Annotated in this window: 49 protein-coding genes, 1 tRNA gene and 1 CRISPR repeat array (2 of these 51 cut by a window edge); of the genes, 28 read left to right on the forward strand and 22 right to left on the reverse strand. The window is 38.1% G+C overall.

Annotation, left to right across the window (positions count from 1 at the left end; translation table 11 throughout):
- The 3 genes from LB467_RS03295 to LB467_RS03305 all read left to right on the forward strand — a co-directional run.
- A protein-coding gene (locus LB467_RS03295) for a GumC family protein (protein ID WP_224472594.1) crosses the window boundary here: on the forward strand, positions 1-23 show its final stretch. It extends 2374 nt beyond the left edge of the window; the window shows 23 of its 2397 coding nt (coding positions 2375-2397); the start codon falls outside the window, past its left edge; the stop codon is at positions 21-23.
- Between the two features lie 872 nt (positions 24-895).
- Positions 896-1294: an endonuclease domain-containing protein gene (locus LB467_RS03300; RefSeq protein WP_224472595.1), complete on the forward strand. Its 399-nt coding sequence runs from the start codon at positions 896-898 to the stop codon at positions 1292-1294.
- Positions 1295-1903: 609 nt separating this feature from the next.
- Positions 1904-3262 carry a capsule assembly Wzi family protein gene (locus tag LB467_RS03305; RefSeq protein WP_224472596.1) on the forward strand — a complete coding sequence of 453 codons (1359 nt, stop codon included), beginning with the start codon at positions 1904-1906 and terminating at the stop codon, positions 3260-3262.
- 44 nt (positions 3263-3306) lie between these two features.
- Here the strand turns inward: LB467_RS03305 and LB467_RS03310 are convergent, their stop codons facing one another.
- Positions 3307-5376, reverse strand: a complete 2070-nt coding sequence (locus LB467_RS03310; RefSeq protein WP_224472597.1) for a S8 family serine peptidase — start codon at positions 5374-5376, stop codon at positions 3307-3309.
- A 253-nt stretch (positions 5377-5629) separates the two neighbouring features.
- Between LB467_RS03310 and LB467_RS03315 the strand changes: the two genes are divergently transcribed.
- Entirely contained in the window at positions 5630-6466 is an 837-nt protein-coding gene (locus LB467_RS03315; protein WP_224472598.1) for a helix-turn-helix domain-containing protein, read from the forward strand.
- 288 nt (positions 6467-6754) lie between these two features.
- Positions 6755-8341, forward strand: a complete 1587-nt coding sequence (locus LB467_RS03320; RefSeq protein WP_224472599.1) for a hypothetical protein — start codon at positions 6755-6757, stop codon at positions 8339-8341.
- A gap of 60 nt (positions 8342-8401) precedes the next feature.
- Here LB467_RS03320 and LB467_RS03325 read toward each other — a convergent pair whose 3' ends face one another.
- Positions 8402-9259 (reverse strand): endonuclease/exonuclease/phosphatase family protein, encoded by an 858-nt coding sequence (locus tag LB467_RS03325; RefSeq protein ID WP_224472600.1) that lies wholly within the window; start codon positions 9257-9259, stop codon positions 8402-8404.
- A gap of 198 nt (positions 9260-9457) precedes the next feature.
- Positions 9458-10216, reverse strand: coding sequence for a potassium channel family protein (locus tag LB467_RS03330; RefSeq protein ID WP_224472601.1), 759 nt, complete (start codon positions 10214-10216; stop codon positions 9458-9460).
- Positions 10217-10562: 346 nt separating this feature from the next.
- On the opposite strand from LB467_RS03330, the gene LB467_RS03335 reads away from it, so the two are divergent.
- Both LB467_RS03335 and LB467_RS03340 read left to right on the forward strand, forming a co-directional pair.
- On the forward strand, positions 10563-11771 hold the full coding sequence (locus tag LB467_RS03335; protein ID WP_224472602.1) for a CapA family protein: 1209 nt from the start codon (positions 10563-10565) through the stop codon (positions 11769-11771).
- A 767-nt stretch (positions 11772-12538) separates the two neighbouring features.
- A complete protein-coding gene (locus LB467_RS03340; protein WP_224472603.1) occupies positions 12539-12685 on the forward strand; it encodes a hypothetical protein in 147 nt (48 codons plus the stop codon).
- A gap of 115 nt (positions 12686-12800) precedes the next feature.
- Here the strand turns inward: LB467_RS03340 and LB467_RS03345 are convergent, their stop codons facing one another.
- On the reverse strand, positions 12801-13154 hold the full coding sequence (locus LB467_RS03345; protein WP_224472604.1) for a type II toxin-antitoxin system HicB family antitoxin: 354 nt from the start codon (positions 13152-13154) through the stop codon (positions 12801-12803).
- A complete protein-coding gene (locus tag LB467_RS03350; protein WP_224472605.1) occupies positions 13154-13405 on the reverse strand; it encodes a type II toxin-antitoxin system HicA family toxin in 252 nt (83 codons plus the stop codon). Before LB467_RS03350 ends, LB467_RS03345 begins: the two co-directional genes overlap by 1 nt.
- 388 nt (positions 13406-13793) lie before the next feature.
- Here LB467_RS03350 and LB467_RS03355 point away from each other — a divergent pair, with 388 nt between their 5' ends.
- Positions 13794-14648, forward strand: a complete 855-nt coding sequence (locus LB467_RS03355; protein ID WP_224472606.1) for an alpha/beta fold hydrolase — start codon at positions 13794-13796, stop codon at positions 14646-14648.
- Between the two features lie 2 nt (positions 14649-14650).
- Complete coding sequence (locus LB467_RS03360) at positions 14651-16240, forward strand: PAS domain-containing hybrid sensor histidine kinase/response regulator (RefSeq protein WP_224472607.1); 1590 nt, start codon at positions 14651-14653, stop codon at positions 16238-16240.
- A 330-nt stretch (positions 16241-16570) separates the two neighbouring features.
- Here the strand turns inward: LB467_RS03360 and LB467_RS03365 are convergent, their stop codons facing one another.
- Positions 16571-19000 carry a hybrid sensor histidine kinase/response regulator gene (locus LB467_RS03365; protein WP_224472608.1) on the reverse strand — a complete coding sequence of 810 codons (2430 nt, stop codon included), beginning with the start codon at positions 18998-19000 and terminating at the stop codon, positions 16571-16573.
- Positions 19001-19404: 404 nt separating this feature from the next.
- Between LB467_RS03365 and LB467_RS19420 the strand changes: the two genes are divergently transcribed.
- On the forward strand, positions 19405-19515 hold the full coding sequence (locus LB467_RS19420; protein ID WP_394371757.1) for a type II toxin-antitoxin system ParD family antitoxin: 111 nt from the start codon (positions 19405-19407) through the stop codon (positions 19513-19515).
- A 452-nt stretch (positions 19516-19967) separates the two neighbouring features.
- Here the strand turns inward: LB467_RS19420 and LB467_RS03375 are convergent, their stop codons facing one another.
- Positions 19968-20726 carry an SDR family NAD(P)-dependent oxidoreductase gene (locus LB467_RS03375; RefSeq protein WP_224472609.1) on the reverse strand — a complete coding sequence of 253 codons (759 nt, stop codon included), beginning with the start codon at positions 20724-20726 and terminating at the stop codon, positions 19968-19970.
- A 771-nt stretch (positions 20727-21497) separates the two neighbouring features.
- Here LB467_RS03375 and LB467_RS03380 point away from each other — a divergent pair.
- From LB467_RS03380 to LB467_RS03440, 13 genes are all read left to right on the forward strand, one after another.
- The gene (locus tag LB467_RS03380) at positions 21498-22994 is read left to right on the forward strand and encodes a flavin monoamine oxidase family protein (protein ID WP_224472610.1); all 1497 of its coding nucleotides are present in this window, start codon (positions 21498-21500) and stop codon (positions 22992-22994) included.
- Between the two features lie 508 nt (positions 22995-23502).
- Positions 23503-23934, forward strand: a complete 432-nt coding sequence (locus tag LB467_RS03385) for a universal stress protein (protein ID WP_224472648.1) — start codon at positions 23503-23505, stop codon at positions 23932-23934.
- A 238-nt stretch (positions 23935-24172) separates the two neighbouring features.
- A complete protein-coding gene (locus LB467_RS03390; protein WP_224472611.1) occupies positions 24173-24619 on the forward strand; it encodes an MgtC/SapB family protein in 447 nt (148 codons plus the stop codon).
- A gap of 274 nt (positions 24620-24893) precedes the next feature.
- Positions 24894-25700 (forward strand): alpha/beta hydrolase, encoded by an 807-nt coding sequence (locus LB467_RS03395; protein WP_224472612.1) that lies wholly within the window; start codon positions 24894-24896, stop codon positions 25698-25700.
- Positions 25701-25783: 83 nt separating this feature from the next.
- Positions 25784-27064, forward strand: coding sequence for an APC family permease (locus LB467_RS03400; RefSeq protein ID WP_224472613.1), 1281 nt, complete (start codon positions 25784-25786; stop codon positions 27062-27064).
- Between the two features lie 276 nt (positions 27065-27340).
- The gene (locus LB467_RS03405; protein WP_224472614.1) at positions 27341-27856 is read left to right on the forward strand and encodes a c-type cytochrome; all 516 of its coding nucleotides are present in this window, start codon (positions 27341-27343) and stop codon (positions 27854-27856) included.
- A 260-nt stretch (positions 27857-28116) separates the two neighbouring features.
- Positions 28117-28710, forward strand: a complete 594-nt coding sequence (locus LB467_RS03410) for a fasciclin domain-containing protein (RefSeq protein ID WP_224472615.1) — start codon at positions 28117-28119, stop codon at positions 28708-28710.
- A 38-nt stretch (positions 28711-28748) separates the two neighbouring features.
- Entirely contained in the window at positions 28749-30716 is a 1968-nt protein-coding gene (nosZ, locus tag LB467_RS03415) for a Sec-dependent nitrous-oxide reductase (RefSeq protein WP_224472616.1), read from the forward strand.
- An 89-nt stretch (positions 30717-30805) separates the two neighbouring features.
- Positions 30806-31420, forward strand: a complete 615-nt coding sequence (locus LB467_RS03420; protein ID WP_224472617.1) for a hypothetical protein — start codon at positions 30806-30808, stop codon at positions 31418-31420.
- A gap of 104 nt (positions 31421-31524) precedes the next feature.
- Complete coding sequence (locus LB467_RS03425) at positions 31525-31968, forward strand: nitrous oxide reductase accessory protein NosL (RefSeq protein WP_224472618.1); 444 nt, start codon at positions 31525-31527, stop codon at positions 31966-31968.
- 1 nt (position 31969) lies between these two features.
- Entirely contained in the window at positions 31970-33211 is a 1242-nt protein-coding gene (locus LB467_RS03430; RefSeq protein WP_224472619.1) for a nitrous oxide reductase family maturation protein NosD, read from the forward strand.
- The gene (locus LB467_RS03435) at positions 33205-33912 is read left to right on the forward strand and encodes an ABC transporter ATP-binding protein (protein WP_224472620.1); all 708 of its coding nucleotides are present in this window, start codon (positions 33205-33207) and stop codon (positions 33910-33912) included. Before LB467_RS03430 ends, LB467_RS03435 begins: the two co-directional genes overlap by 7 nt.
- Positions 33905-34687, forward strand: coding sequence for an ABC transporter permease (locus tag LB467_RS03440; RefSeq protein WP_224472621.1), 783 nt, complete (start codon positions 33905-33907; stop codon positions 34685-34687). The genes LB467_RS03435 and LB467_RS03440 overlap by 8 nt, the downstream gene beginning before the upstream one ends.
- A 103-nt stretch (positions 34688-34790) precedes the next feature.
- Here LB467_RS03440 and LB467_RS03445 read toward each other — a convergent pair whose 3' ends face one another.
- The 4 genes from LB467_RS03445 to ric form a co-directional block, all read right to left on the reverse strand.
- Positions 34791-35387 carry a Crp/Fnr family transcriptional regulator gene (locus LB467_RS03445; protein WP_224472622.1) on the reverse strand — a complete coding sequence of 199 codons (597 nt, stop codon included), beginning with the start codon at positions 35385-35387 and terminating at the stop codon, positions 34791-34793.
- Positions 35388-35478: 91 nt separating this feature from the next.
- Complete coding sequence (locus tag LB467_RS03450) at positions 35479-36252, reverse strand: hypothetical protein (RefSeq protein ID WP_224472623.1); 774 nt, start codon at positions 36250-36252, stop codon at positions 35479-35481.
- A gap of 34 nt (positions 36253-36286) precedes the next feature.
- Positions 36287-36688, reverse strand: coding sequence for a hypothetical protein (locus tag LB467_RS03455; protein ID WP_224472624.1), 402 nt, complete (start codon positions 36686-36688; stop codon positions 36287-36289).
- 421 nt (positions 36689-37109) lie between these two features.
- Positions 37110-37826, reverse strand: a complete 717-nt coding sequence (gene ric / locus LB467_RS03460; protein WP_224472625.1) for an iron-sulfur cluster repair di-iron protein — start codon at positions 37824-37826, stop codon at positions 37110-37112.
- Between the two features lie 345 nt (positions 37827-38171).
- On the opposite strand from ric, the gene LB467_RS03465 reads away from it, so the two are divergent.
- Positions 38172-38717 carry a lipid-binding SYLF domain-containing protein gene (locus tag LB467_RS03465; RefSeq protein ID WP_224472626.1) on the forward strand — a complete coding sequence of 182 codons (546 nt, stop codon included), beginning with the start codon at positions 38172-38174 and terminating at the stop codon, positions 38715-38717.
- A gap of 656 nt (positions 38718-39373) precedes the next feature.
- On the opposite strand, the gene LB467_RS03470 is transcribed toward LB467_RS03465, so the two are convergent.
- Positions 39374-40816: an exonuclease domain-containing protein gene (locus LB467_RS03470; protein WP_224472627.1), complete on the reverse strand. Its 1443-nt coding sequence runs from the start codon at positions 40814-40816 to the stop codon at positions 39374-39376.
- A gap of 537 nt (positions 40817-41353) precedes the next feature.
- Here LB467_RS03470 and LB467_RS03475 point away from each other — a divergent pair.
- From LB467_RS03475 to LB467_RS03485, 3 genes are all read left to right on the forward strand, one after another.
- Positions 41354-42223, forward strand: a complete 870-nt coding sequence (locus LB467_RS03475) for a hypothetical protein (RefSeq protein ID WP_224472628.1) — start codon at positions 41354-41356, stop codon at positions 42221-42223.
- Positions 42224-42350: 127 nt separating this feature from the next.
- Entirely contained in the window at positions 42351-43199 is an 849-nt protein-coding gene (locus tag LB467_RS03480) for a sialate O-acetylesterase (protein ID WP_224472629.1), read from the forward strand.
- Between the two features lie 72 nt (positions 43200-43271).
- Complete coding sequence (locus LB467_RS03485) at positions 43272-44216, forward strand: nitrilase family protein (protein ID WP_224472630.1); 945 nt, start codon at positions 43272-43274, stop codon at positions 44214-44216.
- 12 nt (positions 44217-44228) lie between these two features.
- Here the strand turns inward: LB467_RS03485 and LB467_RS03490 are convergent, their stop codons facing one another.
- From LB467_RS03490 to LB467_RS03505, 4 genes are all read right to left on the reverse strand, one after another.
- A complete protein-coding gene (locus tag LB467_RS03490; protein WP_224472631.1) occupies positions 44229-45179 on the reverse strand; it encodes a lipid A deacylase LpxR family protein in 951 nt (316 codons plus the stop codon).
- 269 nt (positions 45180-45448) lie between these two features.
- The gene (locus tag LB467_RS03495) at positions 45449-46453 is read right to left on the reverse strand and encodes an ion channel (protein ID WP_224472632.1); all 1005 of its coding nucleotides are present in this window, start codon (positions 46451-46453) and stop codon (positions 45449-45451) included.
- 323 nt (positions 46454-46776) lie between these two features.
- Positions 46777-47622, reverse strand: coding sequence for a universal stress protein (locus tag LB467_RS03500; protein ID WP_224472633.1), 846 nt, complete (start codon positions 47620-47622; stop codon positions 46777-46779).
- A gap of 311 nt (positions 47623-47933) precedes the next feature.
- Positions 47934-49325 (reverse strand): dipeptidase, encoded by a 1392-nt coding sequence (locus tag LB467_RS03505; protein WP_224472634.1) that lies wholly within the window; start codon positions 49323-49325, stop codon positions 47934-47936.
- A gap of 111 nt (positions 49326-49436) precedes the next feature.
- Here LB467_RS03505 and LB467_RS03510 point away from each other — a divergent pair.
- A tRNA-Leu gene (locus tag LB467_RS03510) sits at positions 49437-49518 on the forward strand.
- A 227-nt stretch (positions 49519-49745) separates the two neighbouring features.
- A CRISPR array of direct repeats spans positions 49746-53884; the repeat unit is 37 nt; unit sequence GTTTCAATCCTAATTTCTTAATGGAATGGTCTGGAAT.
- A 193-nt stretch (positions 53885-54077) separates the two neighbouring features.
- Here the strand turns inward: LB467_RS03510 and cas4 are convergent.
- The 6 genes in view from cas4 to LB467_RS03540 are tightly spaced (at most 32 nt apart) and all read right to left on the reverse strand, a layout consistent with a single transcriptional unit that may run on beyond the window.
- The gene (cas4, locus tag LB467_RS03515) at positions 54078-54653 is read right to left on the reverse strand and encodes a CRISPR-associated protein Cas4 (protein ID WP_224472635.1); all 576 of its coding nucleotides are present in this window, start codon (positions 54651-54653) and stop codon (positions 54078-54080) included.
- On the reverse strand, positions 54653-54943 hold the full coding sequence (gene cas2 / locus LB467_RS03520) for a CRISPR-associated endonuclease Cas2 (protein ID WP_224472636.1): 291 nt from the start codon (positions 54941-54943) through the stop codon (positions 54653-54655). Before cas2 ends, cas4 begins: the two co-directional genes overlap by 1 nt.
- A gap of 10 nt (positions 54944-54953) precedes the next feature.
- Complete coding sequence (gene cas1, locus LB467_RS03525) at positions 54954-55946, reverse strand: CRISPR-associated endonuclease Cas1 (RefSeq protein WP_224472637.1); 993 nt, start codon at positions 55944-55946, stop codon at positions 54954-54956.
- On the reverse strand, positions 55947-56633 hold the full coding sequence (locus LB467_RS03530) for a CRISPR-associated endonuclease Cas6 (RefSeq protein WP_224472638.1): 687 nt from the start codon (positions 56631-56633) through the stop codon (positions 55947-55949). It abuts the gene before it with no gap.
- A gap of 32 nt (positions 56634-56665) precedes the next feature.
- Positions 56666-57307, reverse strand: a complete 642-nt coding sequence (locus tag LB467_RS03535; protein ID WP_224472639.1) for a plasmid pRiA4b ORF-3 family protein — start codon at positions 57305-57307, stop codon at positions 56666-56668.
- Positions 57308-57331: 24 nt separating this feature from the next.
- Positions 57332-57671 carry the 3' portion of a type II toxin-antitoxin system VapC family toxin gene (locus LB467_RS03540; protein ID WP_224472640.1) on the reverse strand. Its footprint extends 29 nt past the window's final position, so only the last 340 of its 369 coding nucleotides appear in the window; its start codon lies off the right edge, out of view — the gene reads right to left on this strand; the stop codon is at positions 57332-57334.

Consider the following 57671-nt stretch of genomic DNA (forward strand, 5'->3'; position numbering starts at 1 on the left):
AGGATAAAGCAGCGATTTTTTAAATAAGGAGTTGTTTGGTTCCAGTTTGCCTTTAATCGACAATTGGAGTGTACCTATTTAAGTCGGGATGTATTGAGAAATAAGGTTGATCCATTAATTGTTTTGGGGTTTTTGAGAACAATTATGTCATCCTGAATTTATTTCAGGATCTAACATGATAGAACCTGAACCAAGTTCAGGTTGACGATAATTTCAGTGGACGAAACTACGCACAGCTTCCTGCCCATTTAGGGCTATTTTTTAGTTCATTAGAGGAATCGATAGCTGACGTGACAATCTTTTAATATGAGCTCCGAGAGTTATAGAAACTGTAAACGGTTTAGAGTTTGAAGTTTGTAGTTCAAAATGCTCGTCAGTTCGAGTGGCGGTATTTGAGCGAGAGTGAAAATAGCGCTGTATCGAGAACTATTTTAAAGTCTTTTTTTCTGACTCTTTTCTCTTCCTTCTTTTCGTCATTGCGAGCGATGCAGGATCGATGCAATCGTTTGATTGTAAGAATGTTATGAGTTATCAATTGTGATTACTGAGTTTTCCGCTTGGTTTAGAGCCTGAAAAATCCATCCTCCCCGACCCTAAAGGGAGTGGATTTTTCTTCAAAAAAAACAATATTTCCTTTATACAGCGGAAATATTTAAATTACATCGCTTTTCCCGCCTGCCTTTATAACTTGTCCTGATTTTATATCGGGAGCCTGTGCCATGTTTAGTTTGGGAGCTAGGTTTTAGGGCGTAAAAAATCAGGAAATTTTTGATTTTCAATACTACTGGTGAAAGTTCTAAATGGAGAAGTATTTTACTTAATTACGGCATTACTTTTCCCGCCTCCCTTTAGGGAAGGGGTCAAGCGGGAAGGAATAAAACAAATACTATATATTTTGAAAAAGGATCATCCTGGATATAATAAAAGCATGTGGAAGGGAGCTCCTCTGGAGAATTTTGCTATTGCCAGGAAATTAAGGCAGAATATGACTTCTTCCGAGAAAATGTTATGGGAGCATTTAAATAATAATCAATTAGGTTATAAATTCAGGAGGCAGCATCCATTACAATCCTTTATTGTTGATTTCTATTGTCACCAATTTAAATTAGTAATTGAAATTGATGGCGGTTATCACAACAGTAAAAAGCAAAAAGTCGCAGATCAGGAACGCGAAGAATTACTTCAATTTCAGGAGTTACATATATTGCGGTTTACGAATGAAGAAGTAGTTGAAAATATTCAAAAAGTTATTGAGCAAATTCTGAAAAAGATGGATGAATTGAAAGTTTCGTAACGTTCTTTATTCCTTTGGTACCCGATACCTAAAAGAAATAATCTTTTACCCCTCATCTATGGATAGAAGGTATTTTTTGAAGCAATTAATTTTCCGCCACCCTTTAGGGTTGGGGGAGGGCGGAAAAAGTTCAAGAGATTTTTTCTGCCGCAGTAATTACTTGAAAACCCGTTGCTAATGGGAGAAGCCTTTAAGTTGTTTTCGTCATTGCGACATAGGACCGCGGCAATTTTTTGTCTTCAGTTCTCTGTTTTCAGTTATCCATTTTTTGTCCAGGATTGGTTTAGATCTTACTGCAAACTGAGACTGTTCACTGTAAACGGTTTAGAGTTTGAAGTTTGTAGTTCAGAATGCTCGTCAGTTCGAGTGGCGGTATTTGAGCGAGAGTGAAAATAGCGCTGTATCGAGAACTATTTTAAAGTCTTTTCTCTTGGCTCTTTTCTCTTGTTTCTTTTCGTTATTGCGAGCGACATAGGACCGCGGCAATCTTTTGATAGGAGTTTTCCTGCCAACTGAGACTGCTCACTGCGAACTGAAAAGCGGCAATCTTTCGATTTAAAAACGCTTTCTCTACTAATACTATTTAACCAAATCATATCATCACCATCAATGAAAAAAATGTTTTTTCTAAGTCTCCTTTGCTTAACATCCTTCAGCACTTATGCCCAATGGGATTTTTCCGGTTCTGTTAATTTGAATACTTATATACATGAAGGGGCAGCAGAAAGACTACCTTTCTGGATGTACCATAATCAAAGGGGGCGTGTTTCCGAAGACACTCATGTTTCCGGTTGGATCTCGGGAAGGACTTTTAATGAATTTAGCAATGGAAATTCACTGGAGATTGGCGCCGGTGTCTTATACCAGGATGGGATTAAAGATGAAATTTTTCTGGATGAGATCTATGCGGCTTTTAATACCGACTGGCTTGAAGCTGTAGTTGGCCGCAGGCAGGAAAAAGAACTGTATAAAGGTTTAAGCGCCACCAACGAAAGTATGCTATGGTCTATTAATGCCAGGCCAATGCCGGGAATATCATTGGCTACTAACCGTACTATTTTCTTTAGTCCGGAATCGGCTTTTGGTTTTGAAGCCAGCTGGAGTGAATATTTAATGGGGGAGGATCGTTTTGTAAAAAATGCCCGACTGCATTACAAGCATATAAACTTTGTTTATCAACCTAATCCTGATTTTCAGATAAAAGCCGGGATTCGTCATTTCGCTCAATGGGGAGGTGATTCCCCGAAAACAGGACAGCAACCTGAAGGATTTTCTGATTATATAAGAATGGTTTTTGGGAGAGAAGGTGGAGAAAATGCCGTTGGAGGTGACCAGGCAAATGTGTTAGGAAATCATTTAGGTACTTATGAACTGGAAATAATAAAAAGGCTTAATCCGGAACTTGAGCTTAATTTTATCTATAATCATATGTTTGAAGACGGATCCGGTAGTCGCTACGCTAATTTCCCCGATGGAAGATATGGGGTTTTCCTGGATTTTGAAAATAACCGCAGGTTAATTAATGGCATTCTATACGAGTTTTTCTTTACCCGAAACCAAAGTATCAATGCCGGTTCCCCTCATGGAGCAGATAATTACTTAAATAATTTTTTAACCTATCATTCCGGTTTCACTTATGAAAGCAGGATTATAGGACTTCCCTTTTTTACCTATGACGAAGAATTAGATCAGGTGGTAAACAATAAGTTTGCCGCCCACCATTTGGGGATTTCAGGAAATTTTTCTAATTATTTTGTGAGTTATCCCTGGAAACTCTTATTAAGTTTTTCTCATAATGAAGGGAGGTATGGTCAATTTTTCAATCCAAATCAGGATGTTTACTCCGGCCTATTTGATATTAAACTATTACAATCTTTTGTCCAGTTAAATGTTCAGTTTGGTGTTGAGGTCAGCAATGTGGCCAAACCGCTTTATGGAGCCGGTCTTAATTTGAGCAAGCAGTTCTAATTAGGGGCAGCTTAAATTCCAACCTGCTCTTCGAAAAAAAGAATTTAAAACTGGAGGCTAATCTCATTAGAACAGGTAACTGTTCCTGCTTCACAGATCTGATAGCTCAGGGATCCGCTGCCGTTAAAATTGGTGACATCTGTAAAGCTTCCTGTATTTTCCACAGTTGCTATAAGCTTACCGTCCCGGTAAATATCTGTCATTGCTGAAGTTCCAGAAGGACTCCAGGCCAGATCGGCATTCCATCTTCCTTTCACTTTATATCCCTCTCCCGTGAGCAGAATATCACTCGGTACAGGCTCTTCTGCAGTTACTGAAATATTTTTTGAAATACTGCCGGTGTCCCCTGCATCATCTGTAACAGTAAGTGAGACACTATAGGTTCCTGAATTTGCATAGGTGTGGGAAGGATGCTGGATAGAGGAGGAATTACCGTCTCCAAAATCCCAGCTCCAACTGGTTACAGAACCATCAGCATCTGTACTGGCATCTGTAAATTGAACCTGTAATAAATTTGTAGTATATGTAAAATCGGCTTTGGGTGGTTCATTCGTTATACCACCTCCATCATCTCCGCTACCATCGCCATCACCAAAGATCACCGTAATAACTTCAGAGCAATTGGTATATCCGGTTTCACATACCTGATAGGTATATTGCCCATCCTTACCTTTAGATTCGGTCATTAAATGATGGCCATCATTATAAAGTTCTGGAATAATTAATTGTCCATTTCTATAAAAGTCAACTTGATATGCCTCAGTAACATTCCAGGTCAGATCAACTTTTTGTGTTCCTTTTTCCCTGTAAGCCACTGCTTCCAAAATTACAGGGACAGGAGCAGGAGACACAAAATTAACAGGTTCCCATAAGCTATGAACCAAATTATTGGTGCCGGATGGGACATTTGAAATCGCATTGGGAGTTGCATTCAATAATATAGCAGATTGTACCTCAGCGGGTGTTGCTTCCGGATTAATTTCAAGATAAAGTGCCATTACACCGGCTACGTAAGGTGCGGCTGCAGATGTGCCACTGAAATAGCGGGAAGAGGTATCGTCTAGTTTTGAAGCGGTTTTTGTATATAAACCCGGTCCAAAAACATCTATGCAATCCCCATAATTAGAAAAATATGCCTTTTCATTTTTAATATTACTTGCCCCGGCGGTAATGGCTGTTTTAACACGAGCGGGCGAATAATTGCAGGCGTCATCATCCTGATTGCCTCCGGAAACGGCAAAATGAATGCCCGTTTCGATAGAGGTGCTCACCGCAATATCCACAGATTCGGAATCGCGATATCCAAAACTGGCATTTACAATAGCAGGTTTCACAGCGTTTAGCGTTACCCAGTCTATTGCAGATATTACCGTGGAAGCAGTAGCCCTGCCCTTACAGGAAAAGACCTTAACATTAACCAGGTTAACATTTTTGGCTACGCCATAATTTAAGCCTCCAATTATACCCGCTACCGGTGTGCCATGACCATAACAATCTTCACCCGGTTCCATAACAGGATCATCATTTTCTGGATCCTCAACTGAAAAATCATAGCCGAATGACGCCCTATTTCCAAATTCTACATGCGTATCTCTTAAGCCAGTATCAATAACGTAAACAGTAACACCTTTACCTGTAGCGGTATAGGCATATGCACGATCCAAATCTCCATCCCGTTGGTCTATCCTGTCAAGGCCCCAGGTTACATTTTCCTCTACAACAACAGTGTTATCCAAATGAAAGTAATGATCCTGTTCAATATGTTCTACACGTGGATCTTTCTTCAATTCCCTGACCTGCTTATCTGTTAATTCCGCAGCAAATCCCGTAAGAGTATTTTTATAGGTTCGGTTAACCCTGGCTCCCGGTTTCTTATTTATTTCAAGAGTTAGTTTCTCCAAAATGCTGGCAGCCTTTGAATTCTTCACAGCCGGATCTCCGGATACCAGAACAATGTAATGTCCTTCAATTAATGTGGAATCCATAGAGACTGTTCCATCCGAAACCAACACTTCTTCGTGTTCAAATATTGCGTCTTCACTGCAAGAAAATAAAATCAAACAGCCTGTGAAGACTAATAATAAATTTCTGAAATTAATTTTTGAATACTCCATAATAGTAAAGCTTAATTGACCCGATGTTAGAATCGGGAATATGATAATTGATTTATTTTTTATCCTTCTGAACTATATAGGGAGAGTTCAAAGATGTTGTGGAAAGGGGTGGGGCTTATCGGTATTTTTAATCCTTTAGGTACTTAGCGGAAAACTTTTAATATTCTTGTAAGTCTCTTAAAATTAATATCTTATATATTTTTTAAATTGTAAAATTCGGACATGAAAGACAAAAATTCTCTAATCAAAAACCATGATTAAACATCTTGCGAAAAAAGTGGGCTATACAATACCGGAAAACCTGCAAAGTTTTGTAATAAATATTATCAGTAGTGAATCTGATAAAGAAATGGATATAAGTATTCCGATTTTCGCAACGGGCTTCCCTTTAATGCTAAGTATAACCGGGGAAGAACCAACCTATACTGTAAATGATTACCGTTATAAAACAAACTCCCGTCTAATGGTAGCCGGACAAATTTATAATGCGCGGGTGGTTTTCACGCAAAAAGGAAAAATAGGGAATCTGGGGATCACCCTGCATCCCACTGCCCCCTATTACCTCTTTCATAAATCGGGAGCTTTTTTTAATAATAAATGGATAGGTTTTGAAGATTTTACTACAGATTCCTGTGGCAATCTTATGGACAGGCTTGCTCTTTGTACCGATTCAAAGCAAAGGGTGTTGCATATCCTGGAGTTTCTCAAAAAACTTGAAGAGAACCGGCTTCCGAAAATTCAGTGGCTTGATAGTTCGCTATCAAAAATCTTTGAGAAAAACGGAATTATTAGCCAGGAAGATTTAATAAATGAAGCCGGGGTTAGCTTGAGACATTTTAGAAGGGTATTTAAAAAAGTAATAGGCGTTCCTCCAAAATATTTCTGTAAAGTAATTCAATTGAATACGGTTTTTCAACTTCTAATTAATTCTCCCACAGAAAAAATGCACCTCCTCGCTCTGGATTGCGGGTATTTTGATCAGGCTCACTTTATAAATGATTTTTATAGATTAATTGGAAATACCCCTGGAAAGTTCCTTAATGGTAAACTCGCCCACTTAAAAGAATATATGGGAAGACCCGGAATTTGAATTGAAGAAATCATATCTTTTCCAAATTCAGTAACACCGGAAACCGGTCTCTGCCTGAAATATGCAGCTTGAAATTTCACGACCTTTCTTCTCTTACTCTAATGAGTTTTTGCGTCAGATAAGTAATGATCAAAGAAGCTTAATATCATTTTATAAATAATTCAACGAAGTCAATTTTTTGCAAAGCAGAGAGCAAATGTTAGATTTTATATTCCATTTCACCATTCCGTAATGATTTATAAATCACTAAATTGAGGAGAACTTTATTCATTATAAACAACAGAGAGTTTGAAGAAGAGCAGAAGACTTTACCGGACTTTTTACAAGCTTGAAGAGCAACTGGAAATACCCATGTTTATTCTTGCGCTGGTTTGGCTTTATTTGTTTATCATAGAACTTGTCCAGGGCTTAACTTCATTCCAGGTAACGCTTATTTACATCATTTGGGGTTTGTTCATCCTGGAGTTTGTATTAAAAATAATCCTGGCACCTCGAAAATTCAGTTTTCTTAAAAGTAATTGGATCACAGTTATTGCCCTTTTGGTTCCTGCTTTAAGGGTCTTAAGGATTTTGAATGCCCTCAGAATACTTCAATCTGTAAGGGTGATTAATTCCACCAGGATAATTCGTGCTATTACCTCAGGCAAACGCTTCTTTAGTGCGCTTAAGGAAGCACAGGGGCCTCAACCGGAGCCCGAAATGGAAGTAGGAATCCTTATTGCCTTCAGCACAAAACAAAATAAGGAGTCACTTATACATTATGCAAAACAACTGGTACAGGATGTAGAGCTAGAACTTAAAGAAAGCACCGGGATAAACTGGTTTTTTGATATAATAGATGCTACAAGGCTTGAGAGCGACCGTTCAAGATACCCATCTGCATTCCTGGATGCTGCCAGCCAGAGAATGGCTGAAGGTCCATACGACCTGGTAACGGTAATAACAGATATTGGTATTATGTCGAGAAGGAACAATCTTGTAGCGGGCCTTTCTTCTTCAGTAACAAGGATTATCGTCCTCTCTACAAGGAAACTTACTTCCACTGGCCGAAATAAACCAAGACTGGAGCTAATGGATACCAGGGTGAGGTTCAACAGTGCAAATTTTTTTCTTCACCAGATCGGTCATTTGCTGGAACTTGAGCATACTTCTCCGGCAGGTAGTAAGATAATGGGCGCCAGATCTTTTAACGAGGAATTAAATAAAATTCCTTCTTTTAATTCTGAAGAAAAAGTAAAATTAAAAAAGAACGCGGTAAAAGCACCCGATAGGGAACTACGGGATGCGAATGACCTGGAAACTTTTATTTTTCACATTCTCATGACCTTCAGGCATTTGAAAATATTTTTCAGGCCTTTGCTTAAAAACAGGGCGCTTTTGTTACCGCTATCCTTACCGGGTCTTGCTACCGCTGCCGTTGCCCCGGCCATAATCCTCATTTTTACTGCAGAAATTTGGGATGTGGGCCTTGGAATGACTAATGGGACAGCTGCTTTTTTTGCGGTAATAAGCATTATGCTGGCGAGTTTTTATCTTGTGCGTGTGCAATCTCTTTTCCTGCCAAGAAAGGAAAAAAGAATACTTACTGAACATCTTGCAGTTGCCAACAGTGTAATTTATTTTAGTATTTTCCTGGCGTGTATTGGACTCTTCCTGCTGGTAGGCATCCTTATGATGATTATTGAACTCTATGTTTTTCCACCGGATCTTATGCAAACCTGGCCTACGCTTAATAAACCTGAAATTCTTCTTGAAGATAAAATACGGCTTGCCGTTTTTATTAGTACTGTGGGAGTTACTACAGGAGCCTTAGCGGGAGGGCTTGAAAGCCGGACTCTTATCCAGCATCTTGCCTTATTTCGAAGTAAGGAATGAGCATGCAAACTAAATATTGCCGATTCTAATACGGCTTGAAAATTTACATAATATAAATAACTATTTAAGTACAAGCCTTGCATACAGGGGGAAATGATCTGAGCCGTGTTTTGGAAGCCGCTCAAGTTCTACAAGGGCAAACTCCTGCGTAACAAAATAATGATCTAAAGGCCAACGTAGTATGGGAGATGTGGCATCAAAGGTATTATAGAGGCCACGGCCAATTCTTACATTTTTTAAATTTCCTTTTTTACCGAACATCCTGGAAGTGTAAGACCAGGACACGTCGTTGAAATCACCTGCAACCATTGAGGGCAGTGAATCTGCGGCTACTAATTCCCCGATTTTTAATAAAGCAATTTCCTCCTCACCAACATTGTCTGGATATATACTGCTGGGAACAGGAGCAACAGGATGTACAGCATGTAAAATAAAGGAACTGGCGGAAGGAAGTACAATTTTTGCGTGAAAAGAAGGGACGTCTTTATTCTTTAAAAATCTTATCTTTTTGTTTTCCATTGGAAATTTAGAATATAATGACATTCCATAGGCGTTGTCTAAAGGGTATTCCATTTTGTAAGGATAGTTTTTTGCAAAAACCTGTAGCTCCTTCAACCACCAATAGTCTACTTCCATTGCGAGAAGGATGTCGGGATCCCTCTGTTTTACCATCCCTATAAAGTCATCAGATTTCCGGTTGCTTATCAAGACATTAGCTATTAAAATGTCAAAAGAGGTTTCAGCTCTTAGTTGCTCTCCATCATGATCTGGAACAGGTTTTTCGCCAAACAGGTAAGGATAAATTAAACTACCGTGAATAACAATGACCGCCAATAAACCTGAAAGGAGAAAAAAGGAAGCTATGTTCCACTTCCTGTTAAATAGGCCGAAGAATAATAAAAGTAAAATTCCTAGCAAAAAGTACTGCAGTCGCGGGAAATCAAGAATCTTGGAATACCAGAACGAGAGATTATAAAAGAGGGATAATAGCGTTATAACTATTAGTACAGTGCTAAAAAAAATCAGTAAATAAAAAAGGATTTTCCGCAGAGCCTGCATAAGCATTATTTTTTAGTAGAATTTAAGCATTCCGGATAAGTTTTAAATACAAAATCGTTAATCTTCCTGTTCCTGCTTTTGTTCCCTTCTCTTTTGTTCCGTTACAGCGTTGCTGTGTTCTAAATCTCCTGAACTACCTTCTTTGCGATTTTCCAGTGATTGCAGACTTTCTATTTTGCCATAGAGAATTATAATGTCCCCTTCTTTAATCTCAGTTTTGCCTTTAGGGGCTCCAATATAATTTCCATCCAGGCGCCTTACTCCCAATACCCGAACCCCTTCGGCATCTAATTCTAACTTTTCCAAAGTTTTATTCGTTAGCCAATCCTCTTTTTTCACTTTGATTTCAGATACCCGATAATTCTCTTCCAGATGCAGTAAATTGTAGTAATCTTTTACTTCAAGATAAGTATAGCGGCTCAAAGCTTTATCAATCAAAAAAGAAAGTTTTCGATCAATAAATTTGCTGCGCGAAAGAGCAATAAGGAGCAACAAGCCTGAAAAAAGCACAATAATTTCCGTAGAGAAAAATCCTGATTCCTCTATAGATATAAAACTGAAGATTACTGAGGATATGGTGGTAATTATTCCTGCATTACCCATAAAAATGAGAACAGTGAGAATTTTTCTTCTCACGGGGTTATTAACTACCAACTCAGATTCCTGAGTGGTAAAGCCTACTCCCATATAAGCAGATCTTGCCTGGAATTTAGCAGCCTCTTTAGAAAGACCGGTATGGATGAAGGCTATTGTTCCAATACGGGTGGCAAGTATTGACAATGTAATGATTACCAATAAAGAAATTATAGCGGTCATCTGGGACTTTTTTACAGTTTTAAGAGCAACCAGGATTACTATAGCGTCAAAAACCTGAAGTTTCTTTTATTTTTTATTCCTATCTTAAAGTTAAGGGCTTTAGGAAGATATGAAAATTAAGTGAACTTTAATTGCTGAAAAAATTAGAAACTTATGGCACTTCATACCCTTACCGTTTTTATTAAGAGGGTGAAGAAAAATTTAGAGCATTCAGGAGCAAAGCGAGGATCGTAAAAAGCAACAGCTAATTTCAAAGCTTCGCTAAACATTCGCATTATTTAACACATTCGGCCTTGCTGTTTTTTTCCTTGTTGTTTAACTTATAATTAGCAACAAAAACTTCAATATGAAGCAACAGCTAAAAATTCTAATCTTCGGGATACTGGTTTCCGTTTTCGGATTTTCCTGTAATTCCCAAAGCAAACATACTATGGATCTAAAGGAAACTTCAGAAAACACCTTGAAATTATTTCTTTGCGGAGATGTGATGACCGGACGCGGCGTGGACCAGGCCCTGCCCAATTCGGTAAATCCTGTGCTTTATGAATCCTATATCAAAGATGCACGGGATTATCTGAAACTGGCCGAAAGAGAAAGCGGAAAGATCGATACGCCATTAAATTATGACTATATCTGGGGCGATGCCCTTAAAGTCTGGAAGCAGGAATCCCCCAGGTTTCTGCTCATTAACCTGGAAACAAGCATTACCACTAACCAAGAAGCCTGGCCCCGGAAAGGGATACATTACCGTATGCATCCTGAGAATGTGAAGGTGCTGACAGCTGCAGGGGTTGGCCACATCAGCCTCGCCAACAACCACGTTATGGATTGGGGACACCAGGGCCTTATAGAAACCATAGAAACTTTGGAAAAAGCAGGGATCGCCTATTCAGGTGCCGGAAGGAATGAAATAGAAGCAAAAAGCCCTTCAATTCTTGAATACGATAGGGGTCGACTCCTAGTGCTGTCTTACGGATATCACAATAGTGGGATCCCACCGGTTTGGGAAGCCGCAGAAGAAGTTCCCGGCGTGAATCTTTTGCACCAATTAAATGAAACAGAATTGGAAAACATCACAAAGAGAATTCAAGGTTTGAAAAAGGCCGGAGATGTTGTGGTGTTTTCAATACACTGGGGTGGAAACTGGGGTTATGATGTACCTTCAAAGCACAGGGATTTCGCTCACCGCCTGATAGATGAAGCCGGAGTAGATCTTATTTACGGACATTCTTCTCATCATCCTATGGGGCTGGAGGTTTATAAGGAGAAACTAATTATCTACGGAGCCGGGGATTTTATTAATGACTATGAAGGCATAAGCGGTAATGAAGAATATCGGGGAGAATTAACGTTGATGTATTTTCCGGAGGTTGACATAGAATCCGGAAAATTGCTATCCCTGAAGATGATCCCGATGAAAATAAAGAAGCTCCGACTTAATCACGCCAGCAGGAACGATGCTGAATGGCTTCAAAAAACCCTGGATAGGGAAGGAAAGGAATTAGGAACCGGCCTACGGTTAGAGAAAAATAATTCGATTTGGCTGGAGTGGTGAAGCCCCAAGCCCCCAAAGGGGAGTTTAGAACTAACATGAAAACGTTTTATTCGTTGTAAAGCACTCTCAACTTTTGTACGTCATCCTGAGACCCGTGATAAAAAAATTACCTAGCGTAGGGAAATGACAGATAAATATGATATTACTGAATTTATTATGGAGGCTCAAATATATTGGTATTCTGTTCTTTTTCCATTGATGAAATAGAACCAATGCCGAGGCTTCGGGACTAGGCTTACGAAAATGAATCTAAATTTTTCGTTCGATGTTTAAATTTTCTGAACTCGCGAGCAAAATATGAGTAATGAGACAAAGACGTGTCGCTCAAACCCGCCTGACCGTACGGGCAGGCAGCAGAAAATTTAAACGACATCTCACTTCAAATTTTACGATCAATTTTCGATAGGCCATTTAAATTTTCTGCTAAATATTTTATACCTACTCTTTAACTCTCTAATAAATAATAAAAATGGTTGCATTTTGCTTTTGGTCGAGCATAGCGAGTTCTAAACTCCGTGTGTGAGTGTAGGAAAATCAGCAGCGTTAAAAATTTTTGAAAGCTTGTCCTGAGCGGAGTCGTAGGGCCCTGGAAAAAATTTAGCTGCTGATTTGCGATTTTTTATGCCTCCGACGACCAAAAGGGAGAGGAAGGCAGTTACCAAAAAAACACCTCCACATAGGGCGCCCTTCCTGCGCGTCCGTTTAGTCGGGTTTTGTTTCGTTTTACTTGTATCCGACTAACGCAGTGAGAGGAATACACGCAAAAAATGAAAAGAGGAATTTCCAAACCAGGTAAGTTTCATTTTGAACTGGATTCAAATATGCTATGGAAACTAAGAGATGCCTGTGAAGGAATTGGCAAACAGAACGAATACGATACCCATTCATATAGGAAAAGGGCGAAAAATGAGTGACCATACGTACTCGCGGGATGAAATGAAAAAATTATTAAAGGAATAAATTTTATCCTTAGGTTTTCAATCTAGGCTATATGGATAAGCTACTTCCAGATTTAATCTTAAAAAAATATTACTTTAAAACTGTTTCCTCATTATCAACGGTGAAGTCCAGGGCTTTATTAATCAACTGATTGAGGTTTAATCCCTTTTTGGCGGCCAGCATAAATAATTTTTTATGTGTTTTTTTATTTACCCTTACATTAAAATTCCCCTTAAAAGTCTTATTAGGCTCCTTTTTTATCTCCTTACAGGTTTGTAAATAATCATCTACAGATTCCTGAAAATTATTTTCTAATTCAGAAACTGATTCTCCTTCAAAAAGAATTAGATCATTTATTCCCTGGATTTTTCCAAAGAAAACTTTATCGTCAGCACTAAACTCAACAGTACCTATGTATTGTTTATACTCTAAGTAGTTTTTCATTACAAATCCAGTTTTTCAATTACTTGTTCAATAATATATCTCTTAACGATATTCTGAGGATGTGGTTTATGAGCTATTATAACATCCCGGTCTTTTTTTTCATTTATGAATTTTCTTCTGGAGCCTCCTGTCTTTCCTTTATTCTTAAGTTCAAAATATCCATAATGATTAAGTACTTTAGAAAACTCTTCCCAGGTCAAATCCTTGGGGATAGTCAAAAATTTTTCAACAAGTTTTTCAATTTTAGACATAAACAAAGATACCAAATGTTTTTGTAACTAAAATATAGTTGCAATTTTTTAATAGTAATTTCGAAAGTGTAAAATAACCTGATGTGTGTGGTTTGACCCTGGCCAGCGACAGCGGACTGGAAAGTGCTTTGGCTTAAGTATTCTCAGTAAAACAAATAACTTACTAAAAAGGCGTACTTAATTTTTAACTCTGTTTTCAAAATTCAAAGTTCAGGTTTCAGGGTTTGTAAAAAAGAAATAAGAATTAAGAGTTATCACGCAAGACATTTTTTTCTATAGAAACTTGAATTTAGATTAGAATTTCAGATTAAACCTTGGCCCTCTTTCACTCCGGAAACTAATGTTGCAAAAGTTTTCCCTTCCTTTTTATTTCTGCATAATAATCCCTATGTTTATCGTTTTTGATATAGCCCTAATTACCATGGAAATAAAGGAGACTCCGGCGCTAAAAAGGAATAATGTAAAAGTATTTGGCAATGGGACACAACCTATGCTTTTTGCTCATGGTTATGGCTGTGACCATAATATGTGGAGGTATATATACCCCGCTTTTGAAGAAAACTACCAGATTATATTATTCGACCATACGGGTGCCGGCAATTCTGATGAAAGACAGTATTCATTTGAAAAATATGATACTCTGGAAGGATATACAGAAGATATTCTGGAAATATGTGAAGAACTAAACCTGCAGGATGTGATCTTCGTTGCTCATTCGGTTAGTTCTATGATAGCTGTTCTTGCGGCAGTAAAGGAACCAGGCAGGTTTTCGAAACTTATTCTTATAGGTCCTTCTCCACGTTATATAAATGACGACGACTACTATGGCGGCTTTAATAGTGAAGATATTGAAGAACTAATGGAGGCGCTGGACAGCAACTATCTGGGCTGGGCTGCTCAAATGGCTCCTGTGATAATGGGCAATAGAGAAAGTTCAGAACTGGGAGAAGAGCTTACAAATAGCTTTTGCAGTACAAACCCGGCAATAGCTAAACATTTCGCCCGGGTCACGTTCCTGTCTGACAATCGCCAGGATTTGCAGTTTGTGAAAGTGCCTACTCTTGTGATGCAAAGTTCAGAAGACGTAATTGCCCCGAAAGAAGTAGGTGAATATGTACACAAAAATATAACCAACAGCCAGTTTAAGATCTTAAATGCTACCGGGCATTGTCCCAACTTAAGTGCTCCGGAAGAAACCATAGCAGTAATTCTCGAATTCCTGAACCAGCCTACAAATGCATAGGAATGGATAAAGATTTTCTTCACAACATTCCGGAAGAGTCTGCCGAAAATCTGTATGAAAATTCTCCGTGTGGCTATTTCTCTTTTTTGGCAGATGGCACTATTTTCAGGATAAACAAGACTTTGCTAAACTTGTTGAATTATAAAGAAAAAGAAGAAGTTGCAAAGGTGAAAAAGATCCAGGATCTGTTGAGGATTGGTGGGAAAATCTACTTTGAAACTCACTTTTTTCCCCTGATAAAAATGCAGGGGTTTGTAAAAGAAATGAATGTTGATCTACTAAGAAAGGATGGTAGTTATTTTCCTGCGCTAATTAATGTCAACCAGATTTCTTCCACCCAGGGCAACTCTACGATCTACAGAGCATCTGTTTTAGATATTACCGATAGGAAAAAGTATGAAAAGGTTCTTTTAGAAGGCAAGAGGAAAGCCGAAGAGGCATCGAAGGCAAAAGCCGAATTCCTTTCTACTATAAGCCACGAGATACGTACCCCGCTTAACGCTATAGTTGGGATTGGAAATCTTATCCAAAAAACATCCCTTGATGACGTTCAAAAAGAATATGCAAAGATTCTTCAGCTGTCTTCTGACAATCTGCTGGAGCTGGTTAATAATCTTCTGGATCTAAGTAAGCTGGAGGCAGACATGGTGAAACTGGAAGAAAGAAACTTCAGCTTAAAAGAACTTCTGGAAGTACTGTTTCATTCCTTTAAAATGCGTGCTCGGAAAAAAAATATAGAACTGAAAAAGGATTTTCCAAAGGATCTGCCGGAACATTTACTGGGAGACCCCGTTAAACTTAATCAAATCCTGACTAACTTACTGGGCAATGCTTTAAAGTTTACCAAGGAGGGTTATATAAGGTTAAAAATTAAAGAACTGAAAAGTAACGATGAAGCTGTAGAACTCCAATTTACTGTTTGTGATACCGGTATTGGTATTCCTAAGGATAAACTGAATATCATTTTTCAGGAGTTTTCACAGGCCAGTTATGATGTGAACCAGGAGTTTGGCGGTACCGGCCTGGGCCTTACCATAAGCCAGAAGCTGCTTCAAATGCACGGCAGTCAATTACATGTTTCCAGCGAGGAGGGAAAGGGATCAGAATTCAGCTTTGCCTTAAAGTTTAAATTTTCTACAGAAACATCCCCCAAGGGAAGAAAAACACCCCGACTTAAAGAGTTTTTGGCTAACTCTGGCGCCAGGGTGCTTGTAGTGGACGATAATTCCGTAAACTTGCTTATCGCTTCCAAATACCTGAAGGGCTGGGGCCTTGCCCATGAAACAGTTGCATCGGGGGAAGCAGCAATACAGGAGGTAAAGGAAAGTAAGTATGATATTATTCTAATGGATCTTCATATGCCTAAAATGGACGGTTACGAAGCTTCCATTGAGATATGGAAAATATGCCAGGAACCTCCTCCGGTAATTATTGCACTTTCCGCTTCCGGGCGTGGGGACGTTAACCTTAAAATGAAAAGAGCAGGTATAAGTGCGTATGTTTCAAAACCTTTTGATCCTACTGACCTGCAAGAGGTTATGGTTGAATACCTTAACGACAGGAAAAGCGATCCCAGGACCACAAAGAAGTGAGAGCTTACAGGGATGCTGCCTTATCTTTTAAATAAGCAGTAAATATAAAATCTGCAGATATTCCTGCTGCCAGAAAATAGCTGCTAAAAGGCTTAAAACTTATGAAATGAGCATAACGAAAAGGCGATACAAACACCGATGAAGATATGCGAATTACATATGACCATTGAAAAATAATAAATATCTACATATGAAAAAAGTTACTTATTTTCACCCCTTTTGTAACTGCAATGAACGCACAAACGCGGGTGACTTAAAAAGCCGGGTATAAGGTTTTCGGAAGCTAAGGACCAGTCGCCAATTGTGTGAAATGGAAAAGGTTATAACTTCCTAATTAACCGGTCTTGAAACCTCTTCAAGCAATGCTGTGATCTTCATATAAAGCTTGTCCTTGTTCACCGGTTTAGCAAGGTAATCGTTCATTCCAATGTCTTTCACCCGCTGTTTAGTGCTTTCCATGACATCTGCCGTTACGGCGATTATGGGGATATTCTTATTATCCATACCGGCTTCTCCCTTTCGTATGGCAATACAGGCCTCATAGCCATCCATAACGGGCATTTGCAGGTCCATTAAAATTAGATCAATCTGCTGTTCATGTAATTTCTCAAGCCCTTCAGCCCCGTTATTGGCAAAACATACCCTGGTGCCTTCCCATTTCGTAAGTATCGTTTTCAGTACCATGCGATTAATAGAGTCGTCTTCTACCACCAGGATATGGCTGTCCTGCAGATCATAGCTATCAACGGGAAACTGTTTTGACGGGGCAGCCGGTTTTGGAGCCAGGGGATAAGAAAGGCTAAGGATACAGGTAGTACCGGTACCAAAGTTGCTTTCCATATGGATCCTGCCCTTATGCATATCTACCAATACCTTTATGATATAAAGCCCAAGACCAAGGCCTCCATATTTACGCTTATTATTGATGCTGTCCTGGGTAAGCGATTCAAATATGGTCTCCATTTTTTCTGTAGCTATTCCAATTCCGGTATCGGTTATCTTCAGGCTAAGCTCCAGGGTGTTTCCGGCTCCTTCACGGGTCTCAAACTCTAAGCGTATACTGCCTTCCGGAGTGAATTTCACGGCATTGTCCAGGAGGTTGTTTACAATTTGTGCCAGGCGGTTTGCATCACCAATTACAGGCCCGGTTATATTGTTTTGCGCGTGAAATTCAAAAGTGAGCCCTTTTTCTTCAGCCTGGTTCTTATAGCTTAATCGTAGTTGTTCCATGATCTCCATAAGATCAAATACCTCGTTCTCAAGTTTCAGTTCCCCTTTCTCTATTTTTGAAAAATCCAGGATGTCATTAATAAGGTTCAGTAGACGTACCGAGGAAGCCTTGATCACATTTGAAGTGTTTCTTGTTTTCTCTTCCTTAGCTTCATTTGCCATAGTATCTGCAAGTCCCATAATAGCATTAAGCGGGGTGCGCAGTTCGTGGCTTAAATTGGATAAAAAATAAGATTTTAGCTCATTCATTTCCTTAAGCCGAATTAGCGCCAGGTTTTGCAGTTGTTCTTTTTCAGATTTAAGTTTTTTGATTCTGTTTGCCATGGAGAGGGACAGGAAGATAATTTCCAGACCGGTTCCAAGTTTTGCACTGTTCTGGGTTAGGAAGGTATTGGGAAGAACACTAAGATTGTTTAGAATAAAGATCACAAACCCCATGATGAGGAAAAAGATACCCGTAATGAAAAATTTGTCTACTGTTATTTTTTTGGAGACCAGGATAACAACCGAAACCACTATAGCCACAAGTACTCCCAAGCCCAATAGGTTTACAGAAGGATATGAATATTCCAGCAAGCCCGGTATAAACAGTACTGCAAGTAGCAGGAGCCCAAGGCCAATATAAATCGCTTTAAAGATAATGGGCATGATACTGTTGCTTTGGCGTATGTTTAAATACACTTCAGAATATCTGCCCAGAAATCCGCCGGAAATTATAGCAAACAACACCACGGCATGATTGGAAAGCCAACCGCCCCCGGGTCCAAAATATTGGAAAAAGTAGCCATCCAGGGAGAATTGCAACAAGCCTACGGTAACTACGTACATACTATAATACACGAAACTCTTTTCTCCCAGCGCAAAAAAGAAAAACAGGTAAATAATTGCAGCGATAAATAAGATTCCGTAAAAAATTCCAAACACCAGTTGCTCGATATAGGTGATTTTAAGAAGGCTGGAAGCATTATGCAGCAGAAGAGGTAAATTCAAAACTTCCCCGTCATTTTCATAATGAATATAAATATCAAGGGTTTCTTCGGAAGGTAGGTGTAGTTCAAAAATCGTCTTGCGGTGATCAAAACTGCGATCGGCAAAAGCCATTTTATCCCCGCTTTGTTGCAACTGGATTTCGCCTGAAGCTGAAACGCTGTAGAAGTCTACCCCATCTGTGATAGGCCTGCCGGTCTCAAGATAATAGGTGAGGTGTTGGGAAGTAGTATTCGTGATACTGAATTTTACCCAATAATTTTCTTTTGTAAATCCAATATTAACATTTTCAGAATCCAGGGGTTTAAAAGCAAGCTTATCCGGATTGTCCCTTATTTCCTCAAGAGTATAAACTTCCTCACCCGCATTGGCAAAAACTGCATACTCGTGCAGACTGGCAGCTTCACTAAGCGGCCCGGCTGGATAAGGATCACGATCCCTATTTTGGGCATTTACCTGAAATGAATAGAAGATCAGGAAAACCAGGCAGCACACATATCTTATAAGGCGCAAACCTATGCCGTAGGGTAAGTAAGGGGCCATTACTTTTTTATTTAGCGGGTTTGTAGAGAGGAAAGATATTGATTAATTTATAAATCAAAAAAAAATAAATTTCAGACACTTTAAAAGAAATTATTATAACAGGGCCTTCATTCTGAATTAGCCGCTATAAACGGGAATGGAAAGAAAAGCCCCAGCTTCTGAGCAGGCAGGTTCAAAAGAGAACGAACTAGCCTAGTTTATTAATGGAAAACCTGTTATGTGAGGGCTTGGAATTGCATCCTTAGTTACCATCAAGTGAAATCGAAGATTCAACGAGGTTAGACGTTGGGTGGCGGGTGATCTACACGGCCGGGGTAGCTCAAAGTTATGAGTGAGTCTTTGTGCTGCGGGGGGATTAAGTTGAACAGAGAATTGTTTATATCCTGGAGGACGTCCAAAGTAGAATGAAGGAAGGTCGATTTAAAGATGTTAGCGAAGTTATACGCCCAGGATTAAGCCTTTTAGAAGAAGAAAGTAAAGCAATTGCATTGAGGAATGCAATTCAAGACCAGTAGATAACGGTGCTGCACATGACTTTAACCCGAAAAAACACCTTGAAGCTCCAAAAGCTAATAAGCGCCCGAATGACTGAATATAAACTGACTAATAAAGCGGTTGAGGAACATCCCATTGTTCCTATTTTTCCGTTTGACTATTCCTGATCTTTCATCCAGCTAAAGGCATCGTAGCCATCTGTTAAAGGCACTCCCAGTATATCCCACTATCCTTAAGAAAAATAGCGTCACCTTTCATTCTGCACCATGTAAGCGTAGCCCTTTTTTATTACCTCCAGTGCCTTTGCAGCAGTTCTTGTCTTTTGTTCCCCGTCCTGCCAGGTAGCGAAATTATAAGGAGTACAGGAAAAAATGTATCGAGAACTTTTTGTAATATAGAGTTCTCGATACACCATTATTCTCACTACTGGTGGAAATAAAGCCTATCAAATTGATGAGTTTTAATAAGTAAATTATTTACAGGTGTAACCACCATCAATAACCAATTCACTTCCGGTAACAAATTTAGATTCCTCTGATACCAGATAAAGTATTCCGTAGGCAATATCAATAGGTTCGCCAACATGTCCTATTGGATGAAGGCTGTCCAGGTTCTCCCTGAAATTCGGAACATCTTTCCCGAATTCCTCAACCAGTGGGGTCCAAATGAATCCGGGATGTACAGAGTTTACTCTAATTTTATCCTTTGCATAAATTAGGGCATCGTTTTTAGACATTAATCTCACTGCCCCTTTTGAAGCATGATAATGTGGAATATCTCCCGCACCAATTATCCCATAAATTGAAGAAAGGTTTACTATACTTCCTCCGCCTGCTTTTTGCATATAAGGGATCGCGTGTTTGGTGCAAAAGAAAACTCCCTTTACATTTATATCCATAACCGCATCCCATTCCTCTTCAGTTAATTCATGAGTGGGTTTATCTACACCCGCAATTCCCGCATTATTAACAGTTGAATCCAGTTTTCCGAATTCGTTGACCACTTCAGCATATACTTTTTCAACTTCCTTTTCATTAGACACATCCAGGTGCCAAAATTTCGCAACTCCGCCGGATTGGTTAATTTCTTCCACTAATTTTTCACCTTCCTGGTCAAGAATATCTGTAACTGCAACTTTAGCATTTTCTTTTGCCAACAAAATACAGGTTTCGCGACCTATACCTAAGGCACCTCCGGTTACTATTACTACTTTGTTTTCCGCTCTTTTCATGATTTTTGTTTTAAATGTTTATATAATAACTAAGGGGGATTAATTTCAATGTTTTAAGGAGCCAGAGGGTTTCGTGCTTAAGACTTCGGGTATTACTTCAACTGTTCTCGGAGCCGCAGGCTATTGATAGGAGTAAAGAAGCATTGCCGGATGATGCCGGGCTTGTTTAACCACCGCAGCCTTCATATTTTTTGGTAGCATAGTTGTGAATTTTAGATTAAACAGTAATGTTTAATAAAAATAAAAATGAATACTCAAGAAAAATATGATAAACATCAGTAAACGAATCAATTAATATTGTTGCTAAATGTTATAGAGGGTTTGTTTCGATAGGGACAGATTGCATAGCAACCTGACATCATACCTGCTCTGTAGACTTTCACGAAAGTTATTGAAACGGAATTCCTATACCTATAAAGTTTGAACCAAGCTTAAGATCTGAACAGTGAAATTCTATTTAGATTATGGTTTGTCAGGATTTTTGGATTTAGTAAGAAGTGCCGTTTCCATTCTTCCCCAGGAAATATACCACATAACTTTTAGTGTTTTTAATCTGTGATTATCAATTTTTTAGGTATTTTTTATTAAATTTATTGTGGCACTGGATACCTTAGGGGAATAAAAGCTATTTATCGTCTGATTTTTTCTAATGGCAAATTGCCTTCACTGCTGAAAATTCCGAATTCAGGAACAGCGCCCCCCAAACCTTCATCAAAGAACTTACCTGAGCTTGTGTTTTTTAAACATTCAGAACCATTAAAAACGACCATTATGAAAAGTCAGGATTTTCACAAGACTACCCGAAAAGAATTTTTACAGCAACTTGCCTTTGGAGCCGGAGCCCTGGGGGCAGGAATTTGTTTTCCCGGTATGCTTTCTGCCCAGGAATTTATCACCGGGAAGACCAATGCACCACGAAATATCCTTATCCTTGGAGCTGGACTGGCCGGACTCGCTGCTGCCTGGGAACTTGACAAGGCCGGCCATAAAGTAACAGTGCTTGAGGCCCGGGACCGTCCCGGCGGCCGTGTCTCTACCCTTAGAGAGCCATTTGCGCAGGGATTGTATGCTGAAGAGGGAGCTGCAGCATATTCCGAGAGTTATACCACAGCACTTAAGTACATAGAAGAACTGGGGCTGGAAAAGGTGCCCTGGACAATGCCGGAAAGGCCGGTAGTTCATCATCTAAAAGGGAAAAGGTTTGTTGTCACTCCGGGAGAACCAGTGGACTGGCCTTATGAACTGACCGCTGAAGAGCGGGAGTTAGGCCCCTGGGGAATAGTAAATAAATATATTATAGAGAACCTGCCCGAAGAAGTATCTCAACCGGAAGCCTGGGATGAAGCACCATTAATGGAATTGGATGAACTTTCTCTAGACCAGTATATGACTTCTATGGGAGCTAGCAGGGGAGCTGTTGAACTGGTTCAAAACACGCAGTGGTTTGCTGCAGTGCCGGGAAAAACTTCAGGGGTATCCATGGCAGTTTCAGATTTTGGATTGTTTATGGGGGGAGCACCATTTCTGCTGAAAGGCGGCAATGATAAACTTCCTTTGGCAATGGCCGAAAAGCTAAAAGAAAATATCCGTTACGGAGTTGAGGTGAACTCGGTAAACAGTTCAGCGGAAGAAGTATCTGTAACCGGTAAAGAAGCCGGAAAATTGCAGACTTTTAAGGCAGATACTGTTATATGTACCTTCCCGGCAAAGGTGATGCGCAAAAAAATTAAAATTCTGCCTCCGCTTCCGGCAGATAAGCAACAGGCCATAAATAATTTGCCTTACCTGGATTATACAAGAGTTTACCTACAGGTGGAAGAGCCATTCTGGCTTAAAAAAGGAGTTTCCGGAAGTGCAAAGTCAGATCTTATAACAGGGGAGATCACAGGTCATTTGCACCCGGATAACCCTGAGGAAAATCCTGCTGTCCTTGAAAGTATGGTAGGTGGGCCAAAAGCGACAGCTATGGGAAAAATGTCAGAAAAAGAATTGCTGAATAAAACCCTTGAGGATATGAATAAAATACATCCAGGTCTGCATGATCATTACCAGAAAGGACATGTGAAAGCCTGGAGCGAAGATCCTTATGCCCTGGGGGGCGTTAGCTGGCCTGCACCCGGTGATGTGAAAAAATATCTAAAAGCTTTACAAGGTCCTCACGGGCGAATTCATTTTGCAGGAGAGCACACCAGTATACTGCGCAGTACCATGGAAGGTGCTTTGCGATCGGGCGTTCGGGCTGCTAACGAGATCCACGGAAAAAGTTGATGCCAGAGAATAACCTCAGAAGTTTTGAATTGAATTAATTATGAGATTTTTCCCGGTCCTTATCTGTTGTTAAAATTTTTTTAAACCGCAGAATCATAATTATTATTAAAAAGAATACAGTAGCTAAAAATAAGATTGTTATTGGATTTTCAACGAGAATAGCATAGTAGAAATCTTTATCCAGATAAATTAGATAACAAACTATTACAATTGCTAATAGAATTAAGAATCTGTAAATTTTACTATTCATTATTATTAAAATTAAAAAAAATAGTACAGTTTTCCTATTTATCTCTACTTTTTAAAAGGGTTTTATGTATTCAAATTGAGGTTTTGTATTGATCACAAGGGATGCACTTGTTTTTATCTGAAATTTGATTTAATGGTGTTTTAGTCTGATTAATTAGTAGATGTTCCATTATTGGCAATTAAAACGCTTTGGAAATATTTCTAATTAATTGTAAAATGTTTAATTTTAGTATTAACTAAGAATGCTTCTAAGAAAAATATTTTAGTCGCAATAGACCAGCAAAAGGATGTAGATCAATTAGTTGATCAAACAGTAAAGTTAGCAAAGTTGACCAATGCAAAAATCTGGATTATGCATGTGACCGAGGCTGATCCAGATGATTTTCTTGCGAGGGAGGCCGGACCTCAATTTGTTTATGATAAGAGGGCTAAAGAGCGAAAAGAAGAAGCCGTAACTATTAAAAAATGGGCCGATAAAATAGGGGAGGAACATAATTTGGAGGTTGAAGGTCTTTTAATTGAAGGCTCTGTAACCAAATCTATAAGGAAATTAGTGGACGAATGTCAAATTGATTTAGTGGTGGCAGGGCATAGAAAGAAAAGTTTGGTTTATGGGCTGTTTACCTCGAATAAGAAAAAGGATCTTATCGATGATCTTAAAATTCCATTACTGGCGGTACCCCTGGTTTAATCATACCGGAAGGCTGTTACTTCCTACTTATCTTTGCTAATTTGATATAATTTGAATTAAAATGGGACAAGCTTAATTTGTTGGGGTCAGTGATAAGCATACCGAATCCGAGCCCAAAAAGATCACCGAACCAGATGATAAACTTTTTCATAAATATTTTCTAACCTGATAATCAACTTCTTAAAATTATTTTGTTTTACCAAAGGCATAGCGTAATTTTAAAAATCAACTTTTTGTTATGGAAATAGATAACGTGCAATTCCTTCTCCAAAGCGGTGCTGCTACGTTGTCGGGACTGCTTATGGGCCTGGAAAGAAAGTTTAAGGGAAAACCAGCCGGGCTAAAAACCAATATGTTGGTTGCCCTTGGAGCCTGCGCATTCATTACCATTTCTTTATTGTTTAAGGATGCTGGAGGAACCGATATGACGCGTATTGTAGGACAAATAGTTGTGGGAGTTGGATTTCTGGGTGCCGGAGTGATTTTACACGGGGAGGATAATAATAAGGTTAAAGGTCTCGCTACAGCTGCAACTATCTGGTGCAGTGCGGCCGCAGGCTGTCTTGCCGGATTTGGCCTTTATCTTTCATTATTGTATTTCACCGTTTTTGTTGTTATGATCAATTTGGTGTTTGGATATTTGAACCGTAAAGTGAAAAAACATGCTGATGATCCCGATGATTGATTTGCTGTTTAATAGTTTTCTATACAATAGAATATTGACTCTAATTGCGAAATTCTTGTAATCCTGGTAGCCCGTAGCGATAAACTATACCTGATCGTCCAGTATGAGAGAACCTGAATATGCACCGCATTCTTCAAGAATTCCGTTGATGTTTTTGGTCTTTTGTGAAGGCCCGGATACATAGAAATTTGTGCTAAAATCACACATCTCCTTTTTTTCTTTATAAAATAGATATATTGGAATTATCTTTTGCAGCTAAAGAGTAAAATACTTTATGAGAACCGGTATTATTTTTCTTTCGGTATTAACAGGATTCTATATTCTAATCTGTTTGCTACTGTATGTTTTCCAGGAGAAGATGATCTTTCTTCCGCAAGTCCTGGGCAAGGATTTTAAATTCAGTTTCAGGGAAAATTTTGAGGAACGGTTTATCGAGATGGGGGACGGGAAGAAACTAAATGCGCTCCTTTTCAAAGCTGAAAATTCGCAGGGAGTGATATTTTATCTGCACGGCAATGCGGGCTCTCTGGAAGACTGGGGGAGTGTAGCTGAAACTTTTATGAACCTTGATTACGACCTGTTTATTCCCGATTATAGAGGCTATGGAAAAAGTGAGGGAAACATAAAAAATGAAGAACAGCTCCACCAGGACATCCAGATCCTTTATGAACATTTAAAGTTGGATTATTCTGAAAACAAGATTATTGTACTTGGTCACTCCATAGGCTCGGGTATGGCAGCTAAAGTAGCCGCGGCCAATAACCCAAGACTCCTAATCCTGCAGGCACCCATGTATTCTCTGCCCGACCTGGTAAAAAACACTCCTCCCTTTAATATCTTCCCCCGATTTCTTATCAGGTATAAATTCAGCACCGGTAATTATTTAAAAGAAGCTGAGATACCGGTTGCCGTTTTACACGGAGATGAGGACGAAATCATTTATTACGGCTCCTCCCTTAAGTTGCAGCAGGAATTTAAATCACAAGATACTTTGATCACCCTGGAAGGCTATGGACATAATAACTTTTTGGGTACTGAGCCTTACAGAAGGGAGATAGAAGAGGTTTTAAAAAGATACTAGATTTTGATTCTTAAAGTCAAAAAAATATACCTAAACACCTTTTAAAGGAAAAACGGGAGATTAAATTTTAAAATTAAAGTTATTTGGAGCTAAAAAGAGGAATAAAAAAATGGGATTTGGTGCTATTGATGATTAACAGCACCATTGGAGCCGGGATATTCGGGCTGCCATCAAAAATATTCGGGTTGTCTGGAATTTACAGTCTCCCTGCCCTCTTTTTATGTGGCCTCATCGTTTTTGTATTAGTACTGGTGTTTGCTGAGGTTTCAAGCAGGTTTAAAAAAACAGGTGGGCCATACCTCTATATTTTATCATCTTTCGGTAAGATCCCGGCTTTTGTGATTGGCTGGCTTATTCTAATTACACGGGTTGCTACTTATGCTGCGCTTATCAATTTAATGGTTACCTATATCAGTTATTTTAATCCTGTATTTTTAGAACCTGTTTATTCCTTCAGTCTAATTACGGGTATTACATTGTTCTTTACCTGGATCAATTATCTGGGGGTGAAAAGTTCCACTATTCTCAATAATACCCTTGCCATAGCAAAGATAGTCCCGCTCCTCGTTTTCGTACTGGTAGGGCTGTTTTATATGGATCTTAACCTCATAGATACTGATCAGCCACCGCCAGAACCGGGAGATTTTATGTCTACCATTTTGATCCTGATTTTTGCTTTTACCGGTTTTGAAGCGGTAGTGGTGAACACGGGGGAAATGGAAAATCCCAAAAAAAACATTCCTTTTGCCCTTATGCTGTCAATTGCTTTTGTGGCTGTTTTCTATGCCCTGATTCAATTTGTGAGTATAGGTACTTTGCCAGATCTGGCTTCTTCTGAAACACCTATTACCGATGCGGCCCAGATCTTTATGGGATCTCCCGGGGCTATTTTTATCACCTTAGGAGCCGTTATATCTATTGGTGGTACACTAAACGCCGTAATGTTGATAGGGTCGAGGCTTCCATTTGCCTTAAGTGAAGAAAAGCAGTTTCCGGAATTATTTGCAAGACTGCATCCAAAATACCGAACTCCGGTTTATTCCCTTTTCATTTTTACAGCTGTTACGCTTATTGCCTCCCTCACCGGGTCCTTCATTTATGCCGTATCCATCAGCGTAATTAGTAAAGTGCTTATCTTCTTAATGGTGTGTGCTGCTATGATAAAGTTGCGTAAAAAACATCCCCGAAAAAAGATCTTTTTCAAGCTTCCGTATGGTTATCTGTTTGCCATTACTGGAATTCTGTCGTCAATAGGTTTGCTTTACAGTTCAAAACTCTCTGAATTGGTTGATGTTTTGATTACCATTGGCATCGGAATGCTCTTGTATGCTCTTTATAAGATATTGTCCCGGAAGAAGACTTGAATTGTATTCCGCAGAACCTTATTAATCCCTCATTGAGGGTTTAATTCCCCCGAGGCTTGCTCCCAGGTTCTTGATTTTTGGGAACTTCAGATATACCTACCTTCAAAATAAGATTTATACCAAATTATTTAAATCTCACCCCGATTACTTAATAAATGTCATTGTATCAGTTGATTAATAGGTTTCATCTCAATTAATCACCTCCATTATGACTGGGGTCATAAAATAAGATTGGCTTGTCTTTTAATTTTACTATTGAAATCAAAATCAATCATTATGAAATTAATTGTAAAAATAGGAATGTCTTTAGCCCTGGTAATTTCTTTGGCAGCTTGTGGCAATTCTGAAAAAGAAGATAAAGAGAGCCTTCGGTTAGATGATTACAGCTCACAAACTAAAGAAAAGAAAACTGAAGCTAAGGATGCTTCCGGAGATTCCGGGGACGATCTGTCTAACAAAGGCATTGGTCCTATAAAATCTATGGATTTGCCCGAAAGCATTGACTCAGATATGGCAGCCAATGGAGCCAGTATCTTTAAAAATATGTGTTCTGCCTGTCACAAAATGGATAAGAAATTTGTGGGACCTGCTATAGCTGGAGTAACCGAAAGACGCTCACCAGAGTGGATCATGAACATGATTCTTAATCCTGAGCAAATGATCAAAGAAGATCCTATTGCTAAAAGACTCCTTATAGAGTCGAATATGGCAGTAATGGCTAACCAGGGACTTGAAGAAGATGAGGCCAGGGCGATGGTAGAGTATTTTAGACAATATGATAAGCAAAACTGATGCTGCTCATATTTTCAGAAGTATTTCAATTATAAATTCGTATTAAATTAACTTTTATGCTTATCCGTTTAGAAACCTAAAAACAGTTTTTGTCACCCTGAGCTTTTCGACTTCGCTCAAAACAAGCTTTAGTCGAAGGGTCAAACAAAAACGTCTCAACTACGCTCGACGTGACACTTTATTTCAATTTTGCCTTATGGGCCTCTTAGCGGATATACAATAACTTTTTAATTGAATAAACCTAACTAAACCGACAAATCATGAGATCAATTCCCTTTCTAATGACGATTGTTCTGCTAATAAGTTCTTCTGTACTTATTGGATGTAAGGATAACACCAATGATAAAGGCGGGACACCTTCCGCCACTGCTGAAGCAGAAAGCGATGCCAGCTCTAATAGGGGCCAGGCCTTTATTGATGACGATAGTGAAAATCCAAACGCTTTACGCTTAGCTATGGATTCTGAAGACCATACAACTTTGGTTGCTGCCGTTGAAGCGGCCGGGGTTGAAAATGCCCTGGTAAATGTTGGGCCGCTTACGGTCTTTGCTCCTACAAATGCCGCATTCGATAAACTTCCTGATGGCACCGTTGAAGATCTTTTAAAACCTGAAAATAAGTCTAAGCTGGCTTATATTCTTACCAATCACGTAGCTCCCAGCAATTATCCAATTAGCATGCTTGAGAAAAATTTAAAAAAAGGGCGCACCCTTTATATGGCTTCCGGAGAAAATGTTGAGGTGAGTCAAGAAGGAGATGATATTATTGTGGGAGGAGCCAAAATTATAGGTACCGTAAAAGTGAGTAATGGCTGGGTACACGTAGTGGAAGATGTCATTTTACCAAAAAAATAATCAATCCAATTTTAAACAATAAATTAAAACTCATTCTAATGAAAAATATATTTAAAATAGCGATCCTGGGTGTATTGGGACTATTTATCCAATCTTGTGGCAATGGAGGGTCTTCAGATCAAAAATCTGGTGCCATTTCCGGTAATGCTGCTGAACGTGTTTACGTGGCTCCGGGAGAGCACGATGAATTTTATGCATTCCTTTCGGGAGGATACAGTGGTAATCTTACCGTTTACGGTTTGCCTTCAGGAAGAATGCTAAAAGAGATCCCTGTTTTTTCTCAGTTTCCAACCAACGGTTACGGGTATTCTGAAGAAACAGTACCAATGTTGAACACTTCCTTCGGATTTGTGCCATGGGGAGATGCTCACCACCCCGATATTTCACAAACCAATGGGGAACTGGATGGGCGATGGGTCTTTATCAATGAAAACAACACGCCAAGGATCGCACGTATTAGTCTCGAATACTTTGAAACTGAAGAGATCATCGAGATTCCTCACAGTGCGGGAAACCACTCTTCATCTTTTGTTACTGAAAATACTGAATATGTGGTTGCAGGAACTCGTTTCTCCGTGCCTTATCCACAAGAGGATATGGCTATTGATGAAATGAAAGGTAACTTTAAAGGCCCTCTTACCTTTATCGCTGTTGGCGATGATGGAAGGATGAAGATCGATTTCCAACTGAAGATGCCAGGATTTAACTATGACCTTGCACACCCCGGGCGTGGAGATTCTCATGGATGGTTCTTCTTTACCACCTATAACACCGAAGAAGCTCACACTATGCAGGAAGTTAACGCTTCTCAAAATGATAAAGATTTTATTGCTGCCGTAAACTGGAAAAAGATTCAGGAATATGTGCAAAATGGAGGAGGAGAAGAGATCGATGCAGAATATGCACATAATGTTTTTGATCATAGTACCCAGACTGCCACAACTACTATGGAGAATAAAGTTCTTACTGTAGATCCAAGAGAAGTGGAAGGAGCTGTATTCTTTATGCCAACTCCAAAATCTCCTCACGGTTGTGATGTAGATCCTTCAGGAGAGTACATTGTGGGTAACGGTAAACTTTCTACCGACCTTACTGTTCACTCTTTTTCTAAGATGATCACTGCAATTGAAAATGAAGATTATGAGGGTGATGCCTATGATATTCCTATCCTTAATTTCGACTCTACTCTTGCAGGAACTGTAAAAGAAGGAGGTTTGGGCCCGCTTCATACTGAATTTGACGGAAAAGGAAACGCATATACTACATTCTTTATCTCTTCTGAAGTTGTTAAATGGAAATTAGGAACCTGGGAAGTGCTTGACAGACAGCCAAGTTACTACTCTGTTGGTCACAATATGATTCCCGGTGGTAACTCAAGAAAGCCTTTCGGAAAGTATATGGTCTCTTTGAACAAGATTACCAAAGATCGTTACCTGCCAACAGGGCCTGAGTTAGAACACTCTGCACAATTATATGATATTTCTGGAGAGAAAATGGAACTTCTTTCAGACTTCCCAACTCACGGAGAGCCTCACTATGCTGCAGGTATTCCTGCAGATAAGATCAAGTCAAAATCCAGGAAGATCTATAGACTTGATGAGAATGAGCATGAGTATGCGGCTACTAACGAGTCTGAAACAAAAATGGTTCGCGATGGGAAAGATGTTCACGTATACATGACTACAGTGAGAAGTCACTTCTCACCAGATAACCTTGAAGGCATTAAAGTAGGAGATAAAGTGTACTTCCACGTTACTAACCTTGAGCAGGATTTTGATGTACCACACGGTTTCGCTATGATTGGTGCAAATACTTCTGAGCTCTTGATTATGCCAGGACAAACCAAAACAATTACCTGGGAACCCAAAAAAGTAGGGGTATGGCCATTTTACTGTACCGACTTCTGCTCAGCTCTTCACCAGGAAATGCAAGGATACGTAAGAGTATCTGGACAGAATTCAAATGTTCCATTGAAATGGACTTTGGATGATGAAGAGATTAATTAGTTTTTTTAGTTGAAAACTGTTTGTTTTTAGATTGAGAAAGGCGGGTGGATGGAAAATTTACCCGCTTTCTTTTACAAATCCCCTTAGCAATGAAAAAATCAGGAATTTTAATGCTAATAGGTTCAGCACTACTGCTCGGCCTGTTTATCTACCCGCTCTGGAATATACAACTGGAAGCGCCACAGTATCCAGATTCTCTGGGGATGAATATTTTCATAGGTGGAATTCAGGGCGAAGAAGAATTTGATATTCAGAACATAGATGGTATAAATCATTATATTGGGATGAAAAAGATCCCAACTCCTGCAGAAATGTGGGAATTTAATGTTTTTCCTATTGTAATTGGCGGGATGGCGGCTCTTGGAGCCCTTCTGGGAATCCTGGGCTTCTTTAAAATTATAGGTCCAAACTGGTTTTTAGGCTGGCTTACACTCATGACCGTTTTAGGCATTTTAGGAATGATAGATTTTAATAACTGGCTAACAGACTACGGAACTGATCTCGATCCTAAAGCGATTATGAAGTTAACTGACTCTGAAGACAAGCCTTTAAGCTACAAACCACCCTTACTGGGATCTGAGAAAATTCTGAATTTCACGGCCCATTCCTATCCTAAAGCAGGTGCCTATTTAATGCTTGTAGGAATGTTAATAACTTTAGTCGCCTGGTGGGTTGGGAAAAAAGCCACAAAGGGCCGAAGCTAAGGAAAATTTAAAGCTATGAAATGAGCATAACGGAAATTCGATGCAAACACAAATGAAGATATGCGAATTGCATATGACCGTTAAAAAACAATAAATATCTACATATGAAAAAGATAATTTACCTTTTTGTGCTGGGGCTGTTTACTGCATGCAGCAATGACCCCCAACCAATAGATTACGGCAATGATCATTGTAATTTTTGCGAGATGACCATTGTGAGTCAGGCCTATTCAGCACAGGCAGTAAGTCAAAAAGGAAAGCAATATAAATATGATGCTATAGAATGCATGGTTAATGACCAGCTTCAGCATAAATATGATATGAGCGTAAATTTGGTTGCCAATTTTGAGCAACCGGGAACTATGGTAGATGTAAATAAGGCCGGTTTTGTGATAAACGATAGTATTAAATCTCCTATGGGTGGCAATCTTGCTGCTTTTAAAAAAGAAAGTCTAGTGGTTAATAATGAACCTGAAGGAACATTTAGCTGGGAAGAATTATTGGACCATTTCCTTGAAAACGATTCCTTGACTACAAGTTACCAATAACATGGGTAGATTAGTTATTTTTTTATTATTTCTAGTTTTAGCAACAACAAGCTTCCAGGCTCAGGAGATCGAGGTCTGTAAAAGTTGTGAGGTAAAGACTATTCAGGCCGCTGTAGACATGGCCCAAAATGGTGATGTTATCAGGATTAAAAGCGGCACCTATAAAGAACACAATATCAATATTATCGATAAATCGCTTAGCATAATTGGGGAGGGATTTCCGGTGATAGATGCCGAAATGGAAGGCACCGCAATAAGTATAAGAGCAGATAATTTTTCTTTAGAAGGCTTAAAAATCATCAATGTGGGAAGAAGCCATACTAATGACTTTGCGGGTATCCTGGTTTCAAATTCCAAAAAATTTGAGGTAAAAAACAACAGGCTGGACCAGGTTTTTTTTGGCATTCTCATAGAAAGGTCTTCAGGAGGGCTTATTTCCGGTAATAAAATTACCAGTAATGCTAAAGATCAGGCAACTTCGGGTAATGGTGTGCATATCTGGAAATCGGAAGAAATAACCGTAAAAAGTAATGAAGTAATTGGTTTAAGGGATGGTATCTACCTGGAATTTGTGAATAATTCTGAGATCATTGACAATTTTTGTAAAGATAACTTACGTTATGGATTGCATTTTATGTTTTCAGACCACGACCTGTATAAAGGAAATATTTTTGAGAACAATGGAGCCGGAGTAGCAGTGATGTACTCTAAATTTATTGATATGCAGGGTAATCAGTTCAGGAAAAACTGGGGCAGCGCCTCCTACGGACTTCTCCTGAAAGAGATAACCGACTCAGAATTAAAGAATAATATTTTTGAGGATAATACTATAGCTATTAGTGCCGATAATACCAACCGCATCAATTATATAGAAAACGATTTTAAAAACAACGGCTATGCGATTAGAATTCGCGGTGCTGTTTACGACAATATTTTTGAGCGAAATAATTTCCTTTATAACTCCTTTGATGTAGCTTACACCGGGAGGTTAAATGATAATAAATTCAACAATAATTACTGGAGTGGCTATTCTGGCTACGACCTGGACAAAGATGGGATTGGGGATGTGCCTTTTAGACCGGTAACTCTTTTCTCTTACCTGGTGAATAAAACTCCGGAGGCAATCGTACTTTTAAGAAGTATATTTATAGACCTGCTGGATTTTTCAGAGAAAGTTTCCCCTATTTTCACCCCGGCCGATCTTATGGATGAACAACCCCAAATGAAAAGAATCCAATGGTAAGTATTACAAATTTGCATAAAAAATTTGGTTCCCTGGTTGTCCTGAATGGGCTGAACCTTCAAACTCCCGAAAGTGGGATTATAGCTGTATTAGGCCCAAATGGTTCAGGGAAAACCACACTTATAAAAAGTATCCTTGGGATGGTGGTACCTCAAAAGGGGGAAATTGAAGTGAATGGTGAAAGGGTAAAAAAACACTGGAATTACCGAAAAGATATAGATTACCTGCCGCAAATCGCCAATTTCCCGGGTAACCTAAGAGTTCAGGAACTCATTGATATGATCAAGGACCTGCGTGGAAAAGAAGCACGGGACCGGGAGCTTATTGATCTTTTTAAACTGGAACCTTTTCTGGACAAAAAACTCAGTAACCTTTCGGGCGGAAGCAAGCAAAAAGTGAATCTGGTCTTATGTTTTATGTTCGATAGTCCATTAATTATTTTAGATGAACCCACATCGGGGCTGGATCCTGTTTCGCTTATCCGCCTGCGGAAGCTTATTCAGGAAGAAAAAGCCAAAGGGAAAACCATCCTGATTACTTCACATATTATGAGTTTCGTTGAAGAAGTATCAGACAGGATTGTATTTCTACTTGAAGGTAAAATTTATTTTAACGGAACCGTGGAAGAACTAAAAACCTCTACAGGTGAAAAGGATTTTGAACACGCTATTGCCAACATCTTAACCGAGAACCATGCTTAAAATATTAAAATATAGTTTTTACGATCTTTCCCGTAGCCGTTGGAGCTATGTATATTTCTTCTTTTACCTGCTTTTAGGGGTGGTGTTGCTGTTTTTAAATAACGATCTTTCCAACGCGGTGATCACGCTAATGAATGTGATTATAATCCTGGTACCCCTTATCGGGACAATTTTTGGTGTGATGTACTTTTATAATTCGCGGGAATTCACAGAACTGCTCCTGGCACAACCGGTAAGAAGAAGTTCAATATTTTTGGGGCAGTACCTGGGCGTAGCAATTTCTTTGTCTGCAAGCCTTATTCTTGGATTAGGTTTACCCTTTATTATCTACGGTTTGTTCCAGTCCGGAGCAATTTGGGATTTTGCTTCTCTTTTGGTCTCCGGGGTTTTTCTCACCTTTATTTTCACCGCTATAGCCTTTAATATCGCTTTGTCTAATGAGAACAAGATAAAAGGTTTTGGACTGGCAATCCTGGTTTGGCTTTTTTTGGCAGTGGTTTATGACGGCCTCTTTTTATTGTCGCTGGTCTACTTTCAGGATTATCCGCTGGATAAATTCTCCCTGGTGGCAAGTATGCTAAATCCTATTGATCTTTCCAGGATACTTATCTTGCTGAAACTGGATATTTCGGCTTTGCTGGGTTATACCGGCGCAGTCTTCAAGCAGTTTTTCGGAACTAATCTGGGCGCATTTACCTCTGTTCTCGTGCTTATTCTTTGGGTTATATTTCCCGTTTGGAGAATAAAAAGCATAGCTGCAAAAAAAGATTTTTAAACCCGAATTAAAAACCTCTGGGTAAGCCCACGAATTATGAATTGGAAAATTCTTTCTGAAAACTGTGAGGCAAGCGTCGGGGAATTAAACCCTCCATGAGGGATTAACGGTAAACTTTCCCGCTTTTAATTTTAAGCTCACCTTTTTTCTCCAGGCCTTTCATAGCCCTGATCACAGTTTCTACGCGCAGTCCGGTTAAATCGGCTATCTGTTGTCGGGTAAGGTTTACTTTAAACTTAAACTGTCCATCAATTTGATGTACGTAGCGTTTCAGGTAATCCAGGATCCTGATAATTCGGTGTTCCGGGTCCTGACTGGAAATTTCGGAAACCATAATCGCTTTGTAAAAAAGCCGTTCGGCCAGGGTGCGGGTTAATTTTAGGTGAGTTTCGGGATATTTGGTAAGCAGTTCCAGGAAATTTAATTTTGGCAGTTTTAATACTTCTGAAGTTTTTATGGCTTCAGCATTGGCAGGATATTTTACATCTGCCAGCAGCGGTGGTTCTCCAAAACTCTGCCCGTCTGTAAACATTCCCTGGATGAATTCCTTGCCATCGGCATTGTAATTATTCATCTTGATTTCCCCGGAAACAACCTGGAAAAAATTAAGCGCAATTTCTCCTTCCCTAAAAAGCTGGTCGCCTTTATGGTAAGTTTCTTTTGAAGCTCCAAATTCCAGTAAAATACTTTCCGAAATCATTCTAATTTGATTTATTCAAGACAAATTTGTTGAAAAATCAACAGACTTTAAATGAGGATGGTCATAATTCCAAAGCTAAGAAATCTATCATTTATCTTTTCAATAAATTAACGCCTAAAATCCATCCTACAGCAATAGGAATTAAAGCACTTGCCAAAACCATTAATAAGAAATAATTGCTGAAAAAAGGTAGCCCCAGCCAAAGCACCAGGTCTTTGTAGAAAATAAGCGCTTCAGAAATTAAAAAACCGCTGAGGTATAGGTAGCAAGCCTTTTTCGGAACCCGTATTAATTTCAACCAGTTTAAAAATGCAAATAAAGCCAGGGAAACAAACCCCAGAAAAACCCAGTGTAAATAACCAATTACAAAATCAAGGTTGTTAATAGCCAAATCGGCAAAAAATGGGATGGCGCTAAGGCTTTGCATTAGAATTTTCCCCACTAACAAGATCCCCGATATTTTTAAAATTCTATAATCGAATGAACTTAATCTAGATTTCAGAAGCTTTTTATTCCGTAGGATAAAAGCGAAAAACTGGAAGAAGGCTATGAGAAGTAGAATTACTCCAAGACCCCCGAGCAGGTAGAACACAATTGGGGGATTTGTCCAATAGGTAGAAAGAAAAAAGCTCAAGATCACACCTGCATTGAGCAGTAGAAAAAACCGTTTAAATTCCCTTACGCCAAAATCTAAATTCAATTTTTGAAAGAGATAAAATAAAATACCTAACAGCGCCAGCAAAAACCAGGCATTATATTGAAAATGAAGGTAAAAATAAACAGAGAGTTTGTACCATATTGAAGTATTTCCCAGTGTACTCATTATAGCGCCTAAGGCCCAGGGGCCAATGCTGGAAAACACCATATACCATAGAGATGCTTTTATAAGTTTAAAACTTTCAGTTTTGCGGTGCTTTTCGGGAGTATTTCTTAAAATAAAACCGGCAAAGAAATAAGAGCAAAAGAGAAAAAGCGTGGAAAAAAATAATGGATATCACCGCATAGCCCTGGAAAGGAAAACTGAATAACATCCCCAACAAGCTAATATTTGTAGCCAGGAAAATATAGAGGTACTTTTTTGAAAGTTCTGTTTTATGAAAAAACAACCGATAAATAATTCCGGTTAAAGCGAGATAAACCCAGCCCAGCAAAGCGATATGGGAGTGCGCGTGAAGAATATATTTATAATTCCCGGAAACGGGAGTTACATAAAATAAGCGAAGTAATATTCCCAGCAATGCTGCCAGTAAAAAATAGGAAATGGCAATATTTTGGTGAGCTTTTAAATCTAAACGCAGCATAGGGGGGAAGATACTAAAAAGAAAAGAAGTTAGCTTAAACTTAGATATTGAACGTCATAACGAACGAAATGAAGTAATCTCTGAATTCTTAGACATAAGTTAGAGATTGCTTCAGTCGTTCCTCTTTCGCAATGAACGAATTTTACTTATTTATATATCGTCACAAGTAAAACTTCAAGATAATATTCTTTACTTACTTGTAATAAATTGAGAGGTTGTTTAAAAAGGTCTGATTTCGTCAAGCTGAACTTGTTTCAGCTTCTAACATGAATTAATATATAACAGCTTAGATCCTGAAACTAGTTCAGGATGACATTAAAACGACTTTCCAAACAGCCTCATCTTCAACACAACTATAAACAAGATTTCCAAAATAAAAAACTAAATTTCACTTAGGGAAAACCCAAAATGAAAACCTTCTTTATTTGTCTAAACTGCGTTCAAGCTCAATCGCCCTGGGGAAAAGTATGTTGTTTTCCAAATGTACGTGGTGGTGCAAATCGGTTTCAAATTCTTCCAGTTTTGCATAAAACGCCTTATAAGTATTGCAGGCCCAGTCGGGGCAGCTATAATTATCACTTAGATCTGAAATCTCTTTAAAAATAGCCCCGGCATCATCGTGTTCGGTTTCCATCATTTTAATGGGATTATCAATTTTTCCAAATTGCGGTTGTGGCACCGGTGTACCTTCTTCCTGCGCTTTTACCAGTTTTTTGATAAATGGAAAAAGAATAAGTTCTTCTTTCTTTAAGTGGGCACTTAATTCCTGGGCGACCTCAGTAAATAGCTGCTGAATTTTTATTAGTTCCGGTCTTTCGTGGCCGTGCACTTTGGCCACACGCGCTCCATACTGAATAAGCAGCGGGATATTTTCTTCAACATAATGATGATGCACGTTTATAATATGGTCGATTAAATCCAGTTTCCAGCTTTTATAATCGTATTCCCGACTAACCGAGTCTGTTTCCTGTAATTCTTTTTCCAGTATCTCAAGGTTCACATTGGCTTTTGCCGCAGCCTGAGCTAAACTAACTCCGCCGCCACAGCAGAAATCGATCCCGTGTTTTTTGAATAAGTGCGCGTTTTTAATGTTTTCAGTTACATAATCGGCTACGGTTTTAGCAGTTTCGGTATTCATAATAATGGCTTTAAGTTGAACAATATTTCCCTACAAATATCTGGCTTGTCCTTTCGCTATTTTATGAGTCTGGTCATAAGCCCCAATTTTCTGTTTGCCTGTCCTCAATGAGATTTGATAATAGGAAGTTACTAAGCTTAAATAATTCGTCAGTCAGCTTTAAAAATCGTATCAAGAATTTATGCATTAAACTTCTTAAAAACCTCTTAGGTGTTAAAGTAAAAATCTTATTGATTTTTTAACTTTATCCTGTAAAAGCCTAATTTTAAGTGAAATAACAATGGATTAACAATATTTATATAGGATAAAGGCTAATTTGGTTAAGAACCAAAAAATAAAATAAAGATGAATTCACTAACAAACCACGTTTACAAGCCACTATTTGTATTAGCATTTTTGCTATTTGCAGGCTGTGGAGGTATGAAAAACACTGAAGGCGACCTGGTAAGAGATGCCGCTGATGCCAGACAGGAACTAAGACAAAACCATGCTAATGCAGCAGAACTGTTTGATGATTCTGCAGGTTACGCAATTTTTCCTAATGTAGGAAAAGGAGCTTATATTATAGGAGGAGCTTCCGGTAACGGTGTTGTTTATAAGAACAACGCAGTTCAGGGCTATGCCGGTCTTAAGCAGGTAGATATAGGATTGCAGGCCGGAGGAAAGGCTTTTGTAGAAGTACTTTTCTTTGAAACCGATGCAGATCTTGAAAGATTTAAAGAAGGAGATTATGAACTTTCTGCGAACGCATCTGCGGTAATACTGGAAAAAGGAGTTTCCAGGGATATTGATTTCCAGGATGGCGTAGCCGTTGTTACCATGCCTAAAGCCGGTGCAATGGCGGGAGTATCTGTTGGAGGTCAACGGTTTACTTTTCAGCCAAGACGCTAGAAATTAAATAGAATAATCAAGAAAAGCGGCTGTTATGGCCGCTTTTTTATGTTTAGTGTTTAAAATCCCCCGATTAACAGTGTCTTGATGATTCGTGTTGTTCATTTTTTCCATTGATGAAAAAACGAACCAAAAAAATCTAGGCTGACGAAATCTTATCTAAATTTATCGCTCAACACCTAAATTTTAGGAACTCGCCTTTTTAATTCAATTTGATAGAAGGATACTAGTGGCTCAAACCCGCCTGAACGGACGGACAGGTTACCATTGACGTTTTTCAAAATGATTGTTTTTAGCTTTCTTTTTGGTAAGTGTAGTACTTTCCCGGCGTTAAAAATTTTTGAAGCCTTGGAGAAAATTTAGCCGGGGAAGTGCGGTTCCGATAAGCGATAGCGATTCGGAAACACCTACAAAAAAGTGTCCTTTTTTTGGTTCGTCCCGATAGCAATCGGGATGAACAAACACTATCACAGATAATGGTGAACTGGAATCTATTAACCGATTCATTCAAAAAAGTCATATTCCTACGCTAGAAAACTTTTTTCTGTGGTCTCAGCTTGACGCCAATTAGAAGTTTTAGGCAGTCTTTTTATGCGATAATTTTTACCGAAGACCTGTCTATTTTAATTATTTGCTTATTAAGTTCTGCTTTAAAATCAGTGCGAATTTACCAACCATTCTTCCGGTTGCCGGTCATTAACCGTTTCATCTTCTTCGGTGTTCAGGTTTAAGCGGGTGATATTCTTTTTAGTATTTAAATACCTGTTCACAATCCTGTCGGCATAACTGGAATTTGTTTGTGGAATCAGGTAATCTTCAAACTGTTCAGGACCATTGAAATCCTCCGAATCTTCTACAAAGCCATACCCGGCATAACGCCCCTTTTTTAGATAGATAAAAGATTTTTCAGCTTTAGATCTTCCTTTTTCTACCAGCAGGCAGGAATTTTCATATTGATTTATATAATCTACGGCTTTAGAAACCCGCCGGTTGTATTCGGCTTTGTCTATTTCTCCTTTGCACATTCCGCTGCAGCTGGTAATTTTATAATGACTACAATGAGAAACGCCGGTTTGTAACCCACAATACCTGGGGCATAATTCAAATTCCAGGCAAATATATTCCAGGAATTTTATGGCTTCCTCGCGGGTATAAAACTTCATCCAGCTTACCGGTGATACTTTATTTTTATGAATCACAAACTGCTCGATCCCTTTTTGGTTATGATAGGAGGTGAGGGTATAAGGCCTGCTCACCTTTTTCTGGGCTTTATTGAATTCAGGGAAATATTTTAGAATCAACGCCGATTCCCGCAAAAGGGCCAGTAATTCACTACCGGTAAGTTCGTAGTCTATGCTGTAGGTGGCTTGCATCAACTTATATTTCCGGTTCGATTTTTCCTGAAAATGAGATTTTATCCGGCTTTTAATATTTTTAGCCTTGCCGATATAAAGCGGAATCCCGTCTTTGTCCTTAAAGAAATACACCCCGGTTGAAGCGGGTAATTTTTCAAAATCTGAATTTTTAAAATTTGGAGGAAGGTAAGAGGCCGCTGTTCTTTGATTCAGAAAAGCGGTGAAAACTTCATATTCGGGATCCAGATCCATACAACGCTGAAAAAGCGTCACCGTAGCCTCGCAATCACCCCGGGCCCGGTGCCGGTTGGTATGCGGAATATTAATTGACGTGCAAATATTTCCCAGGCTGTAAGAAAAAAGTCCAGGAATAAGTTTCTTGGCCAGTCTCACCGTACACAGGCGTTTTTTTTGAAACGGCAGCTCCAAATTGCTGAATTCTGCCTTAATAATATTATAATCGAAATTCACATTGTGAGCTACGAAGACACAGTCTTTGGTAATGCTGGTAATTTCAGAAGCGATCTCAGAGAATTTTGGCGCATCGGCGAGCATTTCATCATTGATGTTGGTAAGGGTTTCAATGTATAAGGGAATTTCGGTCCCGGGATTCACCAAAGAGCTGTATTCGTCTATAACTTTTCCGTTTTGAACTACCAGCACGCAAATTTCGGTGATCTTATTTCCTTTGATCCCGCCGCCCGTGGTTTCAATATCGGTTATGGCAAATTTGACATCTTTCATACGGCCAAATTATGATTATTTCTGAAAGTTTAAAAGGAAAAAATACTAAATAATGGAAATATTCCTTATTAGTAATTTTTCAATATGATTTATGTTTGTTCTCCTTTCCATTTAGTTAAGGTTCAAAATTCAAGGTTTCTTAACTGGTTGTCGGTTGTCGGTTCTCAGTTCTCGGTTCTCAGTTCTCGGTCATTTAAGCATTAACTCATAAGACTAACAACCCATTGTTGATAGATTTTTACAGGATTTCCCGCAGTTTTTCAATCTTCTTGGTATATTGTTAAAAATTTAATAAGAGTAGATTTATTTAAACGAGATCTGCTGAAACAGCCAACCCTACAGGCCGTTTGTTTTACCAAAAACCCCATTTCTACATGTATTCGGAACAGGCAAATTATATTAAAAGCTTTCAAATATTTAAGTTTTGGAAAGTATGCTATAAAACATTTTTTAGGAGATATCCAGTAATTGTTATCCCGGGGAAAATGGATATAAAGAAAAAGGGAGTAGATTATATAACGAGTTAGTAAACATTAGATGAAAGACAGAATTCCATATTTAAATGAGATCTACCGTGCCTTTAAAAGTGATGATGTAAAAGCTCGATTGAAGCACTTCGACCTACTCACAAATTCTCTCTTTACTTTAACTGAAAGTCTATTTGAGAACAAGGTGCAAATAGAATATCATCATGCGGAAATGGAAAACAAATTTTTCAGATATGGAATGGCTAATCACAGCATTAAAAAACTCTTAGAGGGAAACAATTTTTCAATTATAAATAAGCAGATTGAAATAATAGATTTATTTTCTGTTTTTGCTTTAACACGGATGCAGATTGAAACTTTTGCAATCATGTATTATCTGTTCTTTGAGAAAGTGGAAACCATAGAAAAAGATTTCCGATATGATCTTTATAAACTTCATGGACTGCAAAAACAAAACAATTTTCCAGTAAAATTTGAGAAGAACGAAGAAAAAAAGAAAGCAATCCAAAAGGAGATTACTTTGGTTATTGAAAAAGTGAAAATTTATTCAAGGTTTAAAAATTCAACCGCAAAGCAGCAGAAAGAATTTTTAAATCCCAAATTTTCAAAAACAGAATCCACAAAAGATATTTTGATCAAAAGCGGAATTGACTCAAATAGAATGAATGATATGTGGAGTTTATATTCTAATCACGCTCATAACGAACACATAAGTGACCGCCAATACAATTATATGTACAAAAACAAGAAATCTACACTTGCGGAATCCATGACTGTATTATCATTAAATACAATTCTGACTTCTACCCTTTGTAAGTTAATTGCTGATGAGTTTGAGGGAGTAAAAAAGAAATATGAAGACCTTCATTTAAGAGATAAAGTTCAGATAGAAACTTGGAGCAACTTAAAGTACAAATAACGTTTGCCAACAACGGTTAACACAAATACGGCAGACCAATAAAAAATGGCATTTTTGAGTACCTTTCTGTTCCCAATTCCGCACTTGCGTTAACCGGGACGGTTGTAGACAATATAAAACTAGAAAAATGCATAAAAGAATATTTATAGTTTCACTTCTAATCTTATTTACAAGTATTGGATATGCTCAATCTGATAAAATAAAATCAGACAATGTAAATGAATCAGATAAACGAACCCAAAATTTCCCCAGAGAAGAATTAAAAGTAACGGTAATTCCCGAAAAAAAGAATGTTTGGGTTTTCCTGTTAGCCGGGCAGTCAAATATGGCAGGACGAGGCTTGGTTGAACCTCAGGATACAATACCTTCAAAAAGAATTTTAACAATTAATAAGAATAATGAATTAATATACGCAAAAGAACCACTTCACTTTTATGAAACCACTGCGACAGGATTAGATGTCGGGCTTTCATTTGGAGAAGAATTAATTAAAAATATTCCTGATAGCATTTCAGTTTTATTACTTCCAACTGCTGTTGGTGGAAGCTCAATAACGCAATGGTTAAATGATGAAAATTTCCGGAATGTCCAACTTTTTTCGAACTTTAAAGAAAAACTGGAATTAGGAAAAAGTTATGGAGCAATAAAGGGCATTATTTGGCACCAGGGAGAAAGTGATGCTAATAAGGAAGAGATAGAAAATTATGAAAAAAGATTATCTCAATTGATTTCGAATTTTAGAAAGAACTCTGGAAATAATGAATTAACTGTTATTATTGGAGAGCTCGGCTCATTTTCAGATAACAACGAACAATGGAAAGAAATTAATGAACAAATTAGAGCCTATGCTACCACTGATAGTCTTACAAAAGTTGTCCAAACGAGTGATTTAAAACATAAAGGAGATAAAGTTCATTTTAGCTCAGAAAGTATTAGGATTTTAGGTAAAAGATATGCCAAAAAATATCTGGACTAAAAAAGATAGCTCGCACAGTTTAATACGAGACGTTATGCACAAGCAACTAAAAAAATTAATATAAATCTAAAAATGTACATAGCAGTAGCCCAATTTCAACCGAAGGACGGAGATAAAGCATACAACTTATCGGTCATCCGAAAACTTGCCCAAAAAGCAAAATCCAGGGGAGCAGACTTAATCAGTTTTCACGAAATGTCCATTACCGCATATACTTTTACAAAAAATCTAAGCCTGGAACAGATAAGGGACTTAGCGGAGGAGGTACCAAACGGTAAAAGTACCCGGGAATTGATTGCAATTTCCAAAGAACTGAATATTCCGATTTTAGCAGGTCTGGTTGAAAAATCAAACGACAAAATATATAATACCTATATCTGCGTTTCAGAAGACGGACTAATAGCAAAACAAAAAAAGTTGCATCCTTTTATCAGCAAGCACATGTCCGCCGGAGACGAATATTGCGTCTTCGACTTACTTGGGTGGAAATGCGGAATTTTGATTTGCTATGACAACAACGTAATAGAAAATGTCAGAGCAACAAGCCTTTTAGGAGCCGAATTAATTTTCGCGCCCCACGTTACGGGATGCACCCCATCGGCAATGCCCGGGCGAGATTATGTAGCCGACAAATATTGGCAGAACCGTGAAAACGATCCTGTTTCATTGCGAATGGAATTTGACGGACCTAAAGGTAGACGTTGGTTAATGCGCTGGCTGCCTGCGAGAGCTTATGACAATGGGGTGTACTATGCCTTTACCAATCCTATCGGCTATGACGGCGAACATCTTAAAAATGGCAATTCGATGATAATCGACCCTTACGGGGAAGTTTTGTCTGAAATAAAATCTTTTGAAGATGAAATTACGATTTCAAAAATCACAAAAGACAAAATTCAGCTCTCAGGTGGTTGGAGATACAAAAATGCAAGGAGACCTGAGCTTTACAAAAACATAATTGGTGCGAACCATCAATCGGACACCACACCTGTATGGATGAATAAAAAAAATGGCTGATATAAGCACAATTTAAAATTTAAAACCTATACGTATTCCTCCCCACCTGGCAGAATCGCCGGTGCTAAATTCCCGGGTTATCAGGCTTCTGGAATACTCAAAATATAGGCTGGAAGTTTGCAGTACAAGTCCAAAATTATTTTGGGCGGTAAACCTTTCAATTTCTCCTGAAGAAATAGTGTAGGGACTGGAATTATTAAAAACGCCGCCTTGTAGACTGGCATCGTAACCTATAACATTAATAAGGGGCTGGGAATAAAAGTATAATTTGAAAGCATCTTTTTTATCTGAAATTTCAAAAGGCGAATTTATTAGTCCTATGGCCAAATTTAAGCCCAGGCTGGCCTTTGTATTTAATGTTCCTAACTTTAGGTTTGCAGTGCTATTTAGTGAAAATAAATTCCCGGAACGTAAAAGCAGTTTTTCGTATCCCAGTTCATAATTAATGATAATATCGTTCCTGATTTGGTTTCGCCAGCCCAATGGAATGGTATTTCCGGTAGCTTCATGGATTCCCACCTGCATCTCTTTTCCAAAAGCGGCAGGACCAATTATGCCAAGACTAACTGAAGAATTTAATCTGTATTTTTTAAGGCTATTTGTTTTAATGCTAAAACTTTTTAGCATAATGGCCGAAGCAAAAGGCCGATCTCCATCTTGAATCTCGACACTTCCATAATTGCGCGGAGTAAAACCAAGATGTTCTATAGATAATCCATATTTATTCTCTGTATTTTTCGGTTTTAGAAAAAGATGATTCATCGGATTTTTCTGCAGTGCGGGATGCACAAATTCTAAATTATAACCCTGGGTATAATTTCTATCTGTAGCAGTAAAAAAGTCATTATCATAATTTAAACGAAAATAGCGCTCGCCCGAAATATCACGAAATGAAGCCATGTTTTCTATTTTCTGAGCGTAGATAAAACCCGGTAACAGTAATAATAATAAGAATATTCTCATAATAATATTTACGAAGTTCTTACTAAAAAGGTTTTTAATGAAATGTCTGAAGGATATATATTCACAAGAGACACTGTTTTTTTAGTAAAGTATCCCCGGAGTAATAAGCCCCAAAATCAAGATATATTTACCAATAATGCCTCTGGGGTTTGCCCCGAGGTAGTTACTCCGGATCGGCTAAGAGTAAATAATGGGTTTTCCGTTAGGAATAAGATGTAGGAGGCAAATTAGGTTAAATGAATAGATAGTCCAAGGAGGTGGTAACAACTTTATTTCGGCTCAATCACATCTTCCCAATCCCAGCCGGCTTTTTTGATATAGCCTAGTAATCTTCCGCGGCGTTTATTGAAATTATCATCGTCGGGGATGCCTGGATCTTCCTCAAAATTCTCTTTTAATTTATCGGGTAGATCATTAAAATAATTAAAGTCAGGCGTCTCATCTGATGGGGAGGTGTAACCTTCCTGAAGTCTAACAGATAGGTTATCCATAGAGCCACGCAAAACCCGCCAGGTAAATGCATTAGCCGACTTATCTAAGCGGTAAGCTTCCTGGATGTTTAAGGCTTCATCTAATATGGCGAGATTTAATCTTATGGAATGCGACCGCCGGTTGGTGTGAAAGTAATGCAGAATGGGGTATGCAAGATGATGCTCTCCGTGCTTTAAAAGCATGGTTTCCAAATTCTGAAAACGGGAATATAAAGGAGTAAAATCTTCGCCATTATACCCCTTATTAATAATTTCCTTTGGAGATCTTCCTAATTGGTAAATATAAACAGCCAGTGTTCTTTTATCTACTACCGCCTGGAGGACAGGAAGAATATAAGAAATTCCCAAACTTATAAAGATCATGCTATTTACCCCCATAATATTGGAGACAATCCGCCAAACATCGGTGCCTGCTTTAAGGTCACCGTTTCCCAGGGAGGTAAGGGTATAACCCACGTAATAAATATTTCCGATAATATCGGCACTTGCACCGGTGGTGCTTTCTAAAACCGAGTTGGGATCTGAAAGATAAATTAAGCTATATCCTAACCAAATAAGACCAATCCACATTAGTACCAGTGCCATTAGAATAGTTCCGCCGGCGAGATTGAGCACGGGAGATTTTGCGTTACCTCGAGCTAACTGGAAATAAACCCACCAGATTTTACCGGCCATAAAGGAAGACAGGTCTCCGCCTCCATTTATATATAGAATGTTTTTAAAAATGTCTATTAATGCAACAATTAGGATAGCAATTCCTAAAAGAATTAATAGATAGCTCATGTTTGTTGGTTTAAGAGCTATAATTTAGAAAGTAATCCTGAAAACCAGTGTTTAAGGAAACTTAATTCTTTGTGAATGGATGAGAAAACTCAATAATTCCGGTGATTGAACCTGAAATTCTATTTAGAGATTTAATACAAAACTTCGAAAAATGCTTATTCGTGAATTCGTGGCGATATTTTAAAGAACACTACCTGTCTTTATAATATCACATTATTTCTTAAGTCACGAATACACAATTTTTTATAAGGCTTAGTGAAATTCACCCGGAAAAATTCAGTAATATATTTTCAGTTGACATGGAAATCGGTAATGTCATTTTTTTACTCCAATTCCTTTAAAATCAATACCGGCACCTTCGGGTTAAAATCTATTTCTTCCTTAAATCGCTGCGAAAAGAGTTTGCTGAAAAAGCCCTGTTTTCGTTTGTAAAGTGCGAGAAAATTACTTTCCCTGCTTTCAATAAATAGATGGATTCCAGCAGTAACGGTAGTTTGGGTAAGCTTATGGAAGCTGAAATCGACTTCAGAAAAATAGGTTTTCAGCGTTTCCTTGTTTTGTTCCTGCTCTTTGGTGAGCGGCCTGCTATCGCTGTCAATATACAGGATCCTGATGCTGGCATTTAGATTAATAGCCATATCTATAAGCGCCGCAACCTCTTTATTTTTAAACGGAAATTTATAGTTAGTAGGAAAAACAATTTCTCTGTTGGATTCCGGCAGTTCCTGCATTTTTTCCGGAAGAATCAAAAAAGGACAATCTTCTACCTTTTCTATCACTTCAGAAATTTCATTTTCAAAGGCTGCATTTATCGAAACATTTTCGCCCCGGGAAACCATTAAGATCAGGTCTATATTGTGGGTGTCTATGCATTCCTGAAGAGCTTCAGTCAGGTCTTTATTACGGGAAATAGTTTCAAACTTATGCTTCTGATTTTCCTTTCTGAAATTTAAACCCTGGAGAATTTTCTGCAATCCTTTTTCAGATTCAGCCTTCGCTAATTCCAGTTCTGTATTATGATTCCGGTTGAGTGAAAATCTTACTGAAACTTCATAGGTGTTCAGAATAAAAAAAGTACAGGGAATGTTCTTGTAAAGATTCAAAGCATACACCAGGGTATTCCAGGCATGTTTGGTAAAATTGGTAGGAATAAGAATTTTCTTTTCCATAGATTAAAATGAATTTTTAAGCAATCCCTGTAAATATACTAAAACTAATTTCCCAAAATTTCTATTTCCCTTCGGAAAAAAGGATTTTAAAAAAATGAGATTACCTGAAAAAAACTTTTTCCGTCAAGCTGAACCTACCCGTCCGTTCAGGCGGGCTTGTTTCAGACTTTTATCCCGAATTTATATCGGGATTCTAACATGTTTTGATTATCCACAGCTTAGATCCTGAAACAAGTTTAGGATGACGTTTATTTTCAGACAACCTCATATGTATGATTTTACTCACTTAAGAAGTGAATCTTCAATACAAGTTATTCCTGACTCATTTCAGTAAAATATTTATAAAACCACGGAATGGTTTCTATTCCTTTTAGATAATTCCAAACCCCAAAATTTTCGTTGGGGGAGTGGATGGCATCGGTGTCAAAACCAAAGCCCATTAAAATGATCTTGCTTTTCAGTTCTTTTTCAAATAAAGTAACAATAGGAATACTTCCCCCGCTACGCTGCGGAATTGGTGTTTTTCCGAAAGAAGCTTCATAAGCTTTACTTGCTGCCCGATACCCGATATTATCTATTGGCGTAACATAAGCCTGGCCGCCGTGATGAGGTTTTACTTCCACTTTCACAGCATCTGGAGCTATACTTTCAAAATGCTGTTTAAAAAGCTGGCTGATTTCTTGCCAGTCCTGGTTGGGCACCAGTCGCATAGAAATTTTAGCATAAGCCTTTCCCGGAAGTACCGTTTTTGCGCCTTCACCAATATACCCGCCCCATATTCCGTTTACATCTAAAGTTGGGCGAATGGAAGCTCTTTCTAAAGTAGAATAACCGGCTTCCCCGTAAACATCCTTGATATCCAGTTTTTTCTTGTAAGCTTCTTCACTATAAGGTGCTTCAGCCATTTTAGCTCGTTCTTCCTTGCTTAATTCTTCAACCTTGTCATAGAATCCGGGAATCGTGATATGATTGTTTTCATCAGTTAAAGAAGCGATCATTTTACTTAAAATATTGATTGGGTTTGCTACGGCGCCACCATACAGTCCTGAATGCAGGTCACGGTTTGGCCCGGTAACTTCCACTTCCATATACGAGATTCCGCGAAGTCCGGTGGTGATGGAAGGCGTGTCTTTAGCGATCATCCCGGTATCTGAAATTAAGATCACATCGTTGGCCAGTTTTTCCCTGTTGTTTTCTATAAACCATCCCAAATGTTCACTTCCCACTTCTTCTTCACCTTCAATCATAAATTTCACATTGCAGGGCAGCTGGTCATTTTTGGTCATATATTCCAGAGCTTTTACGTGCATAAACATCTGGCCCTTATCGTCACAGGCACCACGTGCGAAAATAGCTCCGTCGGGATGAATTTCGGTTTCTTTGATCACGGGTTCAAAAGGAGGGGATTTCCAAAGGTCTAAAGGATCTGGCGGTTGCACATCGTAATGCCCGTAAACCAGAACGGTAGGCAGGTTTTTATCAATTATACGCTCTCCATAAACGACAGGATGCCCCGGAGTTTCACAAATTTCTGCGGAATCACAGCCTGCTTCCAGTAAATTTTTCTTTACTGCTTCGGCGGTTTTTAGCATTGAATCTTTGTAATTAGAATCGGCGCTTATAGATGGAATTTTCAGTAAATCAATGAGTTCGTTAAGGAATCGTTCTTTATTTTCCTCAACGTATTTTTTAATATCCTTCATACTTTATCTTTTGAATGAGATAAAGGTAAAAAAAATATTTCCAGACTATTTGTGAATTGAAACATTTATGTATATTTGCATCCGCTTACAACAAGCAATACATATTGAAATGCGGGCGTGGTGGAATTGGTAGACACGCTAGACTTAGGATCTAGTGCCGCAAGGTGTGAGAGTTCGAGTCTCTCCGCCCGCACAAAGGAAAAAGCCGACTTGAAAGAGTGGGCTTTTTTATTTTGGTACAACATAGGTACAACATTTTTAGAATTTCTCTTTCTATATACAAATTGTTGTTATTTGACACTTTTATTTGGAGAATCGTTGTAAGACAATTACGATATATAATATACTAGTAAACTAAAATTCCGTGACATAAGACGAGCCGGAATCCATCAATAGCCACAAAAAGTGCACTTAGTTCAGGTTTCAATCCTTATTTTTTGTTGGAATGGTCTGGAATGCTGCTGCTTCCGCGATTCCATTCGGCGCTATGGCGTTTCAATCCTATTTTCTTAATGGAATGGTCTGGAATAGAGGCGAAACCTATGTTGAAAAAGTAGCGATTTAAGTTTCAATCCTATTTTCTTAATGGAATGGTCTGGAATTTTCCGCCGGGATCGGTGAATTCGAATTTTGGATATGTTTCAATCCTATTTTCTTAATGGAATGGTCTGGAATGGGAACCCGTCGGTCTTGGATCCTGAATTGATGAAGTTTCAATCCTATTTTCTTAATGGAATGGTCTGGAATCCAAATTGGTTTCGTCATAAACCCCGCTATCTCCTAGTTTCAATCCTATTTTCTTAATGGAATGGTCTGGAATCCATCTCAGTCATACGCGCTATTCGGGATTTCACTAGTTTCAATCCTATTTTCTTAATGGAATGGTCTGGAATTTCCACGTGGTATTTATTTGTTACAGGACTTAACCCGTTTCAATCCTATTTTCTTAATGGAATGGTCTGGAATCTTGATTTGCGTTTTCTGCGCCATCGTTGTTTGTTTGTTTCAATCCTATTTTCTTAATGGAATGGTCTGGAATTAGCTCTTGCAAAACGCTCGTCGAACTCGGTAATCTGTTTCAATCCTATTTTCTTAATGGAATGGTCTGGAATAGGACAGGGGGAGCATCCCTTGCGGTGAATACGATAGTTTCAATCCTATTTTCTTAATGGAATGGTCTGGAATTCGAAAGCTCGTCCTCAAGCGGTTTGCTGGTGTTTAGGTTTCAATCCTATTTTCTTAATGGAATGGTCTGGAATAAATGTCTTTGTTTTGGGTTTTTGTCAATGGTGTCAGTTTCAATCCTAATTTCTTAATGGAATGGTCTGGAATTGTGTGTCCATGTGTTTAGTTTTTTGGTTATGCCAGGTTTCAATCCTAATTTCTTAATGGAATGGTCTGGAATACTTTACATCAGCCGTTTCATTCCTGTTTGGTGGTGGTTTCAATCCTAATTTCTTAATGGAATGGTCTGGAATATCTGAATCACATATTCTGAGTCCGCTACGTCATTTTGTTTCAATCCTAATTTCTTAATGGAATGGTCTGGAATTCATCTAATTCAGCTTTTTCGCCTTCATCTGGTTTGTTTCAATCCTAATTTCTTAATGGAATGGTCTGGAATTCACTTTGAAATAAATATTTTGAGATTCTAATACAGGTTTCAATCCTAATTTCTTAATGGAATGGTCTGGAATAATAAGTATTGGACCCCTCATCTGATATAGAGAAACGTTTCAATCCTAATTTCTTAATGGAATGGTCTGGAATGGATAATGAACCTCAGACAACTAAGTTTTCTAATAAGTTTCAATCCTAATTTCTTAATGGAATGGTCTGGAATGTATTATCACCTTCGGTGGTACCTCGAAATATTTTATAGTTTCAATCCTAATTTCTTAATGGAATGGTCTGGAATTTTTTATCTCTTAAAGCAATATAATTTTCAGGCTCAGTTTCAATCCTAATTTCTTAATGGAATGGTCTGGAATCTGCTTTCTCTGCTAAGTTCTTTGCCTTATCTTCAATGTTTCAATCCTAATTTCTTAATGGAATGGTCTGGAATAAAGAATACAAAATACTACTTACCGCTTTTGTTTTGGGTTTCAATCCTAATTTCTTAATGGAATGGTCTGGAATTGAAAGTTCAATTTCATATTCTTTCTTTTCTTCAACGTTTCAATCCTAATTTCTTAATGGAATGGTCTGGAATTTACGCTGAGTTGAACTTTAACTACATCCCCAATATGTTTCAATCCTAATTTCTTAATGGAATGGTCTGGAATTGGATTTAGAAAAGTAACCGATGTAAATGCAGCGTGTTTCAATCCTAATTTCTTAATGGAATGGTCTGGAATCCGCTTCACTTTACTTCGGGAAATCTCCTGAGAATACGTTTCAATCCTAATTTCTTAATGGAATGGTCTGGAATCTTCTATCTTTTTAGTATTGGTTTTGTAATAGTTTGTTTCAATCCTAATTTCTTAATGGAATGGTCTGGAATAAAAATTTTTTCGACAATTCAGATTCAGTTTTGTTGTTTCAATCCTAATTTCTTAATGGAATGGTCTGGAATAAATACCACGGCTGGGATTCAATACCAGCAACAGATAGTTTCAATCCTAATTTCTTAATGGAATGGTCTGGAATTCAATTACTAGATCTGTGGAAGCTTCAGTTAAGGTGTTTCAATCCTAATTTCTTAATGGAATGGTCTGGAATCTGAAAATCAAAAAATAAACCTACAGGTTGTTTTCTGTTTCAATCCTAATTTCTTAATGGAATGGTCTGGAATAGGTTTCGGTGACAGGGATACTAGAGTAACATTATTGTTTCAATCCTAATTTCTTAATGGAATGGTCTGGAATAATTAGGAGTCGTTAGACGGTAGTCTTTAGATTATTTGTTTCAATCCTAATTTCTTAATGGAATGGTCTGGAATCCTGAGCTCTACGTTTGTAAAGCCATTAACGATATCAGTTTCAATCCTAATTTCTTAATGGAATGGTCTGGAATAGAAATGAAGAGTTAGCCGAGCCAACAAATCAGGCAAGTTTCAATCCTAATTTCTTAATGGAATGGTCTGGAATTTTTCATATTAATTTCCTTTTGTCGCCCCTCCTCAAGTTTCAATCCTAATTTCTTAATGGAATGGTCTGGAATGGTGATGCCACACTTATTCCTGACAGAAAAGGTATGTTTCAATCCTAATTTCTTAATGGAATGGTCTGGAATTGCTGCGAAATTTCCTGGTTTAGCCATATACTTTATGTTTCAATCCTAATTTCTTAATGGAATGGTCTGGAATATTACATCCCCTGCTGTAGTTACTGCGCCTGTAATCTGGTTTCAATCCTAATTTCTTAATGGAATGGTCTGGAATTTTAAATAGAAAACTTAATTGATTATCTTTGAGTTAGTTTCAATCCTAATTTCTTAATGGAATGGTCTGGAATTCAATAGTTGTTTCATCTACATTGTAAATGCCCGCGGGTTTCAATCCTAATTTCTTAATGGAATGGTCTGGAATTGAATGTACGGGTGTCCTGGGCTTTAAAGGTAAAATTGTTTCAATCCTAATTTCTTAATGGAATGGTCTGGAATATATCATTACGCTCATGACCCATAAGCTCCCTGAGGTTTCAATCCTAATTTCTTAATGGAATGGTCTGGAATTCCCCAGTAGTAAGCTTCGTCTTTCTGAGGAGAAACGTTTCAATCCTAATTTCTTAATGGAATGGTCTGGAATTCAACTTCGCTAGGGTGTATGGGACAGTGGGTCAAGAGTTTCAATCCTAATTTCTTAATGGAATGGTCTGGAATATTATTCGACATTGATCTCCAATTAGGAATAGAACCGTTTCAATCCTAATTTCTTAATGGAATGGTCTGGAATCTCCAAATACTCGGCTTCCTCTTCCTCGGTAGAGAGTTTCAATCCTAATTTCTTAATGGAATGGTCTGGAATTGAAGCATATACAAGTTTAAGCCGAAGGCCCTGCTCAGTTTCAATCCTAATTTCTTAATGGAATGGTCTGGAATTTGCCGCTGAAGTTTCAGAAGAAACAAAACGCGAAGCGTTTCAATCCTAATTTCTTAATGGAATGGTCTGGAATTCTGCGCTTTTCTTCTTTCCTTTTCAGTTGATTCTCTTGTTTCAATCCTAATTTCTTAATGGAATGGTCTGGAATTCTGCGCTTTTCTTCTTTCCTTTTCAGTTGATTCTCTTGTTTCAATCCTAATTTCTTAATGGAATGGTCTGGAATTTGTAGCTCCAAAACCTGTAGGATTGGCGTAAATCTGCTGTTTCAATCCTAATTTCTTAATGGAATGGTCTGGAATAACAGAATTTTGTATGCAGCATCTTGATTTTTAATGTTTCAATCCTAATTTCTTAATGGAATGGTCTGGAATCATCTGCAGCTTCAAAGATCTTATCAACGATGCTTTGTTTCAATCCTAATTTCTTAATGGAATGGTCTGGAATCTTCTTTTCTTGTGCCATAACTTTGGGGTTTTTTAGGTTTCAATCCTAATTTCTTAATGGAATGGTCTGGAATCCGATTGTTTGCCCAGAACCTTTAATCATGTACCCTATGGCAATTTCTTCAACTTTTAAAATTTGTTTTTTCAATATGTCAAAGAACCTAAAAACCATATATTTCAAATGGTTTCCGTATTCGCTATGTCCCGTTATTACTACCATAAACTTAAAAAATAAGTTGTTCAAAAATAAATTTATACCCGGAACGCCTATTTAATACAAATGTTCCTGTAGGTACAATTTACACATCTTTTCTTAAATTTAGTGGCTTTTGGATATTTGTTTTCTTCAATAATATCAAGCATTTTTTCCATACTGCTTTTGATTTCCTGTTTCGCTTCCGCGGGAATAGAAACTTCAACCAGTTTATGTTTGCTACGCGTATATACCAAAAAACCTTTTTCTACCCTGGTATTAAAAGTTTCTTCTATTAAAACCGCATAACAATAAAGTTGCTGTTTATAGGTATCATAAACCTTATCTTTCCAAAGTGCAAATTTATAATCCAAGGGGGCATAAGAACCATTATTTAGTTCGAGGACCTCATCCACTTTCCCCCGTAATCCATCAATTCCCAAATATTGATCGTTCCATTTATTTGTAACACCAATTTTCTTACGCAAATATTCCTTATTTCGTTCTAATTTCTCATTATGGATTTCACGTCCACGGTTGACTTTATAGAATTTATCTTCGTACTGCGGAATTCGAAGCACATACTCAAAATACGTATAGCGTGGGCAATACAGGTATTCAATTATTTGTGAAGGATAAAAACTTTGCATCAAAAAAATAATGCTTTTACTTCATCGGTAACCAGTTTTTCATCAAATGCCTGACCCATCATCGTACATTCGTTTAACTGTTCTTTATTCATCCTAAAAATGTAAATCTTATCGGTATCTTCATTGATCACCTTTTCTATTTGCAGTTCCAGGCTATCTTTTTCATTTGAGTTTAAGGTTCCCAAAAAACAGGAATATTGCACACGATATAAACCGGCGTGCTTGCAAGCTTTGGAAACAAAGTTTCTTGCGCTGTCATTTTTAATATCATATAGAACCCAGATGATCATAAATTTATGTTTATTCAATTAAACTATTGGCAAAACGATGAGCTTCCAACTGTACCGCATTTAAACGTGTTTGCAACCTACCTTTGTATCGTATTTTCTCACTATCCAGATATTCAAGATATGGTGCCACAAAAAATGCTTTTCCCTCTTCATTAAGTGAATAACCACCTGTAAATTCTGAAAAATAATTCTTGTTTATTTTCTTTCCTGTAAATAGCCTGAATACAAACCTATCTGCATAAATACGATAGGGTTCTATAAAGTCGAAAACCAGGCTTTTGGAATTATAATCGTCCCGGTGCATAAAACCCACAAAAGGATCTAGCCCGGCGAGCATTAACGACCTTTCTATACGACTGTACAAAATACCATAGGCATAATTAAGCATAGCATTAAATTCATCTTGTGCTGGGCGAAAGCTTCTGCCTTTAAACGCAAATGCTTCTGGCATACAGGTGGAAAGAGCTTCAAAATAATGCCTTCCGGCAGAACCTTCCCAACCTCTAAAGGATTCGGCTACTTCATTGATTTCTTTTGCTTCACTTTCTAATATTTTCCGTCGGAAATCTAATATAGCTTCGGTTTTAATATCCAGGAATTCGTGTAAATTTGAACGGTGTTTTTTAAGATCCTGTAGGAAATCGGACTGATTTTCTAGTTTATTCCCCAACCACAATTTAATCCACGTTACTGCCTTAGCGTCTAAAGAAGCTTTTAATTGCTCTTTTCTTATTTTAGTGGTACTTCCTAATTTACTATGCCAGAAACGCCCCATGGGGTGTCCGTCATTTTCTACAACTACAATATCTATATTATGTTTTAAAGCCAGGGCAATCGCATCCGTACTAAGCGCTGCACCCTTGCTCATTATAAAAGAGGTGATTTTATGTGCTGCAATATGATTTACTTTTACCGGTTGCGATTTATCTTCCCGAATTTTAATCTGGAACATATCATCCTTTACGTGTACATAAGTTCCGTAAGTGTTGATGAAGATTTGCATTTAAATTCGTTTTATAGTGCCAAACCCCCGGGAAACAGCTTTACCCAATCCTATTTCATCTGGAAGCAGAGCATTAACAATAAAACTTCCTGAAAAGGCAATCATCTTGTTTTCTTTAAACTGGGTACTTTTTTCTTCAATATTTACTTTTGCCATTAAACGTTCACTGGCATTTAATTCTACCCCGGTATTTCTAAAAAAGCTTAAAATATGCCCTACCAAAATAGCATTCAACATATCCTGTTTTTCTACTTCGCTTTCCAATTTATGATATTTGGCATAATTGGTTTGGTTAAGCCCCATCCAAAGGGTTTTAAATTGATATTCATGTAGACTACTGCTATACCCAGTTTTTTCATTTGTAAGAGCTATGTTTTTAGTGTTAATGCTGAATTTTTGCCCATTAATATCCAGCTCTTTTATTTTTAAAAATAGGCTGGGTAATAATTCGGCTCCTTCTTCGATCCCAATAAGGGTGGGTATGTTATTGATTACTTTATATTGAATGCTCGGATATTTATACCTGAAACGTCCATCTTCATAATGGTTGTGTAGAATAGGGGAGTGCTCTTTAAATAAATTTCCAAAATAGCCCCGAAGTTTATGGGCATCCCTGGTTTGCAATTTAATTTCCGGGAACTTAATACGGCAAACTTGCAGTTCTTGTATTGTTGAAGATGTTGTCATTTTTTCCTTGTTTTGATGGAATTTTTTAAAATTCAGAACAGTTCATAAGAATTATTTTTCCAGTTTTCGGAATGGTAGAATTCATCTAACAAGAAATTGATGTCTTCCAGGTTCACGAAGGTTTCATCATATTTTTCATCCTTTTCCAAACCGTACCAGATGCGTGTTTCCTTATGTTCAGGATGTTTTTTATTTTTTATGATCTCAAGAAATTCGGCATAGCCCCAAGGGCCGCCCACATCTTCTGGAGGGCATTTGCCCTCTGCCTTGATGCAGATTGGCGCTTCTTTAAATTGGTTGAGGTCTTTTTGGCTTACTTTTAGAAATTTTATATGGTGCCACCAGTCGTCGCCAAAGTCGTACCAATACCAAAAAGCCTTACCTTGGGTTTCTTCTAAAAATTTTTCTTTGAGTTTTACTTTACTTGCATCTTGTTTAGCAGCCATTTCGATAAAATCAAAATCGTCTTCAAAATCATCTGGTACACCCACGCGGATGGCAGCCTTGCCTTTGTTATCGCTAAATTCAAAAAGATGTGCGTTTAACCAACCAAATGATTCCTGAATTAGAAAATGCAACTGTAGCATGGTAATATCTTCGGGAAGCAACAGCGTTCTTGTACATTTGTGTGGGAGGTCTTTAAGATCAATTTTAATTTTAATAGGTGAGAACATTTATCCTTGTTTTAATGGGTGGGGTTATATTTCTAATGGACTTATAAGTGCTATATACTCAAGATGTTTAAAATCCTTAATGTTAGCTGTTGCTATAGGCAACTCGTAAACTGAAGCGGTTGCGGCTATTATTGAGTCACCTACACTCATTGATTTTTGTTTTCTAAATTTGATCGCTTGGTTTATGATGATTTTGGAAATAGGTAAACAATCAATATTCCTAAAAAACTTATCTAAAAGTTTTTCTTCCTGTAGCTGAAGTTTATGATATCCAAAAATTTCCAGTCTTGTTATTTCAGAGACGATAAGTGAAGGTTTTTCCAGTTGTGAAACCGAAAACCTACCCTTAACCACTCCAATGATA

The sequence above is a fragment of the Salegentibacter tibetensis genome, from assembly GCF_020164485.1.
GTDB lineage: Bacteria > Bacteroidota > Bacteroidia > Flavobacteriales > Flavobacteriaceae > Salegentibacter > Salegentibacter tibetensis.

What these genes read in the sequence shown, in the direction of transcription:
- LB467_RS03305 (WP_224472596.1), top strand. Translation starts at nt 1,904, where the DNA reads ATGAAAAAAATGTTTTTTCTAAGTCTCCTTTGCTTAACATCCTTCAGC.
- LB467_RS03310 (WP_224472597.1), bottom strand. Translation starts at nt 5,376, where the DNA reads ATGGAGTATTCAAAAATTAATTTCAGAAATTTATTATTAGTCTTCACA.
- LB467_RS03315 (WP_224472598.1), top strand. Translation starts at nt 5,630, where the DNA reads ATGATTAAACATCTTGCGAAAAAAGTGGGCTATACAATACCGGAAAAC.
- LB467_RS03330 (WP_224472601.1), bottom strand. Translation starts at nt 10,216, where the DNA reads ATGACCGCTATAATTTCTTTATTGGTAATCATTACATTGTCAATACTT.
- LB467_RS03335 (WP_224472602.1), top strand. Translation starts at nt 10,563, where the DNA reads ATGAAGCAACAGCTAAAAATTCTAATCTTCGGGATACTGGTTTCCGTT.
- LB467_RS03340 (WP_224472603.1), top strand. Translation starts at nt 12,539, where the DNA reads ATGAAAAGAGGAATTTCCAAACCAGGTAAGTTTCATTTTGAACTGGAT.
- LB467_RS03345 (WP_224472604.1), bottom strand. Translation starts at nt 13,154, where the DNA reads ATGAAAAACTACTTAGAGTATAAACAATACATAGGTACTGTTGAGTTT.
- LB467_RS03350 (WP_224472605.1), bottom strand. Translation starts at nt 13,405, where the DNA reads ATGTCTAAAATTGAAAAACTTGTTGAAAAATTTTTGACTATCCCCAAG.
- LB467_RS03355 (WP_224472606.1), top strand. Translation starts at nt 13,794, where the DNA reads ATGTTTATCGTTTTTGATATAGCCCTAATTACCATGGAAATAAAGGAG.
- LB467_RS03360 (WP_224472607.1), top strand. Translation starts at nt 14,651, where the DNA reads ATGGATAAAGATTTTCTTCACAACATTCCGGAAGAGTCTGCCGAAAAT.
- LB467_RS03365 (WP_224472608.1), bottom strand. Translation starts at nt 19,000, where the DNA reads ATGGCCCCTTACTTACCCTACGGCATAGGTTTGCGCCTTATAAGATAT.
- LB467_RS19420 (WP_394371757.1), top strand. Translation starts at nt 19,405, where the DNA reads ATGAAGGAAGGTCGATTTAAAGATGTTAGCGAAGTTATACGCCCAGGA.
- LB467_RS03375 (WP_224472609.1), bottom strand. Translation starts at nt 20,726, where the DNA reads ATGAAAAGAGCGGAAAACAAAGTAGTAATAGTAACCGGAGGTGCCTTA.
- LB467_RS03380 (WP_224472610.1), top strand. Translation starts at nt 21,498, where the DNA reads ATGAAAAGTCAGGATTTTCACAAGACTACCCGAAAAGAATTTTTACAG.
- LB467_RS03390 (WP_224472611.1), top strand. Translation starts at nt 24,173, where the DNA reads ATGGAAATAGATAACGTGCAATTCCTTCTCCAAAGCGGTGCTGCTACG.
- LB467_RS03395 (WP_224472612.1), top strand. Translation starts at nt 24,894, where the DNA reads ATGAGAACCGGTATTATTTTTCTTTCGGTATTAACAGGATTCTATATT.
- LB467_RS03405 (WP_224472614.1), top strand. Translation starts at nt 27,341, where the DNA reads ATGAAATTAATTGTAAAAATAGGAATGTCTTTAGCCCTGGTAATTTCT.
- LB467_RS03410 (WP_224472615.1), top strand. Translation starts at nt 28,117, where the DNA reads ATGAGATCAATTCCCTTTCTAATGACGATTGTTCTGCTAATAAGTTCT.
- nosZ (WP_224472616.1), top strand. Translation starts at nt 28,749, where the DNA reads ATGAAAAATATATTTAAAATAGCGATCCTGGGTGTATTGGGACTATTT.
- LB467_RS03420 (WP_224472617.1), top strand. Translation starts at nt 30,806, where the DNA reads ATGAAAAAATCAGGAATTTTAATGCTAATAGGTTCAGCACTACTGCTC.
- LB467_RS03425 (WP_224472618.1), top strand. Translation starts at nt 31,525, where the DNA reads ATGAAAAAGATAATTTACCTTTTTGTGCTGGGGCTGTTTACTGCATGC.
- LB467_RS03430 (WP_224472619.1), top strand. Translation starts at nt 31,970, where the DNA reads ATGGGTAGATTAGTTATTTTTTTATTATTTCTAGTTTTAGCAACAACA.
- LB467_RS03435 (WP_224472620.1), top strand. Translation starts at nt 33,205, where the DNA reads ATGGTAAGTATTACAAATTTGCATAAAAAATTTGGTTCCCTGGTTGTC.
- LB467_RS03440 (WP_224472621.1), top strand. Translation starts at nt 33,905, where the DNA reads ATGCTTAAAATATTAAAATATAGTTTTTACGATCTTTCCCGTAGCCGT.
- LB467_RS03445 (WP_224472622.1), bottom strand. Translation starts at nt 35,387, where the DNA reads ATGATTTCGGAAAGTATTTTACTGGAATTTGGAGCTTCAAAAGAAACT.
- LB467_RS03450 (WP_224472623.1), bottom strand. Translation starts at nt 36,252, where the DNA reads ATGGTGTTTTCCAGCATTGGCCCCTGGGCCTTAGGCGCTATAATGAGT.
- LB467_RS03455 (WP_224472624.1), bottom strand. Translation starts at nt 36,688, where the DNA reads ATGCTGCGTTTAGATTTAAAAGCTCACCAAAATATTGCCATTTCCTAT.
- ric (WP_224472625.1), bottom strand. Translation starts at nt 37,826, where the DNA reads ATGAATACCGAAACTGCTAAAACCGTAGCCGATTATGTAACTGAAAAC.
- LB467_RS03465 (WP_224472626.1), top strand. Translation starts at nt 38,172, where the DNA reads ATGAATTCACTAACAAACCACGTTTACAAGCCACTATTTGTATTAGCA.
- LB467_RS03470 (WP_224472627.1), bottom strand. Translation starts at nt 40,816, where the DNA reads ATGAAAGATGTCAAATTTGCCATAACCGATATTGAAACCACGGGCGGC.
- LB467_RS03475 (WP_224472628.1), top strand. Translation starts at nt 41,354, where the DNA reads ATGAAAGACAGAATTCCATATTTAAATGAGATCTACCGTGCCTTTAAA.
- LB467_RS03480 (WP_224472629.1), top strand. Translation starts at nt 42,351, where the DNA reads ATGCATAAAAGAATATTTATAGTTTCACTTCTAATCTTATTTACAAGT.
- LB467_RS03485 (WP_224472630.1), top strand. Translation starts at nt 43,272, where the DNA reads ATGTACATAGCAGTAGCCCAATTTCAACCGAAGGACGGAGATAAAGCA.
- LB467_RS03490 (WP_224472631.1), bottom strand. Translation starts at nt 45,179, where the DNA reads ATGAGAATATTCTTATTATTATTACTGTTACCGGGTTTTATCTACGCT.
- LB467_RS03495 (WP_224472632.1), bottom strand. Translation starts at nt 46,453, where the DNA reads ATGAGCTATCTATTAATTCTTTTAGGAATTGCTATCCTAATTGTTGCA.
- LB467_RS03500 (WP_224472633.1), bottom strand. Translation starts at nt 47,622, where the DNA reads ATGGAAAAGAAAATTCTTATTCCTACCAATTTTACCAAACATGCCTGG.
- LB467_RS03505 (WP_224472634.1), bottom strand. Translation starts at nt 49,325, where the DNA reads ATGAAGGATATTAAAAAATACGTTGAGGAAAATAAAGAACGATTCCTT.
- cas4 (WP_224472635.1), bottom strand. Translation starts at nt 54,653, where the DNA reads ATGCAAAGTTTTTATCCTTCACAAATAATTGAATACCTGTATTGCCCA.
- cas2 (WP_224472636.1), bottom strand. Translation starts at nt 54,943, where the DNA reads ATGATCATCTGGGTTCTATATGATATTAAAAATGACAGCGCAAGAAAC.
- cas1 (WP_224472637.1), bottom strand. Translation starts at nt 55,946, where the DNA reads ATGCAAATCTTCATCAACACTTACGGAACTTATGTACACGTAAAGGAT.
- LB467_RS03530 (WP_224472638.1), bottom strand. Translation starts at nt 56,633, where the DNA reads ATGACAACATCTTCAACAATACAAGAACTGCAAGTTTGCCGTATTAAG.
- LB467_RS03535 (WP_224472639.1), bottom strand. Translation starts at nt 57,307, where the DNA reads ATGTTCTCACCTATTAAAATTAAAATTGATCTTAAAGACCTCCCACAC.